Genomic DNA, 57369 nt, shown 5'->3' on the forward strand with positions numbered 1-57369 from the left:
AAACGCCCGGTTACATTCCGAACCCGGAAGCTAAGCCTCACAGCGCCGATGGTACTGCAGGGGGGACCCTGTGGGAGAGTAGGACGCCGCCGAACAATCATTGTGGAAATACCCCCGTACCGGGAAACCGGTCCGGGGGTTTTCTGCGTTCCAGAGGTCATTATGTGGACGGCTCGTCCTACTGTTGCCCTATGCGCTACGACCTGGTGATTTTCGACAACGACGGCGTTCTCGTGGACAGCGAGCCGATATCCAACACGCTGCTGGCCGCCTATCTGACGGAGCTGGGTCACCCCACCACGTACGAGGACTCCCTGCGTGACTACATGGGGGCCGCCATGCACCGGGTGCACGACACGGTCGCCGAACGGACCGGGCAGCGGCTTCCGGAGGACTTCGACGAGGTCTTCCACCAGCGGGTGTTCGCCGCGTTCGAGCGGGAGCTGGAGCCGGTCGCCGGCGCCACGCAGGTGCTGGAGAAGCTCACCGCCGACGGGGTCGCGTACTGCGTGGCGTCCTCCGGGAGTCACGAGCGGATCAGGGTGGGGCACCGGAAGACCGGGCTCGACCGGTTCTTCGGCGCCGGCCGGGTCTTCAGCTCGCAGGACGTCGGCCGCGGCAAGCCGGCACCTGACCTCTTCCTGCACGCGGCCGAGAGCATGGGCGTACCGCCGGAGAGGTGCGTGGTCGTGGAGGACAGTCCGCTCGGGGTGCGGGCGGCGAACGCGGCCGGGATGGACGTCTACGGATTCACCGCGATGACGCCCGCCGACCGGCTCACCGGAGCGACCCACCTCTTCTCCCGCATGAGCGAGTTGGCTGACCTGCTGATATGACGGCTGCCCCGGTGCGGCGCTGACAATTGTCATGCAGAGCTCCGGACGTTCGTTCCTGTCGGCGCAGGGGGTCCGACCGCGAAGCTGAGTACATCGAAACGGGACGTGCACAGCTACGACGGAGGGACCCGACCATGAGCCTCACGGCCACCGAGACCAGCACCGCGGCGACCATCGCACCGGCCACCCGGCCGGTCATCGAGCCGGTCGCCGGCACGCGGAGCGGGACGGCCACCGGGTCGCGGTCGCGGCGCACGGTCTGGCAGAGCTTCGGGCCGCTGCTCATGGACGTCGGGGCGCCCCTCGGGTCGTACTACCTGCTGAAGAGCACGTGCGACCTCAGCACCGTCGCCGCACTCGGCTGGAGCAGCGTGGTGCCGGCGGCCCGGACGGTGTGGGGCGTGGTGAAGGAGCGCAGGCTCAACGGACTGGCCGCGCTCATCCTCTTCGTGAACGTCGCCGGGCTTCTCCTCGGCCTGGTCACCGGTGACCCGCGGCTGATGCTCGCCAAGGACAGCGCGATCAGCAGCGTGGTCGGGATCGGCGTCCTGGCCTCGCTGAAGCTGGGGCGGCCGATGATGACGGCGGCGGTCAAGCCGTTCGTCGTCAAGGGCGACGCGGCGCGGGCCGCCGCCTGGGAGCGGCTGGCCGCCGGGTCCGAGGAGTTCCGGCGGGCGGAGCGGACCTTCTCCCTGGTCTGGGGTGCGGCGCTGCTCGGCGAGTGCGTGCTGCGGGCCGTGGGGGCCTACACCGTGCCCGTCGACACGATGGTGTGGCTCGGCTCGGTCGTCATGGTCGCCACGATGGTGCTGGCCTTCATGGTCAGCGGCGCCCGGGCCGTGGTGCCGATGAAGATGATGCTGAGGCAGGAGCTCGCCTCGGAAGGCCGGTGCTGAGGCGAGCGGGCCGCAGCCGGACCGGCCGACGTCGGCGGGGCAGGCTCAGCTCGTACGGACTCGGCCCGTCCGGACCTGAACGGAATTCATCTTCTCCTGCGACTGTCTACCCACAAGTAGCCCGGGGCCCTACGCTCGCCGCCATGACAGATGTGCTGCGGCGCGGTAGGGCCTCTCTGGCGTTCGGCTTCCTCGCCCAGGGGGCCGCCTTCGCGCTGCTGGTGACGCGCATTCCGGCGATCCAGGACCGGTACGGGATATCCGACGCGCTGCTGCCCGCCTTCCTCGCCGCCGTCCCCATCCTCGCGGGCGTCGGCAGCGTGTGCACGGAGAAGCTGGTCCGCCGGGTCCGCCCCAGCCACGTACTGAGGTGGTCGCAGCCGGTGGTGCTGCTGGCGCTCCTCGGCGTCGGGGCGGGCGACCGCTTGGCCGGGGTGGCGGTGGCCCTGGGAGTGTTCGGGCTGGCGGTGGGAGCGCTGGACGCCTCGATGAACATGCTCGGGGTCAGCCTCCAGCGCGCGTACGGGCGCAGCATCATGCTCGGCTTCCACGCCGCGTACAGCCTCGGCGGCATCGTGGGTGCCTCGCTCGCGTGGGTGGGGGCGCACTGGGACCTGCCGCTGGTCGTCTCGTATCTCCCGGTCGTGCTGGTGCTGCTGCCGGCGGTGCTGGTGGGGAGCCGTTGGTACGTGGATGCGGGCACCGCCCCCGTCGCCGCGGATACCGCCTCCGTCGCTTCCGGCTCTCCCGTCGCAGCCAAGGCGGCGGGAGAGCAGGGCGCCGGGGCCGGTGGCGGCGGGCCGCTCGTCTTCAAGCTGCTGCTGCCGCTGTGCCTGGTGATGACGTTCGCGTACATCGGGGACTCGACGGTCTCCAACTGGAGCGCGAAGTACCTGCAGGACGTGCTGGGCAGCTCGGAGCAGCTGGCGACCGTTCCGTACAACGTCTACATGGTCACCACCCTGCTGGGGCGGGCGATCGGGGACTTCGGGGTGCGGCGGTTCGGGGCCGTGGCGGTGGTCCGGGCGGGGGCGCTGGTCGCGGCGCTCGGCTTCGCGGTGGTGGCCGCGGCGCCGGGGCCCTGGGTGGGGATGCTGGGGTTCACCCTGCTGGGCCTGGGGCTGTGCGTGCTGGTGCCGCAGACCTTCGCGGCCGCCGGGAGGTTGTTCCCCGGGGTCTCGGACGCGGCGGTCGCGCGGCTCAACATCTTCAACTACGTGGGCTTCCTGATCGGTTCCCCGCTGGTGGGGGCGCTCGGCGACGCGTGGAACTACCGGGGGGCGATGCTCGTCCCGATGGTGCTGGTCCTGATGACCTTCGCGTACGCCCGTTCGTTCGCCCCCGCTCCGGCCGGATACGGTGACGGGCATGAGCGGCCGCGCACAGCTGATGTGGGACGAGGCAGTAACGGGCTATGACTTCGGCCCGGATCACCCCATGGATCCGGTCCGGCTCACCCTGACCCGGCACCTGGTCGACGCCTTCGGCCTCGACCGGGAGGTGGACGTCGTCGCGGCGAAGCCCGCCGGCGAGTCGACGCTGCGGCTCGTGCACCGCGCGGACTACGTGGAAGCGGTCAAGGCGGCGTCCGCGGACCCGCGCTCGGCGGACGCCGGGTACGGGCTGGGGACCGTCGACGATCCCGCCTTCGCCGGGATGCACGAGGTGTCGGCGCTGATCGCGGGCCAGTCGGTGGGGGCGGCGGAGGCGGTGTGGCGCGGCGAGGCGCTGCACGCGGTCAACTTCGCGGGCGGACTGCACCACGCGATGCCGGGTGCGGCCTCCGGGTTCTGCGTCTACAACGACGCGGCGCTGGCGATCGCCCGCCTGCTGGAGCTGGGCGCCGAGCGCGTCGCCTACGTGGATGTGGACGTGCACCACGGCGACGGTGTCCAGGCGGCGTTCTGGGAGGACCCGCGCGTACTGACGATCTCGCTGCACGAGCATCCGCGGACGTTGTTCCCGCAGTCCGGGTGGCCGGAGGAGACGGGCGCGAAGTCGGCGGAGGGGTCGGCGGTGAACGTCGCACTGCCCGCGGGGACGGGCGACGCGGGGTGGCTGCGGGCGTTCCACGCGGTCGTGCCGGAGCTGGTGGCCGGGTTCCGGCCGCAGGTGCTGGTGACGCAGCACGGCGCGGACACGCACTTCGAGGACCCGCTCGCGCACCTCGCCGTCTCGCTCGACGCGCAGCGGGCCGTGCAGGTGGCATGCCACGAGCTGGCGCACGAGTACGCCGACGGGCGGTGGATCGCGCTCGGAGGCGGCGGGTACGCGGTGGTGGAGGTGGTGCCGCGGTCCTGGACGCATCTCGTCGCGGTCGCCGCGGGCCGGGAGATCGCACCGGAGACGGTGATCCCGGAGAGCTGGCGCCAGGAGGTCTTCGCGCGTACGCGGCAGTTGGCGCCGATGCGGATGACGGACGGGCGGTGGCCCGTGGCGTACGCGGACTGGGAGTCCGGTTACGACCCCGCGGACCGTCTGGACCAGGCCGTGGTCGCGGCCCGCCGGGCGGTCTTCCCGCTGCGCGGACTGCTGGCCTAACCCCCGCGCGTCCGGACCCGGCCGGAAGGCTCCTACGTGGTGACGTCCACCGAGCGCGCTTGCCGTTACGCCAATGGTGGGCTGTTCCCCGGCTTCGGGCCCCGGGCGTGGGCGGCTGCACAAGGATCGCTGGGGTGTTGAGCACCGGCGCACTGCGTGCGCATCTGCTGGCCGCCCGGCTGGCCGGGCCCGTCGCCACCTCGCGCGAGGACAGTCTGCGCAGCTACCGGCTCTTCGCCGCCCGCGACCCCCGCGTGCTGCTCGGCCTCGACCCCGAGCGGACGTGGCGGCAGCGGGACCTGATCGAGCTGATGGCCGACAGGTGCGGGGTCTCGGCCGACCCCGCGCACACCTCCGGGTACGACGTGATCGACCCCGACCTGACCCTGGCGGCGCTCGACGCGTTCGCGGAGCGGCTGGCCCGGGCCGCGCGGCGCCGGTCGCCGGTGCTGCTCGGCACCGGTCATCCGCACCGGCTGCTCGGTTTCTACGCCGCTCTGGCGGACGCCCTCTCGTCGGCCGGCTGTGTCGTCCTCACCCCCGCGCAGGGTAGCTCTGTCGACATAACGACCCGGTTCGGCCTACGCACCTACCACCTCGACTACGTACGAGGAGTCGCGTTGCTGCGTGAACCGGGTGCCGGGGCCGCCGGTTGTGAGACCGGCGCACACACCCACTCGCCGCTCCCGGTTCGGACCGCTCTGGCCGGTGCGGCGGACTCCGGGGGCCCGCTGCCCGAGCTGGTGATCGGTGACCATGGCTGGGTTTGCGGCGCAGGTCAGCTGGGTTTCGAGACGATCGGGCTCGCGGACACGGACGATCCGGCGCTGTTCGTCGGGGAGGCGGAGGGGCGGGTGTCCGTGGTCGTTCCGCTTGACGACGCCGTGCGGCCCGATCACTACCGGCCGCTTACACGCTATGTACTCAATCGGGCGTGTCTGTCACAGTAGGCGGCTGACGCCATCCCCTCTTCCCCACTCGCATCACCCGCCCCTACATTGGGGAGTGAGCACGCAACGACGAAGAGTCACCGGAAGGGGAAGCCGGTGACCGTCGAGTGCGGAAGGTTCAGGTGTGTCATGGCTGCAGCTGGCGAGAGGCCTCTGAACGAGGTTCAGTTCCTGACCGTGGCGGAAGTCGCCTCGGTGATGCGAGTGTCGAAGATGACCGTGTACCGACTGGTGCACAGCGGTCATCTGCCGGCGATCCGGGTGGGCAGGTCCTTCCGGGTGCCGGAGCAAGCGGTTCACGAGTACCTCCGCGAGAGCTATGTGGGGGTGGAGACGGCCTGACAGTGGTCGGTACCGGCCCCGGGACACGTCCGGGGTCCCCTCGGGACCCCTCCGGTCGCACCCCGGGGCACCTCGATTACGACCTCAGCGCTCGGGCGGGTAGGCTGGCCCCTCATAGGTCGTGTGGGCCCATGCAGCCCAGCACCGAGTAAAGAGAAGTGAGCGAGGGTAGTCGTGGGCTCTGTTATCAAGAAGCGGCGCAAGCGGATGGCGAAGAAGAAGCACCGCAAGCTGCTCAAGCGCACTCGCGTTCAGCGTCGCAACAAGAAGTAGGGTCGTGCCCCGCTCCTGGCGGGGTCCTTCCTTACGGTTGCGCGACCGCTGCGACAGCGCGCTCTGTGGCCCCCGTCCTCGGACGGGGGCCACAGCCGTATCCGGACACCCGGCCCCTCCCTGGCCCCCGTTGACGAGCGCCGGTGATTTCCGGACGCGTGAGCGGTCGCGTCGGATCCCTGTTCGGGCGGGTGGCGTCTACGCTGCCTGGGCGGACGGCCGCGCGGGCCTCCCGCGGGGTGTGGCCTGGTCCGGTCGGGTGGGCGGGGTTCTTCGTCACGTTCCGCAGCGGGTGGACATCACAGCGCGACATCGACCCGCTAGGTTGGCCGCACACGGGGGAACACGGCAGGGTACGGACAGGGCCATGGCGAGGGCCCGTGGGCACGAGGGCTGGAAGAGAGGCGCTGATCTTGGGCAAGGTCGTGCTGGTGACCGGAGCGGCCCGTCGGCTGGGGGGCCGGTTCGTCCGGCGGATCCAGCGGGATCCACAGGTGGACCGGGTGATCGCCGTCGACGCGGTCACCCCGGAGCATCCGCTCGACGACGCCGGTTTCATACAGGCCGACATCCGGCAGCCCACCATCGCGCGCCTGCTGGCCGAGTACTCCGTCGACACCGTGGTGCATCTGGACGTGACGGGCATCGCGCTGGGCGGCGGCAGCCGGACCGCCCTCAAGGAGACCAACGTCATCGGCACCATGCAGCTGCTGGGTGCCTGTCAGAAGTCCCCGACGGTCCAGCGGCTCGTCGTGAAGTCCAGCACGAACGTGTACGGGTCCGCGCCCCGCGACCCCGCCGTGTTCACCGAGACGACCCCGCCCAAGTCACTGCCGAGCGGCGGCTTCGCGAAGGACACGGTGGAAGTCGAGGGCTACGTACGGGGCTTCGCGCGGCGCCGGCCGGACGTGGCCGTGTGCGTCCTGCGGTTCGCCAACATCCTCGGCCCGGGCGCGGACTCCCCGCTCGCCTCGTACTTCTCCCTGCCCGTGCTGCCGACCGTCCTCGGCTACGACCCGCGGCTGCAGTTCGTGCACGAGGACGACGTGATCGAGGTGCTGCGGCTCGGCGCGCACGACGCGGCGCGCGGGACGCTGAACAGCGGGACCTTCAACATCGCCGGTGACGGCGTGCTGCTGCTGTCCCAGTGCGCCCGGCGCCTGGGCCGTCCCACCGTGCCGCTGCTGCTGCCCGCGCTGTCCTGGGCGGGGGCGGCGGTGCGTACGCTGGGGGTGACGGACTTCTCGCCCGAGCAGCTGCGACTGCTCACGCACGGCCGGGTCGTCGCGACGAACCAGATGCGGGAGACGCTGGGTTACCGCCCCACGTACACGACCGCGGAGACGTTCGCCGACTTCGCGCGCAGCCGCGGCCCGGGGCTGCTGCCGCCGGAGGCCCTCGCGGGGGCCGTCGACCGGATCGCCGGGCTGCCCCCGCTGAGCGGCGGCGGCCCGGAGGGCGGCATGAGCGGCGGCCCGGACGGCGGCCGCCTACCGACGCAGAGCGCCAACTGAGGAGCGCATCAACGATGGCGGACGCCAAGGTCATTCCGTTCGACGACGACCGCTCGCGCGGGGGCGGCGCGCAGCGACCGGCGCGGCGCCGGGGCACCGGCAGCCGGCGCACCGGTGAGCCCGCGGCGGTGCGCGAGGTACAGCCGCTGCCGGGCCCCGCGGAGGCGGGGGACGACGAGCGGGCGGCACGTGAGAAGCCGGAGCCCCGAGCCGGGTCCGAACGACCCGGGACCGTACGCGGGGCCGGTGCCGGGGCCGGCGGGCTGGAGCGGCGGATCGTCGGCGGTCTCGCCTTCCTGCGGCGCAGGCTGACCGGCGAATACGAGGTCGACGACTTCGGGTTCGACGAGGAACTCACCGACCAGGTCCTCATGTCGCTGCTGCGGCCGGTGTACGAGAAGTACTTCCGGGTCGAGGTGAAGGGCGTCGAGAACATCCCGTCCGAGGGCGGCGCGCTGATCGTCGCCAACCACTCCGGGACGCTTCCGCTCGACGGCCTGATGCTGCAGGTCGCCGTCCACGACAACCATCCGGCGGACCGTCATCTGCGGCTGCTCGCTGCCGACCTGGTCTTCATGCTGCCGGTGGTCAACGAGCTGGCCCGCAAGGCCGGTCACACGCTGGCCTGCGCGGAGGACGCCGCCCGGCTGCTGGAGCGCGGGGAGGTGGTGGGCGTGATGCCGGAGGGGTTCAAGGGAATCGGGAAGCCGTTCGGCGAGCGCTACAAGCTCCAGCGGTTCGGCCGGGGCGGGTTCGTCTCGACGGCTCTGCGCGCGGGTGCGCCGATCATTCCGTGCTCGATCGTCGGCGCGGAGGAGATCTACCCGATGATCGGCAACGCCAAGACCCTGGCGAGGCTGCTGGGCATCCCGTACTTCCCGATCACGCCGACGTTCCCCTGGCTCGGGCCGCTGGGGGCGGTGCCGCTGCCGACGAAGTGGACCATCCAGTTCGGTGAGCCGATCCCGACGGACGGCTATCCGGCGGAGGCGGCGGACGATCCGATGCTGATGTTCAACCTGACCGACCAGGTACGGGAGCAGATCCAGCACACGCTGTACAAGCTCCTGGTGCAGCGCCGCTCGGTGTTCTTCTGAGCGGTCGCCGCGGTCGCCGCGGAAGACGCCGTACGAGGGATGCCGTACGGGGGCGGGGCGTCCTCCGGGTGAAGGGCGCCCCCGCCCCCGTGTGCCGGCGGCGGTCCGGCTAGCGCGCGTCGTCGCTGTCGATGCCCAGGCCGGGGAGGAGACCCGGGAGCAGCGGCGGCAGGGTGACGTCCGGCCGGCCGGGCACGGCGCTGTGGCCGGCCGAGGGGGAGGAGCTGGTGTCCTCTCCCGGCGGGTCCAGAAGGCCGCCGTTGTTGCCGCCGAGCAGGCCGTCGCCGTGACCGTCGGAGGCGGACGGGTCCGGCCGGGCACTGCCGTGTCCGCCGCCCGCGGAGTCCTGGCCGGCGCTGGGCTGAGGTGCGGCGCTGTCCGCGGAGCCGGTGGCGTCGGGGCTCGCCCCCTCCCGCGCTCCTGACCCTCCCTGCGAGGGCGGATGCGGCAGCAGTGAGCGGAGGGGGCCGACCTCCTCGTCTATGGCGTCGAACACCGACGACACCTGGTCGCTGACGTCACCGAGCTGGACCGGCAGCCGCTCGCGCAGCGCGCCCCACGCCTCGCGGTGCGAGCGGGAGAAGGTGGACAGCGTCTGGATGGGGCCCAGCGAGCCGTCCCGCTCGTACGCCTCGTGGAGCAGCCGGTGGCCCTCCGCCGCGTCGTGGCGCATACCGGACAGGGCGCGGCGGATCTCGCCCACGGACTCGTGGTCCAGGTGGCCGGAGCGATCGCGCTCCATCAGCCGCCGTGCCTCGTTCAGCCGCGTGGAGGCCTGGTCGAGGTAGATCTCACCGCGGTCGCTGTTGCCGTCGGCCAGGCCGAGCTTGATGTCCTCCATGCCGCGCTTGAGCCCGTAGAGCGAGTCTCCGGGCAGGGCGTCGGTGCTGGCGGCGGCCACTCCGCCGAGGGCACCGGCGGCCATGCCGACGGTGAGCCCGCCGATCGCGAGCCTCTTCGACAGCCGCGAACGGGGTCGCAGCTTGCCCAGCGGACTCGCCCGGTGCGCTCCGTGGAGCCGGTGGGACCGCTGTCGCGGCACCGCTGCCTCCGGGCCTTCGCCTCCCGCGGCCGTGCCCTCCAGCAGCATGGCCTCCATCGCGGCCACGAGCTGGGCCCGCTGGACGACCTTGACCTCTGGGTCGAACACCGGTTTGGGCAGCTCGCCGAGACCGGTCGCGAGGGCCTGCATCCGACCCTGCTCGGTCTGCTCCGCAGCAGCCGGGGACGGTGCGGGTCCCTCGGGCCGCTCGGCCGCCGTGTCCTGGTCGGACTGCTCCTCCAGGGCCTGGGCGAAGGCGTTCGCCCGCCGGTGCGCCGATACGTTCGCGATCACTGGCGGCACCTCCTCTCGTCATGACGGTCGACTCCCCAGGGGGTCCTGAGGGGTGCACCCTCCGCTTCCGTCCATGCGATCAGGTGATCGAAGACGGCCGGAGTGTGACCACAGGGAGCCTGTATCCCGCACAACGAGCGGCTCGGCACTTGGGTTACGGACGACGGATGATCGGACCGCGAAGTCAACGGACCGCGACAGAACGTGAGTTGACCGTCGCTGAGCGTGTCCGGGTCCGGAGTCTCAGCGGACGTCGTCGGGGAGGAGGCGGGCCAGGGTGCGCACGGCCCGGTACTGGAGGGTCTTGATCGCGCCCTCGTTCTTGCCCATCACCCGGGCGGTCTCGGCGACCGAGAGGCCCTGGAGGAAGCGCAGGGTCACGCACTCCTGCTGCTGGGGGTTGAGCCGCCGTACGGCTTCGAGCAGTGCGGTGTTCGAGAGGTGCTCCAGGACGGAGTCCTCGGGGGAGCGCGCGACCTCGTTGGCGTCGAGCATCTCGCCGGTGGTCACTTCGAGCCGGAATCGGCTCGATTTGAAGTGGTCCGCGACCAGATTGCGCGCGATCGTGACCAGCCAGGCGCCGAAGTCGCGGCCCTGCCAGGTGAACGTCCCGATCCGGCGCAGGGCCCGCAGGAAGGTCTCGCTGGTGAGGTCCTCGGCGGTCGCCTTGCTGCCGACGCGGTAGTAGATGTAGCGGTAGACGGTGTCGCTGTACTGGTCGTAGAGGCGGCCGAAGGCGTCGGCCTCGCCGGACTGGGCGCGCTCCACGAGGTCCATCATCCGGGCGCTGTCGCTGTCCGCGGCCGGGCGGCGTGGGGTGGGTGCGGCAGCCGAGCCCGAGCGGACCCTTCTGCCGACGGCCGCGCTGCCGTCGGCCAGGGCGTAGCAAGGGCCGGCGGGCGCGGGGGCGGCGAATGCGGGGACGGCGTACGCGGTGGGGACGAAGCCGCGCAAGTGGTCGAGGACCGTTGCGCGCAGCGTAGCCAGGCCCGAGGCGTCAACCCCGACGTGTGAGTACACGGGACTCCCAGAGGCAGAGCTTCCATCACGTGCAGTACCGGACCGTTCACCCGTCGTAGCGACTGGCGGGGTCCGTTATGCGTCTGAGGAGAATAACGCTTCGTACAGGCAGCACTACACCCAGTTGCTCAAATCATCGATTACGTCGCTTCTGTTGACGTTCGGTGCCCGATCAAGTGCCGGACTGTGATCGGTTATTGACCGAATCAGTCCGTGTTCCGTCTGGCTGCGGGGCGTGTTGTGGCCGTCTGCGACGAACGCGACTGGCCGCGGGGGCGCGTGGGTACGACACGGGGATTGCCCGCGTGGCGTCCGCGTGGCGTCGGCACGGGCGGGCCCGGTCCGAAGGGGACACGGGCGGCGTGCGTCCCGGGGCGGCGGGGCGTACGGGAGTGCCAGGGCCGACGGGGTGTGCGGAAGCGTTGGAGCAGGTGGGGCGCGGGGAGCGGAGGAGCATCCTGTGCCCGGCGGAGTGCACGGGCCGAGCGGGCCGGGCGGGCCGGTGTTCACGGGCCGGGCGCGGTGCCGACGCCGCCCCGGCCGGGCGCGGTCCTCGCGGTCAGCGGCGGCGGCGGTGCAGGGCGATCGCGGCCGCCGTGCCGCCCGCCACCGCGCCGACCCCGGCGGCCGCCGGGATGCCGACCTTGGCCGCCTTGCGGGCCGTGCGGTAGTCGCGCAGGCGCCAGTCGCCGGCGCGGGCGTGCTTGCGCAGCTTGGCGTCCGGGTTGATGGCGTAGGGGTGGCCGACCAGGGACAGCATCGGGATGTCGTTGTGCGAGTCGCTGTACGCGGCGCAGCGGCCGAGGTCGAGCCCCTCCGCGGCGGCGAGGGCGCGGACCGCCTCCGCCTTGGCCGGTCCGTGCAGGGGTTCGCCGACGAGCTTGCCGGTGTAGACGCCGCCGACGGACTCGGCGACGGTGCCGAGGGCGCCGGTGAGCCCGAGCCGGCGGGCGATCACCGTGGCGATCTCGACCGGCGCGGCCGTGACGAGCCACACTTTCTGGCCCGCGTCCAGGTGGGCCTGGGCCAGCGCACGCGTGCCGGGCCAGATGCGCTCGGCCATGTACTCGTCGTAGATCTCCTCGCCGATGGTCATCAGCTCGGCGACGCGGTGGCCCTTGACGATGGAGAGGGCGGAGTCCCGCGCCTCCTGCATGTGCTCGGGGTCCTCGACACCGGCGAGCCGGAACCACGCCTGCTGCCAGGCGAACCGCGCGAGCTCGCGCTTCTCGAAGAACTTCCGCTTGTACAGACCCCGGCCGAAGTGGAAGAGGGCGGCGCCCTGCATCACGGTGTTGTCGAGGTCGAAGAAGGCGGCGGCCCTGTCGTCGCCCAGGACCGGGAATTCCGGTTCCGCGACGGCCAGGTCGGGCTCGGGGGCGAGATCTTCGAGCTCCTGGGAGGTTTTGCGGGCGGCCTCCGCCGAGGCCTCGCCTGCCAATACGCTCCGCGCCGTGGCGGAGCGCCTACGGGGGGTGAGCCATCCGAGAGCGGCCATGTCGTGAGCATAGCCAGTCCGTTCGGTGGTTCCGGAGCCGAGAGGGCTCCGGGCCGTGAACTCTCCGCGGCCGTGTCGTGAAAGGACCGCGGCCGCCGGTGCGGCGGGGCGCGAGAATGGCCGGTATGAGTCCCATGTTCCGGCGCAGTGGCGGCCGTACGGAGAAGAAGGCGCCCCAGGAGCGGCTGGTCACACTGATCAGGAAGCCCGGGTGCCACCTGTGCGACGACGCACAGACGGTGATCGAGAAGGTCTGCGGCGAGCTCGGCGTTCCGTGGGAGGGGCGCGACATCACCGAGGACGAGGCCTTGTACAAGGAGTACTGGGAGCAGATCCCGGTGGTGCTCGTGGACGGCGCCCAGCACACGTTCTGGCGGGTGGACGAGGCGCGGCTGCGCAAGGCGCTCACCGCCTGACGGGCGCGGCCCGGCACGGCCGCCGGGGCGTCCGCGGCCGCGGGACCGGGCGGTCGCGTGCGCCCCGGGAGTCCCTCGCGCGACGCCCCTTCGTGCCCGAATCGTGGCCTGACCGAGCAGTCCAAGTCGTCCGGAAAGTCTCGTAGGATCGACGGCATTGGTCTCGGGGGCGGGATTCGTTGAGGAGAGTGTGCGGTTTTGCCCCTCGTAGGCGCGGAAGCGGAGCGCGCGGGTACGGATGTGTTCCCGGCGGGGACGGGTGTGTCCGCCGCGGGCAGATGTGTGTCCCGCGCGCACACGGAACGACGCCGCCCGGGCGCCGGTTCCACGGGCGTGCGCCGGGGGCGCGTGAGCCCGGTCACGTTGGCCGGGCAAATCGGACACCATCTTTGTGCACGCGTTCACAAAGACATAGCCTGCATTCGACGGGGCGGTCCAGGGACACACGACCGCCTGCAGCCCCGCTCTACCCGCAGGAGCACCGTGGCAACTGGCCGAACTCACCGACCGGCGACCCGCAGCCGAGGGATTCCCGAGGCCACCGTCGCCAGGCTTCCGCTGTACCTCCGAGCCCTCACCGCACTGTCGGAACGCTCGGTACCCACGGTCTCCTCCGAGGAGCTCGCGGCCGCCGCGGGGGTCAACTCCGCGAAGCTGCGCAAGGACTTCTCCTACCTCGGCTCCTACGGGACGCGGGGTGTGGGGTACGACGTCGAGTATCTCGTGTACCAGATCTCCCGTGAACTGGGGCTGACCCAGGACTGGCCGGTTGTGATCGTCGGTATCGGCAACCTCGGCGCGGCGCTCGCCAACTACGGGGGCTTCGCCTCCCGCGGCTTCCGGGTCGCGGCGCTGATCGACGCCGACCCGGCGATGGCCGGGAAGCCGGTCGCCGGCATCCCCGTCCAGCACACGGACGAGCTCGAGCGGATCATCGACGACAACGGCGTCTCGATCGGCGTGATCGCGACCCCCGCGGGCGCTGCCCAGCAGGTCTGCGAGCGCCTGGTCGCCGCCGGTGTCACCTCCATCCTGAACTTCGCGCCCACCGTGCTGTCCGTCCCGGACGGCGTCGACGTGCGCAAGGTCGACCTCTCCATCGAGCTGCAGATCCTCGCCTTCCACGAGCAGCGCAAGGCCGGTGAGGAGGCCGAGGCCGCCGCGGCCGTCGCCGCCGTGCCCGCGGGCGAGGTGGACGAGTCCGAAAAGGGACCTGACGGGGACGTCCCCGCCGTGATGCCGGCATGAGTCTCCTCGTCGTCGGGCTGAGCCACCGCAGCGCGCCGGTCAGCGTCCTGGAGCGGGCCGCCCTGTCCGCGGACGCCCAGATCAAGCTCCTTCAGGACGTCCTCGCCGCCGAGCCGGCCGCCGAGGCCGCCGTCCTCGCCACCTGCAACCGGATCGAGCTGTACGCCGACGTGGACAAGTTCCACGCCGGTGTCGCCGAGCTCTCCACCCTGCTGGCCCAGCACAGCGGGGTCGGTCTCGACGAGCTCACCCCCCATCTCTACGTGCACTACGAGGACCGAGCCGTCCACCACCTCTTCTCGGTGGCCTGCGGCCTGGACTCGATGGTCGTGGGCGAGGGCCAGATCCTCGGCCAGATAAAGGACTCCCTCGCGATCGCGCAGGAGCTGCACACCGCCGGCCGCCTCCTCAACGACCTGTTCCAGCAGGCACTGCGGGTCGGCAAGCGGGCGCACAGCGAGACCGGGATCGACCGCGCCGGCCAGTCCCTGGTGACCTTCGGCCTGGAGCAGCTCGCCGAGGGCGCCGCGGTCGAGACCTGGGCGGCGGGCAAGCGGGCGCTGGTGATCGGCGCCGGTTCGATGTCCTCGCTGGCGGCGGCGACGCTCGCGCGCGCCGGTGTCGCCGAGATCGTCGTCGCCAACCGCACGCGGGCCCGCGCGGAGCGCCTGGCGCAGATCCTGACGGAGGGCGACGACACGGACGTGCTGGCCCGCGCGGTACCGATGGACGCGGTGCCGGCCGAGCTGACACGTGCCGACGTCGCCGTTTCCTGCACGGGCGCCACCGGTGTCGTACTGACGGCCGACGCGGTCGCCACCGCGCTGGAGGCCCGTACGGGTACCGCGCCGGTCGCCGGCCTCGCCCGTACGAGCCCGTCCGCGGGGCACAGCGCCGCCCAGAGCGCCGATTCCGTTGCCTCCGGCGACCTCCCGCCGACCAGTGTCGGCACCGAGGAGGGCTGCCCGCTCGACCTCTCCGCCGTCCAGGGAACCGCCGGGTTCTCCGTGGCGGGCGAGGCCGCCGTCGCCGGGATCGGCGCGGCCGACCTCGAACTGCACGCCGCCTGGGTCGACAAGGGCGCCGAGGCGCAGGAGGGCCCGGACGGCGCGGACGCCGCCGTGCTCGACGCCGAGCTGATCACCGCGCTCGCCGCGACCGCGACGACCGCGGGCCGCGTACCCGAGCGGCGCCGGCCCGAGCCGGTCGCCACGGCGCCCCGGCCCGCGCCCGCCCTCGCCCTGCTCGACCTGGCCATGCCCCGCGACATCGACGCCGCCGTGCACCGGCTGCTCCAGGCGCGGCTCGTGGACATCGAGTCGCTCGCCGAGGCCTCCGCCGACGCGCCGATGGCCGCCGACGTGGACCAGGTGCGGCGGATCGTCGCCGACGAGGTGACCGCGTTCGGCGCCGCCCAGCGGGCCGCGCACATCACGCCCACCGTCGTCGCGCTGCGCACCATGGCCGCCGACGTCGTGGCGAACGAGATCGCCCGGCTCGACGGGCGGCTTCCCGGCCTCGACGAGCGGGAACGCGGCGAGATCACCCAGACCGTGCGACGCGTGGTGGACAAGCTGCTGCACGCGCCGACCGTACGGGTCAAGCAGCTCGCCGCCGAGCCCGGTGGCGCCGGGTACGCGGACGCGCTGCGGACCCTGTTCGACCTGGACCCCGAGACGGTCGCCTCCGTCTCCCGGGCGGGCGACCAGATGAAGAACGCCGGTGCCCCGAGCGAGGGCACCGACGGGATCAACGACTCCCAGAACGAGAACGCCAGGAACCGAGGGCGAGTATGAGCGAGAAGGCACTGAGGCTCGGAACCAGGCGCAGCAAGCTGGCCATGGCCCAGTCCGGGCTGGTGGCGGACGCCGTGAGCCGGGTGACCGGCCGGCCCGTCGAGCTCGTCGAGATCACCACGTACGGGGACGTCTCCCGGGAGCACCTGGCGCAGATCGGCGGCACCGGTGTGTTCGTCGCCGCGCTGCGCGAGGCGCTGGTGCGCGGCGAGGTCGACTTCGCCGTGCACTCCCTCAAGGATCTGCCGACGACCCAGCCGGACGAGCTGGCGCTGGCGGCCGTACCGCGCCGTGAGGACCCGCGCGACGTGCTCGTCGCCCGCGACGGCCTGCGCTTCACCGACCTGCCGGACGGCGCCCGTGTGGGCACCGGCTCGCCGCGCCGCATGGCCCAGCTGAACGCGTACGCGCGCGGCCACGGCATGCGGATCGAGACCGTCCCTATCCGGGGCAACGTCGACACCCGCATCGGGTTCGTGCGCAACGGGGAGCTGGACGCGGTCGTACTGGCCGCCGCCGGACTGAACCGCATCGGCAGGAGCGACGAGGTCTCCGACTTCCTCTCCGTCGACACCGTTTTGCCCGCCCCCGGCCAGGGGGCCCTGGCGATCGAGTGCGCCGCGGACAACGCGGATCTCGTCGCCGCGCTCGCCGAGCTCGACGACCCGTTCACCCGGGCCGCCGTGACGGCCGAGCGAGCCCTGCTCGGCGCCCTGGAGGCCGGCTGCAGCGCACCCGTGGGCGCGCTGGCCGACGTCCTGGCCGACGGGCAGATTGTCAAGGAAATGCGCCTGCGCGGCGTCGTCGGTACGACCGACGGCTCGACGCTGGTGCAGTTGTCCACCACCGGTCCCGTGCCCGAGACGTACGACCAAGCAATGGCGCTCGGCCGTGAACTCGCTGCCGAGATGCTTGCCAAGGGCGCGGCCGGTCTGATGGGGGAGCGAGAACTTTGAGCCCCACCAACCTTCCCGCCGGCCTCGAACACGGGCACGTCACCTTCCTCGGTGCCGGACCCGGGGATCCGGGACTGCTCACACTGCGCGCCGTCGAGGCGCTGGCGAACGCGGATGTCCTCGTCGCCGAGCACGAGGTGCTCGGCGTGGTGCGCGCGCACGCCAGGCAAGGCGTTGCCGTCGTGGACGCAGACTCGGACCCGGGCACGCCTCAGCTGGCGGTCGTTGACGGCGCGTCAACAACCGCTGGTGCCCCCGCGTTGAGGGATGCCGCCAATCTTGTCATGGAGGCCGCGAGGGGCGGCAAGCGGGTGGTGCGTGCGGTGTCCGGGGACCCCGGGCTCGACGCGTACGCGGCCGGCGAGATGCTCGCCTGTGCCGCCGCGGGCGTCCCCTTCGAGGTCGTCCCCGGCGTCGCCGCCGCCGTCGGTGTGCCCGCGTACGCCGGTGTGCCGCTGCGTGACGCGCACGGCACCGACGTCCGCTTCGTCGACGCCCGCACGGCCTCCGACCGCTGCTGGACCGAGGTCGGGGCGTCCGACGCGACGGTCGTCGTCTCCGCCACGCTCGACTCGGTGGCCGCGGCCGCGGGCGAGCTGGTCGCGGCCGGGCGCAAGCCGGACACGCCGCTGACCGTCACCGTCGCCGGTACGACGACGCGGCAGCGGACCTGGTCGGCGACGCTCGGCACGATCGCGCAGACCCTGAAGCAGGCGAAGGTGCTGCCGTCCCCGGACGGCGGGCGCCAGGTGATAGCCGTGGTCGGTGAGCGTTCCGCCGCCGCCCAGCGCGAGCAGCTGTCCTGGTTCGAGTCCAAGCCGCTGTTCGGTTGGAAGGTCCTCGTCCCGAGGACGAAGGAGCAGGCGGCGTCGCTCTCCGACCAATTGCGGTCCTACGGAGCCGTCCCGCACGAGGTGCCCACCATCGCCGTGGAGCCGCCCCGCACCCCGCAGCAGATGGAGCGCGCGGTCAAGGGCCTGGTCACCGGCCGCTACGAGTGGATCGCCTTCACCTCCGTCAACGCCGTCAAGGCGGTCCGCGAGAAGTTCGAGGAGTACGGCCTCGACGCCCGCGCGTTCGCCGGCATCAAGGTCGCGGCGGTCGGCGAGCAGACCGCGAACGCGCTCATCGCCTTCGGCGTGAAGCCGGACCTGGTGCCCAGCGGCGAGCAGTCGGCCGCCGGCCTCCTGGAGGACTGGCCGCCCTACGACCCGGTCTTCGACCCGATCGACCGCGTCTTCCTCCCGCGCGCCGACATCGCCACCGAGACGCTGGTGGCCGGCCTCATCGAGCTGGGCTGGGAGGTCGACGACGTCACCGCCTACCGCACCGTGCGCGCCTCGCCCCCGCCGGCCGAGACCCGCGAGGCCATCAAGGGCGGCGGCTTCGACGCGGTGCTCTTCACCTCGTCGTCGACGGTGCGCAACCTCGTCGGCATCGCCGGCAAGCCGCACAACGTCACCGTCATCGCCTGCATCGGCCCGGCCACGGCGAAGACCGCCGAGGAACACGGCCTGCGCGTGGACGTCATGGCCCCCGAGCCCTCCGTCCTCCGCCTCGCCGAGGCCCTCGCCGACTTCGGCCTCCGCCGCCGCGCGTCCGCCCTGGAGGCGGGCGACCCGGTGACCCGGCCCAGCGAGCGTCGGCCGGGGTCCCGCAGACGCCGCACGACGACGTAGCGGGCGGAGCTACCGTGCCGTCCTCCCCGGAGGACGGCACGGTAGCTCCGCCGGAAGCGAAGCCCCCTCGTCAAGAAGCTCTGCCAACCCGTTTTGTTTCGGGATGTGGCAGAGCTTTCTCATTCTCTCGATTTCAATCGGAACTCAGTCACGTTCTCAAAACCACAACAAGCAGTGAGTTGCCCTTGAGAAGGGGGCTTCTCGCATGCCCCTCACTTGAAAACATTGACTTGGCTCGTGAGGTCTACTACTGTGGTTAGTGGCACCTCAGCCCTGAAGGGTCGATGTGGCGCCGGCTGGACGCGCTGCGGCGCAGAAGCAGTTGTGCCCTCGAGTTCGCCTGATCTGAGCGGGCGGACTCGAGGGCCACAACTAAGCACTGCCATGGGCTGTATGCGAAGCAGTGACAGTAGTCCAAGGCTTACTCGACAGACCCTACCACGGGCGGGTCACGGGCGGAAGGAAGCGTGAGGACGTGAGTGGGCGAGGGGTGGAGGACGATGACCGCTTAATCGAGGCCATCTCGACGGAGCGGTTCCGGCCCTTCCTGCACAAGTGCGGGGGCGACCGCAGGAGGGCGCTGCGGCTGTACGCCTGGGACTCCGAAGTGGCTCGCGCTCTGCAGAGCCCCTTGCGTGACCTGGAGATCAGCCTGCGGAACCGGCTTCACCGCCAGCTCGTGGGGCGTCACGGACAGGACGCGTGGTGGGACGTTCCGAAGGCCCGGCCCAACTACAAGGGCCAGGACATGCTGGACCGAGCGTGGAAGACCCTGGAGGACAGACGCCCGTACCGCCCGTTCGGCCCGTGCGACATCGTGGCGCAGCTGTCGTTCGGCTTCTGGGTCAGCCTGCTGGGCCCCGGGGGCGGTGACAACTACGAGATGAAGTACTGGAACTCCTCACTGCGCCACGTGTTCCGTGAGCACCGTGGCGGGCGACCCGCCCTGTACAGGCAGTTCCAGTTCATGCTCACGCTGCGGAACCGCATCGCTCATCACGAGTGCGTGTTCCAGCGGCACTTGGACCAGGATCTGGACACCGCGCTGACGCTGCTGCGGTACGTCTCGCCGGCGATGGCTGACCGGCACGAGAAGCATGGGCAGGTTCCGGAGGTCCTGGCGCGCAGGAAGGCAGTGTTGTCGGGCCAGGAGCCCATGCGGCTGTGAGGCCGTGCGTAGGGATGGCGACGACCGCCAGGGAGGGGACGGAGCGGTGGGAGCGGAGTTGACGAGGCAGGTACCGGGCGAGACGGACGGGGCGTCGCTGGTTTCGCTCGGCGAGATCAAGGAGCTCGCCGAGGTCGGCCGACCCACCGTCAGTAACTGGCGGCGCAGGTTCTCCAGAAGGCCTGTGGAGGCGGGCGGCGACAGACGCCCGCCGTTCCCTGATCCAGTGGGAGGCAGCGACAGCAGGCCCCTCTTCGACGCGGAGGACGTGGCCGCCTGGCTGGACCTGCGGCCGATTCCGGACGCGGAGCCCGCCGAGGACGGCACACACCCCACGTACGGTGACCGGTTCCGGCGGGGCTTGCGGCTGCGCGGACTCGTGGCCCTGCGTCACGATCTGGGTTCGGCGGAGCGGCTCATCGTCGACGCGCTCGCTGTGTGCGCGATGGCTGGGGAAGGCAGCGACTGGTACCCGGAGGCCCTGCCGGAAGAGCTGTCGGCGGACGCGGAAGCCGCTGATCCGCGCGTCGTCGGTGCCGTACGGCAGCTCGTCGAAGAGCTGGGCTCACCGGGTGCTGCCGCGGACACCGTGCTGAGGCTTGCCGAGAGGCTGGAGTCGGACCTGGTCATGGATACGACGCCGCCCGCGCTCGCAGAGCTGGTCAGCAGGCTCGCCGGCCCGGTGGGAGTGGTGTCCTCCGGCCTGGACTGTCCCACGGTCATCAACCTCTGTGCCGGTACCGGAGAGCTGCTGTTCGCCCTCGACAGCATCAGGGCACGGGGTGGCATCGTCGCGGTGGAGCCCGATCCACTGCGCCGCAAGCTCATCCTCTACCGGCTCTTCGCGCATCGCTGCACCGCGGTGGACATCTGCGCACGTCCTGAGGAACTGGACACCCTGCGACCGTGGGAGCAGCGAGAGCTCGACCTGGACCCGGAGCGCCCCTGGGGTATCCCGTCCGGTGATGTCGTCCTCGCGGACCCGCCCTACGCCGCGGGGGAGCGGGAGTCCGACGAGGGCGGCCCCCTCGGCTGGGCCCTTGAGGCCGTGAACCGTCTGAAGCCCGGTGGACGGGGCCTGGTCGTCGTACCGTCCTGGACCCTGAGCCGGCCGCGCGGCACGACACCGACACCGAACGCTCGCATGCGTGAGGAACTGCTGAGCCGGGACGCGGTGGCGGCGATCATCCAGCTGCCACGCCGCATCCACCAGTTCCGTACGGGTGCGGAGCACGCGCTGCTGGTACTGCGAGACGAGGCGACGCCGAGGGCCCGGGGCCGGTCACTGCTGGTCGACGCTGATCGGATCGCCCGCCGGGTCGGTGCGGGGTGGCCGGAGTACGTCGCGAAGGTGCTGGAGGACGGGAGGTCGCCGGTTCCCGAGGAGGCCGAGCCCTTCCCCGTGTCGGCCACCAGCCCGAGAGGACAAGCGCTCCTCGACGGCCGCTCGGTCCTGCCGGCACACCGGCTCGCATCGAGGGAACAGGACCTGGACCACCTCTCGGCCATCCGGGACGCACGGCGCGAGGCCGCCGTGGCGCTGCCCCGGCTGAAGGAGTGGATCGGCGATCTCGGCATCGTCAGGCGGCCCGTGGACGCCGGGGTGGCGCACCGCGAGGTGGGCGGGTACCTGAGGGCCGGACAGCTCAGACTGCTGACGGGGCACCGGATCCGCGAGCCGGACATCGGGGATGCCGGTCTGATGGTCGTCGGCCGTGAGGAGATGCTCGGCGCGCTGCCGATCGGGCAGCGGCGGATCGCGCTGGAAGACCTGGCGGCGTACCCGCAGGCGCAGACCACCGAACGCGGTGACGTCTTCCTGCTCACCGAGCACGGGGTGCGCACACGCGTGGACGACGCGGGCGGCTGCGTTCTGCTCGCGCCGGTGCAGGGCCTACGGATTCCCGCCTACCGGACGTACCTGGCCGGGGAGGCGCGGCCCGAAGAGGTGTGGATGCGTCCTCATCCGCTGGCCCGGCTGCTGGCCGCCCCGCGTAACCAGCAGCGCGGCAGCGGCTCGCTGGTGCGCAGGGTGAGCCTGCGGGACATGGACCTGCCGGAGCTGTCGCCCGAGGAGATCGCCGAACTGGAGACGGTGGTGGCGGAGACGGAGCGGCAGCGTGCGAACGTACGGCGGCAGCTGGAGGCACTGGACCGTCTGGCGGGGCGGCTCGCGGCCGGGGTCGCCGACGGGGAGCTGACGCTGCGGCGCAGACCCGGCGGCGGCTGAGGAGCGGCAGGGCGCGACGGCGAGAAGAACGGCAACGCCGCTCGCCACGGCATACGACGAAGAAGACCACGAGCGAGAGAGAAGTGAGGCACCCGTGCCGCCACGGAAGAAGAAGACGGCTGAACCGCAGGACATGAAGAAGGTGTTGTGGGCCGCGGCGGACAAGCTGCGCGGCAGCCTCGACGCCGCCGGGTACAAGCACTTCGTTCTGGGCCTGGTCTTCCTCAAGTACGTCTCCGCCGCCATGGCCGAGAAGCGGGAGCGGCTGGAGGCCGAGCTGCGCGAGGAGGGCGGCTGGAGCGAGGAGGACATTCTCGCCACTCTGGAGGAGCGCCGCGAGTACACCGGCTCCGGCATCTTCTACGTGCCGCCGACGGCCCGCTGGGAGAGCGTGCTGGAGCGGGCGAAGGGCACGGTCGAGGGCGACAGCGTCGGCGAGACCATCGACGCGGCGATGCGCGCCATCGAGAAGTTCAACCCCGCGCTGAACCGGACCCTGCCGAAGATCTACAACAGCGGGCAGGTGGACGAGGAGCGTCTCGCCGGCCTGGTGAAGCTGCTGGACCGGCTGGTCTTCCAGGAGCAGCTCGGCGGCGATGGCAGGCGCAAGGGCGCGCGGGACATCATGGGCGAGGTCTACGAGTACTTCCTCGCCGAGTTCGCCCTCAAGGAGGGCCGTAAGGGCGGCGAGTACTTCACACCCGAGAGCGTGGTGAAGCTCCTGGTCGAGGTCCTCGAACCCAAGCAGGGCGAGCGGGTCTACGACCCCGCGTGCGGCTCCGGTGGCATGTTTGTCCAGGCGGAGAAATTCATCGAGACGCACGGCGGCAACCCGCTCGACGTCGCCGTCTACGGCCAGGAGCTCAACCAGACCACCTGGCAGCTGGCCCACATGAACCTGGCGATCCACGGGGTCGAGGCCAAACTGGGCGACGAGCCGGCCGACACGTTCCGCAACGACCAGCACCCGGAGCTGAAGGCGGACGTGGTCATGGCCAACCCGCCCTTCAACATCTCCGACTGGGGCGGGGAGATGCTCGGCATGGACAGGCGGTGGGTGTACGGCACCCCGCCGGTCGGCAACGCCAACTACGCCTGGCTCCAGCACATGATCAGCAAGCTGGCCCCGGGCGGGCGGGCCGGTGTCGTCCTGGCGAACGGCTCGATGAGCAGTAAGCAGTCGGGGGAGGGGGACATCCGGCGCGCGATGGTCGAGGCGGACCTGGTCGCCTGCATGATCGCCCTGCCGGGTCAGCTGTTCCGGTCCACGCAGATCCCGGCGTGCCTGTGGTTCCTCGCGGAGGGCAAGGGGCGGCACTCGGGATGGGCGCCGGAGCGGAGGGGGGAAGTGCTGTTCGTCGACGCGCGCGAGTTCGGCGTGATGAAGAACCGCACGCTCAGGGAGCTGACCGGGGAGGAGATCGTTCACAGGATCGGCGACACGGTGCGCGCGTGGCGGGGCGTGGAGGGGGTGGAGCCCTACGAGGACGTGCCGGGCTTCTGCGTGAGCGCTCCGCTGGGTGTCATCGCCGAGCACGACTTCGTGCTGACGCCGGGGAGATACGTGGGAGCGGCTGAGGCGGAGGTGGACCCGGACGCGGAGCCGGTGGAGGAGAGGATCGCCCGCCTGACGGCCCTGCTGAGGGAGCAGTTCGCGGAGTCGGAGCGGTTGGCGAAGGTCGTGGACGAGCAGTTGCGGAGGGTGTGATGGGCAACATTCCCGAGGGCTGGCACCTGAGGCCGATCGGCGACGTACTGACCTTGCAGCGTGGGTTTGACATCACTAAGGCCACGCAGCGAGCCGGTGATGTACCTGTCGTGTCGTCGGGCGGCGTCGGCAGTTATCACGACACTGCGGCGGCTACGGGGCCGGGCGTCGTCATCGGCCGTAAGGGTACGTTGGGCAAGGTCTTTTTCATCAACGATGACTATTGGCCGCATGACACCACGCTCTGGGTGACGGACTTCAAGGGCAGCGAGCCTCGCTTCGTCTACTACTTCTTCCAGACTCTGAGGCTCGAACAGCACGATGTGGGCTCATCGAATCCCACGCTGAACCGAAATCATGTGCATCCCATCGTTGTGCCATGGCCGTGCGTGCATGAGCAGAAGGCCATCGCCGAAGTGCTCGGCGCCCTAGATGACAAGATCGCACTTAATGAGCAGCACGCGCAGACAGCGCTGGAGTTGGCAGACTCCCTGTATCAGCGCGAATCCGCGGAGCATGACTGTTGGTCCGAATCGGCTCTAAAGGACACCGCGAAGTGGCTCTCCGGTGGTACGCCGAGAACCAGCGAGCCAAGCTACTGGGGAGGCGACATTCCCTGGATCTCGGCAGCGAGCCTCAAGACGCCCTGGCTGTATGACTCCGAGCGATCCGTGACCGAGTTGGGTGCGCAGAACGGTACTCGGCTTGTGCCGAAAGGATCGATTCTCTTCGTGGTGCGAGGAATGAGTCTGACAACAGAGTTCAGGGTCGGAGTCGCACAGCGAGAAGTAGCTTTCGGACAGGACTGCAAAGCGCTGATTCCGTACCTTGGAATCGATTCAGCCACGCTGTTCTTGGCGGTCAGAGCGCAGTCGGCCGCAATTCTCGGACTGGTCGACCTTGCCGGACACGGAACCGGACGCCTCGTCACCGAGCGCGTCGCGAACCTTCGGGTGCGGCTCCCGCAGGGTGATGATGCAGTGGAGTTCGCCGCACGGGCGGGTGCGCTGATGGCCCGTGCCGTTGCCGTGAGGAACGAAAACCGCACCCTCGCCAACCTCCGTGACACCCTCCTCCCCCAGCTGCTCTCCGGAGCGCTCCGCGTCAAGGATGCCGTCCGTACCGTCGAGGAGGCCGTATGACCGCAGGGGTCGAGCTGCCGCTCGGTGAGCCCTCGATAGACCGGCTCACCGAGCAGGAGTTGGAGCTGCACACGCTCGAACTGCTCGCCGAGTACGGCTGGGAGCACATCCCCGGCCCCGAACTGGGGCCGGCGTACGGCGTGCGGGCGGACTGGGACGATCTCGTCCTGCGTCCGCGTCTGCTCAAGGCGATCCGCAACCGCTACCCCCGCCTGCCCGAGCACGTGGCCGGGGACGCCGCAACCGAACTCCTCCGCTGGCACACCAAGAACGACCTGCGCGAGAACCACCGCTTCTACGAGCGCCTGGTGGCCGGGGTTCAGATTCCCTACGACGACCCCGCCACCGGCGACAAGCGCCACGCCACCATCCGGCCCGTCGACTTCGGTGACCCGCACGGCAACGACCTCGTCGCCGCCTCCCAGGTACGGGTGCGCAGCACCAAGAGCCGGACCTTCGTCTTCGACATCGTCCTGTACGTCAACGGCCTACCCCTCGCCCTCTTCGAACTGAAGAAGGCTGACAGCAACGACAATGCCCGTACCGCCTACGACCAGCTCCAGGGCTACCGGCGAGAGCTGAAGGAGACCGGTACCTTCTCCACGCTCCTCGCCACTCTCGTCTCCGACGGCATCACCGCCCGACTCGGCACCCCCTTCACGCCCTGGCAGCACATGGCACCGTGGCACGCCGACGAGCACGACGTCATGCTCCGCAAGGACGAGCGGCAGGACGGCCGTGCCCTGGAGCGGATGCTTTACGGCGCCTTCGAGCCCGTCCGCTTCCTGGACCTGATCGCGAACTTCCTGTCCTACTCGGCCCCGGAGTCCGGTTCCGTGGACACGGTCAAGCTCGCCAAGGCTCACCAGTACATCGCCGTCAACGCCGCCGTACGGGCCACCGAGTCCGCCGTGGCCACCGACGGCCGGGCAGGCGTGGTCTGGCACACGCAGGGTGCCGGCAAGAGCGAGGAGATGCTGTTCTACGTAGGCAAGGCGGCCCGCAGCCCTGAGCTGGCCAAGCCGACCTTCGTCCTCCTCACCGACCGCATCGACCTCGACACCCAGCTGCGCACGACCTTCGTCACCAGCCGCACTCTGGAGAAGATCACCGGACCTCCGGAGAAGGCGGACGACGCCGACCAGTTGCGCCAGCTCCTCACTCGGCAGGCCGGCGGGGTCATCTTCACCACCCTCCAGAAGTTCCGTCTCAGCCCGGAGGAGCGGGCAGCCGGTGTCCGGCATCCGCTCGTCTCCCCGCGCCGCGACGTGATCGTCGTCGTCGACGAGGCGCACCGCAGCCACTACGACTTCATCGACGGCTACGCCCGCAACCTGCGTGACGCCCTGCCGAACGCCACCTTCATCGCCTTCACCGGTACGCCCATCGAGAACCGGGTGGGCAGCACCCGGGGCGTGTTCGGCGCGGACATCCACACCTACGACCTCACCCAGGCCGTGGACGACGGGGCGACCGTACCCGTCTTCTACGAACCGCACCTCGTCAAGGTGGATCTGCCCGCCGACGCGGACCTCGATGACCTCGATGCCCGTGCCGAGGGACTGATAGAGGGGCTGTCGGAAGGGGAGAAGCGGGAGGCTCGGCGACAGTTCGGGGCGTACGAGAACCTGATCGGCGCTCCGGAGCGGATCAGGGAACTCGCCGGGAAGCTGCTCGACCACTGGGACGCGCGCAGCAGCGAGATGGTCAAGCTGACCGGTCACCGGGGCAAGGGGATGATCGTCTGTGCGTCCCGGGTCATCGCCGCCCGGCTCTTCGAGGAGATCATTCGCCGACGGCCGGACTGGGCGGGCGAGCGCGATCCCAAGACGCACCTGCTGACGGACGACACCGGCCGGATCAGGGTGGTGTTCACCGGCAACGCCGCCAAGGACCCCGAGGAAGTCGCCGACTACGTCCGCACGCCCACCCAGCTCAAGGAGATTCAGAAGCGGGTGACCCATCAGGACGACCCCCTGGAGCTGGTCATCGTCCAGTCCCTCTGGCTGACCGGCTTCGACGCCCCGCCCCTGCACACCCTCTACCTGGACAAGCGGATGCGCGGCGCCGCCCTGATGCAAGCCATTGCCCGCGTCAACCGCACCTGGCCGGGCAAGCCGTCGGGTCTGGTCGTCGACTTTCAGGGTGTGATCCGGGAGATCAAGGAGGCGCTGGCCGAGTACTCCGAGCAGGACCAGGAGCACCAGATGCTCGGCTCGGACCTCCAGGAGGCCGTGAAACTCGTACGGGAGAGCCACCAGCACCTCGACGCCCTCCTCACCGGCTGTGCCTGGCGGAGCTCGCGCGACGCGGGCGGGCCCAGGGCCTACCGGGAAGCCCTGAGGGAGGCGCTGGAGTTCCTGATCACGCCGGAACCAGGACTGGAACCCGGTAAGGCCACCCGCAGGCAACGGTTCATGCAGCACGCCAACGTGCTGCGTCAGGCGTTCTCCCTGTGCCCGACCGACCGGCGGGTGCAGGACCTGCTCCCCGACATCCGCTTCTTCGAGGCCGTACGTACCTCACGTGAGAAGTACGCCGTGGAGGAGAGGGAGGAGCAAGGCCTCGCCACGGCCGCCGACCTACGGCTGGTGATCGCGCAGTTCAACGAGTCCATGGTCGCCTCCGACGGCGTGGTGGACATCTACGATGCCGCCGGTCTGACCAAGCCCGACCTGTCCCACCTGGACGACCAGGTCCTGCACGACCTGCAGAACAGCAAGCACCCCAACCTCGTCATCGAGGCACTGCGGCGCACGCTGATGAAGGAGATCAAGGAGGCCCACCCCAACAACATCACACGTCAGGAGACCTTCACCAAGAAGATGAAGACCGCCATGAACCGGTACGTCAACGGCCTGCTCACGGCCGCCGAGTTCATGAAGTTCCTGGTGGAGCTGGCGCGGGAGGTGTCCGCCGACCGGGGCAGGGCGAAGAAGCTCGGCCTGACCGAGGACGAACTCGCCTTCTACGACGCCCTCGCCGCCGATCCCTCCGTGGTGGAGGAGATGGAGGACAGCGTCCTCGCGAGGATCGCGCACGAGTTGTACGAGCAGATCCGCAAGGACGTCACGGTCGACTGGAAGGTGAAGGAGCAGGCCCGGGACCGGATCATGGCCCGGGTGCTCCGCCTGCTGCGGAAGCACGGGTACCCGCCGGGCAAGCAGCCCGACGCGATCGAGCGAGTGCTGAAGCAGGCGGAGGAGATGGCGGAGGGGCTGGCTTGAGCGGGTGAGGCGTGGCCCGACCCGAGGAGTTCGGGCGCGGGCCACACTCAGTCGTTGCGTCAGTGCCCGGAGGCGTACGGGAGGAAGGCGGCCCAGGTGGCGGGGGCGAGGGCGAGCCGGGGACCGGCGGGGTTCTTGGAGTCGCGGACGAGGATGTGGTGGGGGACGGTGGCCACCTCGACGCAGTCGGGGCCCTCGTCGGTGCTGTAGCTGCTCTTCAGCCACGCCACTTCGACACAAGAGGGGGTGTCAGCGCCGCTGTAACTGCTCTTTATCCACTCCAGCTTCATGTCTCTCCAAGCACGTTTTCGATGAGGGCCATCGACTCTCGGGGGCTGAGAGCCTGCGCCCGGATAATCCCATAGCGCATGTCGAGCAGTTGTACTTCCTTCGGAATGGTGATGACACGGCTGATGTGCTGAACCTCGACGTGTCCGACCGTCGTGCCGTCGTTCAGCCTGAGCAGCCTGAACGACCCAGCGAGACCAGAGTTCTCTTCATGGCTCAATGGCAGCACCTGAAGGTCGACGTTCAGCAACTTGCCGACCTCCAGAAGCCATTCGAGCTGTCCACGCATACCGTCCTGCCTCCGATGGGCCGACGGAGCGTCGACTCGCACTGCACGAAACTGAAGAGCGGTCGGGCTGCCGTAGTGCTGATGATCTCCTGGCGCGCCACGCGGGCTGAGAGCCGCTGATCGAGTTCATCTGCGCTGAACGGCGGTCGACGCGCGCTGAATACAGCCTGCGCGTACTCCCTGGTCTGCAACAGTCCGTGGACGACGGAGTTGTTGTAAGCACCCGACTCAACAGCTTCCGCCTCCAGCCGCTTCAAGTCCCGTACCTTCTTCGGATACCGGACCTCCGCCACGTCCAGCTTGAGGGCCGCGATCCTGCCGCCCGCCGCCAGCACCTCATCCGCACGGTCCAGGTACTCCGGCCGGGGAATCCGCCGCCCCCGCTCCACGCAGGAGACCAGCTCCTCGCCGTACCCGATCGCCGCCCCGAACTCCGCCTGGGTGAGGCCGGCTGCCTCCCGCCAGAGCTTCAACTGCCGGGAGACCGTGCGCACCACCGCCCCGGCCTCTTCGTCGTCGAGCCCCGCCTCCCACCCGCTCATGCCGCCGCCCTCCCGCCACGCGCCCTTCCCCGGACCAACCTCCGACCGCCACGACCGGTCACCCCGGGCAACCCGGACGGAACCGGACGCGCCACGGACAGCCGACGACCGCACGGGCCACCTCTCTTCACAGCGTAAGCACGCATGAACACGCTGGGTGACATGAACCAGGGAATCTCCACCCACCGCGTTCCGCTGCGCCAGTTCTCGGTGCCTCTGTCGGCCACCCGCCGCGGCGCGCGACTCGCCCGGCTGCTCGCGGCCGAGAAACTGCTCGCGTGGGAGCTGCCGTTGGACCCGGCTCGGCTGATCGTGGCCGAACTCGCGGCGAACGCCGCCTCGCACGGCCGTGTCCCCGGCCGGAGCTTCCGCCTCGCGCTCTCCGTCGCCCCTCCGGGCACCCTCCGTATCGAACTGACGGACACCCGGGGCGACCGGCTGCCGGTCAGCCCTCGGGACGCAGCGGACACGTACGCGGAGTCGGGATACGGGCTGCTGCTCGTCGAGGAGCTGGCGGACCGCTGGGGCGTGCGGGAAGGACCCGTGCCGTCGAAGACCGTATGGGCGGAACTGGACCTGGGGCAGTAGCGGCGGCTTTTCCGGAGCCCGTGAAGGCGGGACGCGGGTTCCGGGGCGCCGGGGCTGCGGGCGGTAAAAGACCAAAGAACCCTGGGAAAAAACCCTCCCAACCAACCAAACCTCGCGTACGTCACTCGCTTGGGTGAAACCGGTCGGTGTGGGTGGCGGGCGGGTGGCGTGGGCGGGCAGTCTCGGGCCAGACAACCGCACACATGCGTCGGCCCCCGCCGGGACTGCCATCCCACTGCGAGGGCCTGACCATCGAGGAAGAAGAGACCTTCCCTATGGCTGAGTTGAAGCCTAACGCTGCTGCGCGCCCGAGTCAGGGTGTTCGGCCGGCCTCCAACCCGTCCGGCGTCATGCACGTACGGGCGTACCAGTCGGGTCAGTACACCGTCGTCGGCAACCACCTCGCCCAGCACCGCGCGTTGTCGCTGACCGCGATCGGGCTGGCCGCCCACATCCTGTCGCTGCCCGAGGGTGCCCCCGTGGACATCCGCAGCCTCGCCGACCGCTTCCCCGAGGGGCGGGACCGGATCGCCTTCGCACTCCGGGAGTTGGAGGCGCACGGCTATCTGGCGCGGGTACGCGAGCGCACGGCGGAGGGGCGGATCGTCACGCGGACGTACGCGCACCACACGCCCGGCGCGCAGGCGGCGTACCCGGCCGCCGAGCCGACCACGGCGCGGGTCGCCCCCGGCCGCAGGGCTCGTGGGCGCGGTGCCGTGCGGCGGCCTTCGGGCGGCGTCGGTGAGACGGCCCAGGAGGATGACCGAGGCGGGCGAGGCGCGCACACGCCTACGCCGGCCCCGGTGACCCGGCGGTCCTGTGCCGAGGGGAGTACAGAGGCGGGGAGTACGGAGGCGGGGAGCACGCGAACGCTTCCCGGAGCGGCCGAGCCGTCGCCGTCACCCTCACCGTCGCGACCGGCCGGTGACGACGGTCCCGGCGTCCGCGACCACGACAAGGCCGTCAACCTGCTCGCCGGGCTGCGCCGTACCGACGACCGCCTCACGCTGTCGCGGCAGGATGTGAACCGGCTCGCGCGGGCGGTCGGGGCCTGGTTCGACGCGGGTGCGACGGCCGCTGTCATCCACCGCACCCTGACGGCCGACCTCCCGACGGACCTGCGGCATCCGGCCGGGCTCATCGCCCATCGCCTCCGCGAACTGCTGCCCCTCCCTCTGCCCGCGCGCCCCACGCTCCCACCGCTCACCACGGCGGACACGCGGCCCACCGGCCCCCAGCCCTTCCAGACCTGCGACGGCTGCGAGCGCGCCTTCCGCGCCCCGGAGCCGGGCCACTGCCGCGACTGCCGTCACGCGGCGAGGAGGCCCGAGGCCGCGATGGTCCGCGCGGCTTGAGCCTCATGCCCCGCACCGGGCCTGCCTGCGGGCAGGGCAGGGATGAGGCATGGAGAACATCTGCAAGACCCTTGAGGCAGAGCTGGGAGAGAGGTGGTGGCGGTGAGCGCCTACCGTGTCGTCGCGCGGCGTACCGGTGAGTGGTGGGCCCTGGAGGTGCCCGACCTGCCCGGTGTCTTCAGTCAGGTGAAGCGCCTGGAACAGGCCGAGGGTGCTGTTCGCGAAGCGATCGCCCTCATGCTCGACACCGAGCCCGACGGGTTCGTGGTGGAGATCGAGCCCGTACTGTCCGACGCTAACCGTCCTTCGCCTGCTCATGGGCAGCCCTGACCGGGTCGGCCGTCGTCAACGGGCAGACGGACTCACCGGGTCAGCGCGAAGCCCGTGAGGAGCAGGGTCAGGACGGAGACGGCGAGCCAGGCGAGGTGGGAGCGGGGGTAGTCGTAGGTCTCGCGGGTCGTGCCCTCGTCGATCTCGGCGGCCCACACCGCGAAGAGCTTGCGGGTCGGGAACATGCCGATCGTCAGGCCGGTGAGCGCGAACGCGTACATGACCAGCATGGAGGGCAGCGGGATGCCCATCGCCCCGCCGACCGGGGCCATCAGGGCTCCGCACAGCACCCAGATGAAGGGGTACACCCTCCAGAACTTCGGCAGGGGTATCCACGTGGCCATGGCGTAGCAGTGGATCACGCCGGCCGCTGTGGCCATCAGCCACAGCCAGTGGGTGTCGACGGAGGTGAGCACGAGGAGGGGTCCTTCCCGGGGTGCCGGAGACGTGCGGAGCACGGAGATCATGGCACCCGGCCGCCCGGGGGCGCTCGGCCCGGCCCGGGCCGAGCGTGTGGCCCGGGAGTGCGGGGGCGGGCCCGGGGAGGGGTCCGTGGCCGACTGGGCGTCGGCAAAGGCATGGGTCCGGCGGGCGTAGCGTGGGAGGCATGACGAAGTACGGATCCTTCCCCGGTACGCGGCCGCGGCGGCTGCGTACGACTCCCGCCCTGCGCCGGATGGTCGCGGAGACCCGGCTGCACCCCGCCGATCTGATCCTGCCCGCCTTCGTGCGGGAGGGCGTGAGCGAGCCCGTGCCGGTCGGCGCGATGCCCGGCGTCGTGCAGCACACCCGGGACACGCTGCGGAAGGCCGCCGTGGAGGCGGTGGAGGCCGGGGTCTCCGGGATCATGCTCTTCGGGGTGCCCGAGGACGCGAAGAAGGACGCCGTCGGCACCGCCGGCACCGATCCGGACGGGATTCTGCAGGTCGCCCTGCGCGATGTGCGGTCCGAGGTCGGCGACGACCTCATCATCATGTCCGACCTGTGCCTGGACGAGTTCACCGACCACGGGCACTGCGGTGTGCTCGACGGCCAGGGGCGTGTGGACAACGACGCCACCCTCGAGCGGTACGCCGAGATGGCCCAGGTCCAGGCCGACGCGGGCGCCCACGTGGTCGGCCCGAGCGGCATGATGGACGGTCAGATCGGCGTCGTGCGCGACGCGCTGGACCAGACCGGCCACGAGGACGTGTCGATCCTCGCGTACACCGTGAAGTACTCGTCCGCCTTCTACGGCCCGTTCCGCGAGGCCGTCGGTTCCTCGCTCCAGGGCGACCGCAAGACGTACCAGCAGGATCCCGCCAACCTGCGGGAGTCCCTGCGGGAGCTGGCCCTCGACCTGGAGGAGGGTGCCGACATGGTGATGGTCAAGCCGGCCGGGCCCTATCTCGACATCCTGGCCCGGGTCGCCGACTCCGTCGACGTGCCCGTCGCCGCGTACCAGATCTCCGGTGAGTACGCGATGATCGAGGCCGCGGCCGAGAAGGGCTGGATCGACCGGGAGAGGGCGATCCTGGAGGCCCTCACCGGCATCAAGCGGGCAGGCGCCCGCAACATCCTCACGTACTGGGCCACCGAAGTGGCCCAGCTGCTGCGCTGAGAAGCCCGAGGGGCCGGACCCGTCCCGGTGGACGGATCCAGCCCGGCGGACGCCCGGCTCAGTAGGTCAGGGCGTCGCTCAGGTCGCTCTGCCAGTAGGTGACGGTCAGCTTCTCGTCGACCCACACGCCCTTCGCGGGGAGCGACGGGTGCGCGGTCGCGCCGCTCCGGCCGAAGGCGATCTCGAGCGTCTTCGCCGTGTAGCCGTTCTCGCCGCTGCCGTCGGCCGACGAGAGCAGGACGCCCGCGTAGCCGGACTCGCCCGGCGCCAGGGTGACGACGGCCTGCGGCTTCGTCTCCTCGGCGACCGGCGGGACGGCCTGCGCCTCGCCGAACCGGGCGTACGGGTAGCCGACGAGGTTGCAGCTCTTCGAGCCGGTGTTGGTCACGGTGATCAGCATGTGGTTGACCGGGCGCGACACCACCGTCGCCTTCGTGGTCGTGTTGGCCCCCGTGCAGGCCGTCTTCACCGGGCCGCTGTCGTCGCCCGAGTCGCCGGCGCCGGCGCTGGTCCCGCCGGACGTGCCGCCGGTCGAGCCGTTCGTGCCGCCGTCGGCCTTGCCGCCGGAACCGGCCGAGGAGGAGCCCTTCGAGCCGTTGCCCGTCGTGGCGCCGTCGTCGCCCGACGGCTTCGCCGAGGAGTCCCCGGCCGAGCCGTTCCCCGAGGGCTTCGAGGACGACGCGGCGGACGACGACGGCCCCTCGTCCTCCACGCCCTGTCCGTTCTCACATGCCGTGAGAGCGAGGGCGGCGAGGGCGACCGTGGTCGCGGCGAAGAGGCGGGTGCGGCGGGCGGTGCGTGCGGACATGTCTGAATCCCCCATGAACGAAAGGTGGTTGCGCCAGCCGCTCGACCGGTCGTCGGGAGCGGCGTGCTTGGATGACCACAGCTTGTGGGGTGAACCGTCCCAGCCGCCACAGCCGATGGGGTACTTGGGACGCTGGAACAGGTCTACGGGGTCTGACCTGGGGGAATGACCTCCCCCTGGAACGCCGTGCGGGACGCGGAGGATGGAGGAACGGTGGCCGGGGACGAGTTCACGGGACTGCTCGGAGAGCTCAAGAAGCGGTCCGGACTCAGCTACGGGGTGCTCGCCAAGCGGCTCCATCTGAGCACCTCGACGCTGCACCGGTACGTCAACGGCGATGCCGTACCGGCCGACTACGCGCCCGTGGAGCGGCTCGCCCGGCTCTGCAAGGCCACCCCCGAGGAGCTGGTCGAGCTCCACCGGCACTGGGTACTGGCGGACGCGCTGCGGCGGCAGAAGGGGGCGGCCGGTGCCGCGGGCGCCGACAAGGACGCGGGCGCCGACAAGGACGCGGGCGGGGACAGGGACGCGGGCGGGGACGAGACCGGCGGCGGGGAAAAAACGGGGGGCGCGGGGGCCGAGGCGTCCGGCGGAACCGGCGGAAACCGCGGGACCGGCGGAAACCGCGGGACCGGCGTCCCGGGCGTCTCCGGGATGGCCGAAGGGGCGCCGGCAGGCGCCGGGTCGGGCCACGCGGGGCCGGGGGGCGACGAGCCGGGCCACGCGGGGCCGGGGGGCGACGAGCCGGGGGACGTACCCGATGTCGGCACCCTCGCTCCGGCCGCCGTGCCGTCCGCGCCCCGGCGACGGCGCCGTACCGCTCTGCTGGCCTCCGTCGCCGTGGCCGCCGTCCTCGTGTCGGCCGCGCTGGCGGTGCGGTTCGTGCCCGGCGGGGACGACGGTGACGACCGGAAGGGCTCGGCAGGCGCCGCGTCGGTCGTCACCGGGAAGTCGAGCGCCAGCGGCAGCCCGTCGCCCGGCCGCACCTCCGCGTCGCCCTCCACGACCGCGTCCCGCACCCCGGGCGCCTCGTCCCCGGCGGCGGACCAGGGCGGCGGCGGGGGCAAGGCCGCCGGTTCCGCCACCGCGCCCACCGTCGCCACCGACCCGTACAGGTTCGAAACCCCCTGCAGTCAGCACTACCTGGTGAACCAGAAGCCCGAGCGGGTGCCCCCGCCGCCGCCGAACGAGCAGGAGGCGCGCGGCTGGGTCACCGCGCTCGGCGCGGTGGCGAGCGGCGACCAGATGCTGGCGCTGACCGTGCAGGGCACCTCGAAGGACACCGTCGTACTGGAGTCCCTCGACGTGCGGGTCGTCGGCAAGGGGGCCCCGCTCGCCTGGAACGACTACGTCATGGGCGTCGGCTGCGGCGGCAACGTGTCCACCAAGTCCTTCGACGTGGACCTCGACGCGGGCCGCCCGGACGCCGCGCCCACGTCCGGGCAGCGGGACTTCCCGTACAAGGTGAGCGAGTCGGACCCCGAGGTGTTCTACGTGACCGCCCACGCGCGGGCGCACGACGTGAGCTGGTATCTGCAGCTGACGTGGTCCAGCGGGAGCCGGCACGGTGTGGTCCGCGTCGACGACAACGGGAAGCCGTTCCGGACGAGCGGCAACACGGGCCGGCCCGCGTACTCCTACCCGCTGGGCGCGAGCGAGTGGGGGGTCGCCGCCACCGGATGAGCGCGGTGGGGCGGGCCGATGTGATGTGGCGGGACGGGCACTCTCAAGTCACCCCAGGAGTTAGGTTGTTGCGTGTTGAATGACGAATGACGAATGACGAATGACGTGACTCCCCAGGGAGAGGCTCTATGCCCGGTGATGCTCTCAGCCAGGACCCCGCCGAGCTGAGAAGGAGGATCGACACCACGAAGGCACACCCGGCACGGGTCTACGACGTCTTCCTCGGGGGCAAGGACAACTACCCGGTCGACCGAGCCGCGGCCGCCGCCGCGCTCGCCGCCAACCCGCGCGGCTACCTCGACGTCCGGCACAACCGCGACTTCCTGCGGCGGGCCGTCACCGGGCTCGCGCGGGACGAGGGCATCCGCCAGTTCCTCGACATCGGCACGGGCCTGCCGACGCAGGAGAACGTCCACCAGATAGCCCAGCGGATCAACCCCGACTCGCGGGTCGTCTACGTCGACAACGACCCGGTGGTCCTCGCCCACGCGCGCGCCCTGCTCACCAGCGGGCCCGAGGGCGTGACCGACTACATCGACGCCGACCTGAAGCAGCCGGACGAGATCCTCGAACAGGCCGGGAAGACGCTCGACTTCGGCCGGCCCATCGCCCTCGCGCTGGTGGCGATCCTGCACTTCGTCGAGGACGCCGAGGCGTACGACATCGTGCGGGGGCTGGTGGACACGCTGCCCTCCGCGAGCCGGCTCATCCTCAGCCACCTCACCGAGGACCTCAACCCGGAGAACATCCGCGCCGTCCAGCGGACGTACACCGAGCGGGGGTTCACGTTCGTGCTGCGCTCCAGGGCGGAGGTCGAGCGGTTCCTCACCCAGAGCGGGCTGGAGATCGACGAGCCCGGGGTCGTGCCCGTGCACCGCTGGCGGCCCGACGGGGCGACGCCCTTGCCGGAGCAGGCCGACCCGGCGTACCTCGCCACGCTCGACGACATCGAGAAGGTGCGGTACCGGGACATCAGCGATGTCACGGACGCGGACATCAACGTGTACGGGGTGACCGGCGTCAAGCGCTGAGGCCGTCCGGCCGGGGGCGAGGGGGCTGCGCCCCCTCGCCCCCTCGTCCTCGAACGCCGGACGGGCCGGAACTCAGAGGCGCTCGGGGGTCCTGATGCCCAGGAGGGCCATGCCCCGGTGGAGGGTGCGGGCCGTGATGTCGCACAGGAACAGGCGGTTCTCGACCTGGGCCGGGGTGTCCGCCTTCAGGACCGGGCACTCGGCGTAGAACGTCGTGTAGAGGGACGCCAGCTGGTACAGGTACGCCGCCAGCTTGTGCGGCGCGTACTCCCCGGCGACCTCCGCGACCGTCTCCGCGAACCGGTCCACGTGCAGGCCCAGCTCCCGCTCGGCGGGCGCCAGCGCGAGCTCCGGGTGCGCGGCCGGGCGGGCCTCGCCCGACTTGCGCAGGATCGACTGGATACGGGCGTACGCGTACTGGAGGTAGACGGACGTGTCGCCGTTCAGCGAGACCATCTGGTCCAGGTCGAACTTGTAGTCGCGGTTCGCCGACGTCGACAGGTCCGCGTACTTCACGGCGCCGATGCCGACCTGCGTGCCCCGCTCGGCGATCTCCTCGTCCGAGAGCCGGCCCTGCGTGTCCTTCTCCCGCACGACCACCGTGGCCCGCTCGATCGCCTCGTCGAGGAGGTCGACCAGCCGGATCGTCTCGCCCTCACGCGTCTTGAACGGCTTGCCGTCCTTGCCGAGCACCGTGCCGAACGGCAGGTGGAACGCCTTGACGTCGTCCGTCAGCCAGCCTGCCCGCCGCGCCGTCTCGAAGACCATCCGCATGTGCAGGGACTGCCGGGCGTCGATCACGTACAGCAGCGCCGACGCCTTCAGGTTGCCGACCCGGTCGCGGATCGCGGACAGGTCCGTCGCCGCGTACCCGTAGCCGCCGTCCGACTTCCGCACGATCAGCGGGACCGGATTGCCGTCCGGGCCCTTGATGTCGTCGAAGAAGACGCACAGCGCGCCCTCGGAGTGGACCGCGACGCCCGACTCCTCCAGCAGGCGGCAGGTCTCCTCCAGCATGTCGTTGTAGCCGGACTCGCCGACGATGTCCGGGTCCCGGACCTCCATGTCCAGCTTCTCGAAGACGGAGAAGAAGTAGATCTTCGACTCGTCGACGAACTTCTGCCAGATCGCGAGCGTCTTCGGCTCGCCGGCCTGGAGGTCCACCACCCGGCGCCGCGCCCGCGTCTTGAACTCCTCGTCGGAGTCGAAGAGCCTGCGCGCGGCCTTGTAGAGGCGGTCCAGGTTCGACATCGCCTCCTCGCCGGACGCGGCGGCGCCGTCGGATCCCTTGTGGTCCAGCTCGTGCGGGTGCTCGTCCAGGTACTGGATGAGCATGCCGAACTGGGTGCCCCAGTCGCCGATGTGGTGGCGGCGGACCACCGTCTCGCCGGTGAACTCCAGGATCTGGACGATCGCGTCGCCGATCACCGCGGACCGCAGGTGGCCGACGTGCATCTCCTTCGCCACGTTCGGCTGGGCGTAGTCGATGACCGTCGTGCCCGGGCGCTCGGCGAACGGGACGCCGAGGCGCTCGGCGTCCGCGGCCCGCGCCGCGAGGTTCTCGGTGATCGCCCGGTCGGCGACCGTGATGTTCAGGAAGCCGGGCCCGGAGACCTCAACGTCCTCGATCACGTCACCGGCGGAGCCGGAGGTGATCCGCTCGACGACCCGCGTCGCCAGCTCGCGCGGATTCGCCTTCGCCTTCTTCGCGAGGGCCAGGATCCCGTTGGCCTGGAAGTCGGCCCGGTCGCTTCGTCGCAGCAGCGGGTCCGCGGTACCGGCCTCCGGCAGGGCTGCCGAGAGGGCGTCCGCGAGGCGCTGGTGGACGGAGGCGGTGAGGGACGTGACCGAGGCCATGGAGTGGGTGCCGTTCTCCTCGAGGATTCAGATAGACCCGCTCAGTATCCCACGGGGGGACAAACGCTTTTCTCGCCCGCGCGCCCGTCCGGCGCCCGCCCGGGCACCGTCGTGAAAAGCGGTTTTCGCGGATGCGGCCACAACTGGGAGAATGGGGCGGTCAGCCGTGCGACCGTCCGGCTGCCCTCGCAGGAACTCCAGAAAAAGAGGACGTGCCGATCGTGGCTCAGAGCACCGAGACCACCGACTGGGTCTCCCGTTACGCGGACGAGGTCATCGCCGAGTCGGAGCGTCGTGCCCCGGGCAAACCCGTTGTCGTCGCGTCCGGACTCTCCCCGTCCGGTCCCATCCACCTGGGCAATCTCCGCGAGGTCATGACCCCGCACCTGGTCGCCGACGAGATCCGCCGCCGCGGTCACACCGTGCGCCACCTGCTCTCCTGGGACGACTACGACCGCTACCGCAAGGTCCCGGCCGGCGTCCCCGGTGTCGACGAGTCCTGGGCCGAGCACATCGGCAAGCCGCTGACCTCCGTGCCCGCGCCCGTCGGCTCCCCGTACGCGACCTGGGCCGAGCACTTCAAGGCCGCGATGATCGCGGCGCTGGCCGAGCTCGGCGTCGAGTACGACGGGATCAGCCAGACCGAGCAGTACACCTCGGGCGTCTACCGGGAGCAGATCCTCTTCGCGATGCGGCACCGCGGGGACATCGACGCCGTCCTCGACCAGTACCGGACGAAGAAGGCCCCCGCCAAGAAGCAGCAGCAGAAGCAGCAGAAGCCCCTCGACGCGGCGGAGGTCGAGGCCGCCGGGGGCTCGGGCGCTGCCGACGAGGACGACGGCAGCGGCTCCGGCGCCGGATACTTCCCGTACAAGCCCTACTGCGGGCGGTGCGAGAAGGACCTGACGACCGTCGGCTCCTACGACGACGACACCACCGAGCTCGCGTACGTCTGCTCGGCCTGCGGCTTCGCGGAGACCGTCCGGCTGAGCGAGTTCAACCGCGGCAAGCTCGTCTGGAAGGTCGACTGGCCGATGCGCTGGGCCTACGAGGGCGTGATCTTCGAGCCCAGCGGCGTCGACCACTCCTCGCCGGGTTCGTCGTTCCAGGTCGGCGGGCAGATCGTCGGCATCTTCGGCGGCGAGCAGCCCATCGGGCCCATGTACGCGTTCGTCGGCATCAGCGGCATGGCCAAGATGTCCTCGAGCAAGGGCGGCGTCCCGACCCCGTCCGACGCCCTGCAGATCATGGAGCCCCAGCTGCTGCGCTGGCTGTACGCCCGCCGCCGGCCGAACCAGTCCTTCAAGATCGCCTTCGACCAGGAGATCCAGCGGCTCTACGACGAGTGGGACAAGCTCGCCGGCAAGGTCGCTGGGGGCACCTCCCAGGCGTCAAGCACTGGGGGAGGCTCGGTGCTGCCCGCCGACGCCGCCGCCCACGCGCGCGCCGTCGGCACCGCAGCCGGTGAGCTGCCGAAGACCGCGCGCCCGATGCCGTACCGGACGCTCGCCTCCGTCGTCGACATCACCGCCGGGGACGAGAAGCAGACCCTGCGGATCCTCAGTGAGCTCGACCCGGAGAACCCGCTCACGGAGCTCGACGAGGTCCGGCCGCGGCTCGACCGGGCGGAGGCGTGGATCAACACCCAGGTCCCCGCCGAACAGCGCACCGTCGTCCGCGACGAGCCCGACACCGAGCTGCTCGCGTCCCTCGACGACGAGGGCCGCGAGTCCCTGCGGCTGCTGCTGGAGGGACTGGAGGAGAACTGGTCCCTGGACGGCCTCACCCATCTCGTCTACGGCGTTCCCAAGGTCCGCGCCGGCTTCCCCGCCGACGCCACGCCCAAGGAGCTCCCGCCGGAGATCAAGGTCGCCCAGCGCACGTTCTTCGCGCTGCTCTACCACCTGCTCGTCGGCCGCGACACCGGCCCGCGCCTGCCCACGCTGCTGCTCGCGGTGGGCCAGGACCGGGTGCGCACGCTGCTGAGCGCGTAAGCACCCGCCGGACCTGCAAGGCCACCAGTAACACCTGTAACGCCCGTACGAGGAAAGGGCGCCCGGAGAAATCCGGGCGCCCTTTCGGCGTTCGCGGGGTCTGCCGCGCGCCCCGGCTCCGACGCCGGGCGCGGAGGGACACCCCCGTCCCGCGTCGAGGGTGCCCCTGTCTTTTCAGGTTCGGGGGCTCTCTTGTGGCGACCGGAGTGCCCCGCTTCTCGTCCTTCGCGCTCTCAGCGGCGCCTCCCTTCCCAGGCCGGCGGACGGTCTCCTCGGCCGGTGACCGCCTCGTCGGTTAGTTTAAACGATGACCCCTGTTAAATACGAGTCTTCGTTGGTATTACTCTCCTCCCAGGAGTCGGCGGCCGTCATCGGTGGCTGCGGTCTTGAGGAGGGCATGACATATGACAGCAGTGCAGGCCGGGGCGGAGCCCCCGGCCGACGGACAGCGCGGCGGCGGTGCCGACGCGCACACGGACACGGACGCCGGCGGACCTCCGGGAGGCAGCGGCCCAGGGCCTAACCCCGGAGGCAAGCGGCCGCGGATGATCGCCCGCGGCTGGACCCAGGCGGCGGTCCTCGTCACGCTCGGCGGATTTCTCGTCCTCGGGCTTCTGGCGATGCGCACCTACCAGGCCCAGCCCCCGATACCCGACCGGACCGTGACGTCCAGCGGCCAGGTGCTCTTCACCGGCGAGGACATCACGGAAGGCCAGGAGGCGTTCCTCCGCTCGGGCCTCATGCAGTACGGCTCGATCTACGGTCACGGCGCCTATCTGGGCCCGGACTTCACGGCCGACTACCTCGACCGCAGCGCCACGTTCGTCCAGCGGTACTACGGCGGCTCCGACAGCGCGGACGCCCGCGAGCGGACCGTCGAGGACTTCCGCACCAACCGCTACGACGAGAAGACCCACAGCCTGGTGTGGACCGACGCGCAGGCCGCGGCCTTCGCCGAGCTGACCGGGCACTACGCCGACCTGCTCGGCCGCCCCGACGGCGGTCAGGGGCTCAGGCCGGACGCGGTCACCGACCCGGACGAGATCCACGACATCACGGCCTACTTCGGCTGGACGGCGTGGACCGCCTCCGCGGAACGCCCCGGGCACGACTACTCGTACACCAACAACTGGCCCTCGGAGCCGCTGGTCGACAACGCCCCGACCGGTCACGCGGTGACCTGGAGCGTGCTGTCGCTGATCTTCCTGCTGGTGGGGACGGGGGCCCTGTTCGCCGCCTTCGGCCGCTGGAACTTCCTCGGCTGGCACCGGCGTGACCACCGGGAACTGCGCTTCCACGCGCCCGACCAGGTCCGGCTGACCCCGGCGCAGCGCACCACGGCGTGCTTCTTCTTCGTGATGGCCGGGCTCTTCCTGGCCCAGGCCCTGCTGGGCGCGGCCGCGCAGCACTACCGGGCGGACCTCGGCAGCTTCTTCGGTATCCCGCTCGACCGCTGGCTGCCGTACAACCTGGTCCGCACCTGGCACACCCAGCTGGCGATCTTCTGGGTCGTCACCTCGTTCCTCGCGATCGGCATCTTCATCACCCCGCTGATCGCCCGCGGCTGGGAGCCCCGCAAGCAGGCCCTGCTGACCAGGGTGCTGCTCGGCGCGCTGGTCGTCGTGGTCGTCGGCAGCCTGCTCGGCGAACTGGCGGGGCAGCGCGGCTGGCTCGGCAAGCTGTGGAGCACCCTGGGCAACCAGGGCTGGGAGTACCTGGACCTCGGACGGCTGTGGCAGGTCCTGCTGACGCTCGGCATGGTCATCTGGGTCGTCATCCTCTTCCGGGGCCTGCGCCGCAGGCTCCGGCAGGAGAGCGTCGCCAACATGCCGTGGCTCTTCTTCCTCGCCGCGCTCGCCCTGCCCGCGTTCTACGCCGTCGGGCTGCTGGCCACCCCGCACACGGAGTTCACCACCGCCGACTTCTGGCGCTTCATCGTGGTGCACCTGTGGGTCGAGGACTTCATGGAGCTGTTCACCACCGCCACGGTCGCCTATCTGTTCGTCCTGCTGGGTGTCGTACGCGAGCGGGTGGCGCTCTCCGTGATCTTCCTCGACGTCGTGCTGTACAGCGCGGGCGGCGTCATCGGCACCATGCACCACCTGTACTTCTCCGGTGAGCCGGCCGAACACCTGGCCCTCGGCGCGACGTTCTCCGCGCTGGAAGTCGTGCCGCTGCTGTTCCTGACCGTCGAGGCCTGGGGCTTCCTGCAGATCGGGGCCCGGCGGCAGAGCGCGTCGAGCACACCGTTCCCGCACCGCTGGGCGGTGATGTTCCTGGCCGCCGTCGGCTTCTGGAACTTCCTGGGCGCCGGGGTGTTCGGCTTCCTCGTCAACCTGCCGATCGTCTCCTACTACGAGATGGGCACAGGGCTGACGGCCAACCACGCACACGGCGCCATGATGGGCGTGTACGGGATGCTGGCGGTCGGCTTCGCCGTGTTCGCGCTGCGCTACCTCATCCCCGAGAACCGCTGGTCGGACCGCTGGCCCCGGCTGGCGTTCTGGTCGCTCAACCTGGGACTCGCCTGGATGACCTTCGCGACGCTGCTGCCCGGCGGCGCCCTCCAGCTGTACAAGGTCGTCGAGAGCGGCTACGCGGACGCGCGCAGCCTCGGCTACCTCCAGGGTGACACCAACGTGTTCCTGGAGTGGCTGCGGCTGCCCGGCGACGTGGTGTTCCTGGTGGGCGGCGTGCTGCCGCTGCTGTGGATGACCTGGCTGGGAATCCGGCACCGGAGCAAGGTGACCAGGGGGCCGCAGGATCCCGAACTGGCGCTGCTGTTCACCGAGGTGGGACCGGAGAGGACCGGCGAGGCGGGCCCCGAGGCCGGCGGCAGCGGTGGTGACGGCGACGGTGGCGATGACGGCGACGGCCACGGCGACGGGGGTGCGGGCGGGAAGCCGTCCGGATGGCACGCCGGGCCGCCCGCCGCCGAGCCGCCCGTTCCCGAGGCGGTGACGCCGTGAGCGCGGAGACCCTCCTCGCCGCCGGATACGTCTCGGTGCTCCTCGTCGTGGTGGTCGGGCTCGAGGTCTACGGGCGTCAGAGCACCAGCGCCTGGGGGTCCCGCATCTTCGCCGGGTACCGCCGCGCCGTCGACGACGCCCCCACCCCGGCCACCGATGCCGACTGGCCGCACTCGGAGGTGGGCCGGTTCCACCGGGCGCTCTCGATGTTCGTGTCCCTGGTCGCGGTCGTCCTGGCGGGTGCGGAGGCCATCCGGCACCATCAGCCGGCGGAAGCGGTGCTCCTGGCGGCCGTGGCCGTCCCGCACTGCCTGCTGGCCGCCAGACTGGGACGCAGACTGCGCCACTCCGAGGTCCTGCCGCCCGGGTGAGCCGGGCGGGTCCGTCGGCCCGGTGGCTCGCCGAAAGAAGTAGGCGAGTAGGGGAGTAGGTGAGTAGGGAAGTAGGGAGTAGAAACGATGCGAGTCGTTTCTACTCCCCGCAGTTGTATCATCGGCACATGGCTTCCAGGCGACAGCTCACCGACCCCGGGACCGGTGCTCCGGTGCAGCGAGGGCGGCGGGCCGCCGTCCTCCAGCTCCTGCGCGAGGAGGACGGGCCGCTCGGGGCGGCCGAGGTCGCCGACCGCGTCGGCATCCACCTCAACACCGCCCGGTTCCACCTGGACGGGCTGGTCGGCGAGGAGCTGGCGGTCCGTGGCACCGCGCCCCGCGACGAGCCCGGACGGCCGAAGGTCGTCTACTCCGCGACCGCCGGCGACGCGTCGGAGGGCTCCCGCAGCTTCCGGCTGCTCTCCGACATCCTGCTCGGGGTCGTGTCCTCGGCGGTGGACGATCCGGTCGCCGCCGCCACGCGGGCCGGCAAGTCGTGGGGCGCCTACCTGACCGACCCTCCCGCCCCCACCGAGCGTGTCGGCCCGGAGGAGGGGCAGCGCCGCCTGGTGGCGACGCTGGAGGGCATGGGCTTCGTGACGGAGGCGGACCCAGAGCCGAACCCCGGGGCCGGAGCGGCGCAGGGCGGCGAGGCGGCGGACGTCGCGGAGGACGGCGGCGGGGAGACCGCGGAGGGCGAGATCGCGGAGGGCGAGATCGCGGACGGGGCGAACGGGTCGGGCGGGGCGGACGGCGTGGGGCCGGTTCCGGGTGCGGAGCGGCGGCTGCACCTGCACCACTGCCCGTTCCGCGAGGTGGCGCAGCGCCGGCCCGACATCGTCTGCGCCATTCACCTCGGCCTGATGCAGGGCACCGTCGAGGCCCTGCGCACGCCGCTGGCCGCCGAGAGCCTGGAGCCCTTCGTCACTCCGCACCTGTGCGTCGCGACCCTGAGGCGCACCGACGTGCCGGCCGAGACCGGCAGGTGACCCCGGCGCGGGGGCTCCCGTCCGGGGCACGGCCGACGGCGGCACTCAGATCTCCGCTGCCTCTTCCGTCTCCGCGAGCGCCTCGGCGAGACGGGTGACCAGGCCGTCGAGCACCCTTTCGGCCTGCTCCGGGTCGAAGTCCTCGCCCAGCCGCTTGCGCACCCCGTCGTCGCTGAGCAGATGGTGCACCGTCGGTGTCACCTCGTGCCGGGCGAGGCAGTTGCGGGCGCACTGCAGTACGCATCCGTCGATGGCGATGACGGGGCGCTCGCTCCGTGCCTTGCGGACCAGGCTCGGCACGTCCCCGCCGACACCGGCGACGCACGACATCTCGGCGACGCCGCGCCGGTCGAGCTGGACGGCGAGCCAGTTGGTCATCTGGGCCGCGCTGGAGCAGCCGGAGCAGGAGTAGACAAGCGGTAGATCGCGACGGCGCTTCACCCGGGGCCTCGTCTCACAACGGTAGGAATGGCCTTCTGCACGGGCGTGGTGCACAGCGCTTAGCGCCGGACACGCCCGGTGCGACCGTAGTGCGCCGAAGCGTCGGTGACCTGGGCCACCCGGGGCAGCGTTCGGGGCCGGACGCCTGAGCCGCCGGCCCGCGCCTGTGCTACGGCGGCGGGTACGGCGACGCACCCGGAAGGCCGGTCGCACCGGAAGGCCGGGCGCTCCCGGAAAACCGGTCCGCCCTCGTACCCGGCGCCCTCGTACCCGGCGCCCCGTACCCGGCGGGGCCTAAGCGATGTGGTCCGCCTCCAGCTCCGCGTTGTAGCGGTTCTGGAAACGCTCCGAGTACCGCTTCAGCTCGCTGTCGCCGAGGGCGTCCCCGTAGGTGGCCTCGATGTTCTCCCCGAACTCGCGGGGCGTGGGGAAGCTGCCGTTGATCGACTGCCGGAAGACCTGGTAGTACCGCTCGTCCGTCGACCTCGCGTCGGCGGCCGGCGCCTGCTCCTGACGGGGCGCCTCCGCCGCGCGCGGACGCTGCTCCTCCCGCGGCGACGGGATGGGCAGCTGCTGCTGCCCGGGCCCCTCGGTGCCGCCGCCCTCACCCAGCTGGCGCGTCCGGCCGCCGGCGCCCGCCGGGATCGGGAAGCCGCCCGCCTCCTCCGGGCCGGGCTCGTACTGCTGGGCCTGCTGCTCCTCGTACCACTGCTCGTACTGCTCCTCGGGAACGTACGACGGGTCGTAGCCGCCCTCGTAGACGACGTCCTGGGGGCCGGGCGCGGCGAACCACGGGTTGCCGCCGTCGTCCACCGGATCCTCGGCGTACGCGGGCTCGGGATGCCCGGCGGGGCCGCGGGACTCCAGCTCGCGGTGGTCCTGGGCGGCGGGCGGGGCCTGCCGCGGCGCGGGGGACGGGGCGGCCTGCGGGAGAGCCTGCTGGGCGGCGGCGGGGGCCGGCGGCAGCAGGACGGGCTCGATGCCCGCCGCGGCCAGACCCGAGGGGGCCGTCTCCGCGAGGGGGACGCCGTAGCGCGCCAGGCGCAGCGGCATCAGCGACTCGACCGGGGCCTTGCGGCGCCAGGCGCGGCCGAAGCGGGAACGCAGCCGGGCCCGGTAGACCAGCCGCTCCTGCTCCAGCTTGATGACCTGCTCGTAGGACCGCAGCTCCCACAGCTTCATCCTGCGCCACAGCAGGAAGGTCGGGAACGGCGACAGCAGCCAGCGGGTGAGGCGCACGCCCTCCATGTGCTTGTCGGCCGTGATGTCGGCCATCCGCCCGACCGCGTGCCGGGCCGCCTCGACGGAGACCACGAACAGGATCGGGATCACCGCGTGCATGCCCACGCCCAGCGGGTCCGGCCAGGCCGCCGCGCCGTTGAACGCGATCGTCGCCATCGTCAGCAGCCACGCCGTCTGGCGCAGCAGCGGGAAGGGGATGCGGATCCAGGTCAGAAGCAGGTCGAGGGCGAGCAGCACACAGATGCCCGCGTCGATACCGATCGGGAAGACGTAGCTGAAGTTCCCGAAGCCCTTCTTCAGGGCGAGTTCGCGGACAGCCGCGTACGAACCGGCGAAGCCGATACCCGCGATGACGACCGCACCGGCGACGACCAGGCCGATGAGTATCCGGTGCGTCCGTGTCAGCTGCAGTGGCGCGGCCACCCGTACTCCCCTCCCATTGCGTGTTGTTGCGCGCAACAGAGTGGCACATGTGTACGGCGGACGCGTGAGCGGTACGGCGGGAGCCCGGCCGCCGAGCGGACCGGGCTCCGGTGAAACGGCCTGTGCGGAAGGCGGACCGGGACGACTGTCCGCCTCGCGTCAGGCCTTCTTGGCGGCCGACTTCGACGCCGAGGCGCTCTTCGAGGGCGACGCGGACTTCGACGGCGACTTCGAGGACTTCGAGGACTTCGACGGCGACTTGGAGGGCGCGGCCGACTCCGACGGGGTGCCGCCCGCCGCCGTACCCTCGCCGTTCGCGGCGGACACGGCCGCCACGGCCTCCTTGGCGGCCTTCGCGGCGGCCTTCGACAGGTCACCGGCGTCCGGTGTCTTGTCACCGGCCAGACCGGCACCGTTGTAGTCGAGCGTGATGACGACGTTCTCGACCCGGGTCACGACGGTCTGCTGCTTGAAGGTGCCTTCCTTCTTCTTCAGCTCGTACCGCACCACCGTCGCCTCGTCGCCCGTACCGGCCAGCGGCTCCGAGGTGGTGCCCTTCGCCTTCGGCACCGACTGCGCGTCCTTGACCTGCTTGTCGTAGTACTCCGCCGCCCGCTTGCCGGCCTCACCACGGGTCGCGTCCGACTCGAAGCGCAGCAGGGAGACGTTCAGCCAGCGGAACTGCGACCCCTTGACGCCGTTGTTGTCCAGGCTGTCCCAGGAGCAGTTGCCTCGCGTCGACGTGTCGTCCGACTTGCCTTCCTTGCCGGACTTCGCACCCTTCGGTACGAGATCGCCCAGCGTCTTCTTCGTCAGCACCGCACAGGGCTCCGGCAGCTTCGTGTACGCCGCCTCCTTCACCGTGTCCGCGGAGGCGGACGCCGACGCGTCCGGCTTCCCCTGCGAACCGGTCTCCTTCTTCCCGTCGTCACCCGATCCGGAGTCCGAGGAACACCCGGCGGCCATTAGCACCACCGGGACGGTTGCCGCGCTGACGAGGATGCGGGTGAGTCGCTGTGCTCGGCCTACTCGCTGTACTGGTCGGTGCATGGTTCCTTCACTCATGACGCTCGTGGTGCGGCCGCACATGGAGCGCGCGACCGGCCGGGTCCGAGGGGCCACGGTACGCGGTGGGCACGACGGACGGCTCCGGTTCACGGGGTTCGGCCCGGGGGCACCAAAGCGGCGCCACCCCGCTCACCGGTCGAGCGAATCGGCCAGCTGCTGCGCCAGTTTCCGCGCTCTGTCCTGCATTTCCTCGCTGTCGGGCGTCTCGCCGGAAGCGGTCGGCTGCTCCGCGTACTCGACCGTCACGACCACGTTGGACGTGCGGAACACCACAGTCACCGTGCGCTGTCCGGTCGTCGACGCGGCCTCGCTCAGCTCGTCGTCGAGGAAGGCCTCGCTGCCGAGACCGTCGAGGGTGCGCGAGCGCAGGTCGGCCGGGGTCGGCGGGGTGGAGGCGTCGGCGGAGGCGCCGTCCCCGGAGGTGCCGGCGGCGTCCGGGTGCGCGTCCGCGCCGTCGTCCCCGGCGTCCGAACTCCCCTCGTCCGCGGCGGAGTCGGACTCGGTGCCGGAGTCCGTCGGCGCGGGCAGGCCGGCCGCCTCCTCCTTGGACGCGTAGACGTCCTGGGCCTTGTCGTCGTCGCTCACGGCGTTGTCGTAGGAGACGACGCGCTCGAAGTCGAGGAGGAGATGGTCGGTCGCGCTGCCCGAGTCCACCTTCCAACGGCAGCCCACGCGCCGGTCCGTGTCGTACGTGACGGTCGCCTCGCCCGCGTACGCCTTCTCCCGCTGGCTCTCGTCCGTGATGCGCTCGATGCCCGGCAGCAGTGTGTCGAGGGTGCTCTGGCCGACCGCACCGCAGGCCTCCGGGAGCGTGCGGTACCTGCCGGGCTGCGCGGCGCTCTGCGTCGTCCCCTGCCGGCCCGACTTCGAGTCGCCCGCCGCCTCCTCGTCACCGGAGCCGCCGGTGCAGGCGGCCAGCAGCGCCGAGAGGAGCAGAGCGACGCCGGGTACGTACGCCTTCCGCTGCACGGTGAGGCTCCTCTCGACCGCTCCCGGCGGCTGTCCGGCCGGGATGTCCTGTGGTTATTCGGTTGCCGCGAGGGGGCGGCCCCTGGAGACAATGTGTATCGCACGCACTGCCGTGGACGCCGGTCCGTTGTCCCAAACGTCGACCTTGGCGCCGGTTTTGCGATTCACGACTTCTGTAGGTTCATCGGGGGAATGAGGACGATATGTCGTACGTGGAAGTGCCGGGTGCGAAGGTTCCCATCCGCATGTGGGCCGACCCCGCGTCGGTCGAGGACGTCGCCCTGCGCCAGCTCCAGAACGTCGCCACGCTGCCCTGGATCAAGGGCCTCGCCGTGATGCCCGACGTGCACTACGGCAAGGGCGCGACGGTCGGCTCCGTCATCGCGATGCGGGGCGCGGTGTGCCCGGCGGCGGTGGGCGTGGACATCGGCTGCGGGATGTCCGCCGTCAGGACGTCGCTCACCGCGAACGACCTCCCGGGCGACCTGTCCCGCCTCCGCTCGAAGATCGAGCAGGCGATTCCGGTGGGGCGGGGGATGCATGACTCCCCGGTCGACCCGGGCGGCTTCCACGGGATGGCGACGGCGGGGTGGGACGACTTCTGGGGGCGGTTCGACGGAGTGGCGGAGGCGGTCAAGTTCCGTCAGGAACGGGCCACGAAGCAGATGGGAACGCTCGGATCGGGAAATCACTTCGTCGAGGTCTGCACGGATTCGACCGATGCCGTCTGGCTGATGCTCCACTCCGGTTCCCGGAACATCGGCAAGGAGCTGGCCGACCACCACATCGGCGTCGCCCGGGAACTCCCGCACAACCAGGGCCTCGTCGACCGCGACCTCGCCGTCTTCATCGCGGACACCCCGCAGATGGCGGCGTACAGGAACGACCTGTTCTGGGCGCAGGAGTACGCGAAGCACAACCGGTCGATCATGATGGCGCTCCTCAAGGACGTGATCCGCAAGGAGTTCAGGAAGGCGAAGCCGGCCTTCGAGCAGGAGATCAGCGCCCACCACAACTACGTGGCGGAGGAGCGGTACGACGGAATGGACCTGCTCGTCACCCGCAAGGGCGCGATCCGCGCGGGCTCCGGCGAGTACGGCATCATCCCGGGCTCGATGGGCACCGGGTCGTACATCGTGAAGGGTCTCGGCAACGAGAAGGCGTTCAACTCCGCCTCCCACGGCGCGGGCCGGCGCATGAGCCGCAACGCGGCGAAGCGCCGCTTCTCGGCGAAGGACCTGGAGGAGCAGACGCGGGGCGTCGAGTGCCGCAAGGACTCGGGTGTCGTGGACGAGATCCCGGGCGCCTACAAGCCGATCGAGCAGGTGATCGAGCAGCAGCGCGACCTGGTCGAGGTCGTCGCGAAGCTGAAGCAGGTCGTCTGCGTCAAGGGCTGAGCCGACGGCCGACGGCCGACGGCCGAACGCGGACGTCGAACGGCGACGGCCGGCGGCATGCGGCACACGGGCCGCCCCACGGAAGCGTGGGGCGGCCCGTGTCATTTCGCGTGCAGGACCGCGAAGATCATGACGAACGCCACGATGTGGATGCCGAAGAGGAAGTACGCGAGGTAGTACCAGACGAAGCGTTCGCGCTTCTTCTCCTGGGCCGATCTGGCCGCCTCCAGGCGGGCGTCGCGTTCCTCGGGGGCCGGGGCCGGGGCGGGGCCGTCGGGCGCGGTCGGCATCACAGTTCCCTATGGATCTTCGTGTTGGAGGCCTGGGCACGGGGGCGGACGACCAGCAGGTCGATGTTGACGCGGCTCGGGCGCGTGACCGCCCAGCCGATCGTGTCCGCCACGTCCTCGGCCGTCAGCGGCTCGGCCACCCCCGCGTACACCTTCGCCGCCTTCTCCTCGTCGCCGCCGAAGCGGGTCAGCGCGAACTCCTCCGTCCTGACCATCCCGGGCGCCACCTCGATCACCCGGACCGGCGTGCCCACGATCTCCAGGCGCAGGGTCTCCGCGAGGACGTGCTCGCCGTGCTTGGCGGCGACGTAACCCGCCCCGCCCTCGTACGTGCCGTGCCCGGCCGTCGACGACACGACGACCACGGTGCCGTCACCGCTCGCGGTGAGCGCCGGGAGCAGCGCCTGGGTGACGTTCAGGGTGCCGATGACGTTCGTCTCGTACATGAGGCGCCAGTCCGCGGGGTCGGCGGTCGCCACCGGATCCGCACCCAGGGCACCGCCCGCGTTGTTCACGAGCACGCCGACGCTCCGGAAGGCGGTGGCGAACTCGTCGACCGCCGCCCGGTCCGTGACGTCCAGCGCGTACGCCGTCGCCTGGTGGCCCGCCGCGGTCAGCTCCTCCGCCAGCGCCTCGATGCGGTCCTTGCGGCGGGCGGTGAGGACGACGCGGTAGCCGGCGGCGGCGAGCTGCCGTGCCGTGGCGGCGCCGATGCCGCTGCTCGCTCCGGTGACGACGGCGATACGGGAGGCAGGGGTGGAGGGGGCGGTCATGGGCTGCTCCTCGGGCGAGGCGGGCGGAACCGGCGCGCGGTGGCCGGCCGCCGCGCACCGGCCGCTCGTACGGTCGGTCGATTTCCTCGCCAGGATAGGCGCGCGGGGACGGCGGGGGCCGGGGCGTCCGGGGTTGGCGGGGGCCGGGGCGTCCGGAGGGTGGTGCCAGAGGGTGGTGCCGGAGCGGGCGCTCAGCCGCCGCCGCGGGGCGCGTACATGATCACGGCCATTCCGGTGAGGCAGATCAGTGCCCCGGTGACGTCCCAGCGGTCCGGGCGGTAGCCGTCGGCGACCATGCCCCAGGCGAGCGAGCCCGCGACGAAGACACCTCCGTACGCCGCGAGGACGCGGCCGAACTCGGCGTCCGGCTGCAGGGTCGCCACGAAGCCGTAGACACCGAGCGCCATGACGCCCGCGCCGATCCACAGCCATCCCCGGTGCTCGCGCACGCCCTGCCAGACCAGCCACGCGCCGCCGATCTCGAGGAACGCGGCCAGGACGAAGAGGGAGACGGACCGGGCGACGAGCATGGGCGCAGCCTTCCACACGGGACCGGTCAGCGGGTCCGGCCGCCCGCGTAGGCGGTGGGCGGCACCCCGACCGTCGCCGTGAAGTCGCGCACGAGGTGGGCCTGGTCCGCGTAGCCGAGGTCGGCGGCGAGCCGGGCCCAGTCGACGGCGGCGGATGCCTCCGCGTGCTCCAGGGCCTCGTGGATGCGGTACCGCAGGATGATCCACTTGGGGCCGACGCCCACGTACGCGGAGAAGAGGCGCTGGAGGGCGCGCACGGACAGGCCCTGGGCGCGGGCGAAGCCGCCCACGGTGCGGATCGTGCGGTCGAGACGGATGCGCTCGACGAGTGCCATGGCGAGTTCGGCCTGCGGGTCCGGCTCCGGTCCCCTCCCGTGCGGGCCCAGACCCAGCAGGAACGCGTCGAGCGCGGCCACGCGCGCGTCCTCGTCGTCCGGACCGAGCACGGCACGGACGGCGTGCGCGTCGTCGCCCCGCTCGGCGGGGAAGACCTCGTGCAGCGGCACGTGTCTGCCCGTGAGGGAGGCGAGCGTGGCCCCCGGGGAGAAGGGGCGGAAGCCACCGGGGCGGAACTTGATCCCGGACACCCGGCCCCGCCCCTCCAGCTTCTTCGTGAACAGGCCGAGTCCGATCCCCGATACCTCGCAGAAGCCGTCCGTGGCCCGCGAAGCGGGTGGGGCCGCGGTCTCGTACCGCTGGAAGACGACGTTGACGGCCGGGTGCGGGACGACGTGGGAGGCGTACGGCTCGGTGAGGTCCCAGTCGATCAGCCAGTACCGCTCCACGTACGGGCGCAGCGGCCCGGCCGGTGCGTGGCGGCGGAAGCGGACGCGCGCGAAGAGCTCCGGTGCGTCGACGATGCCTCGGGTGTCACGGCGTAGGACAGCCATGACGGGATCGTAGGGCGGGGCACTGACATCCGGGGGAATAGCGGGGGGAGGATCGCCGTTGGCAGATATAGTTGAATCGTCAACAACCTGCGAAGGGTGAGCGCCATGCAGTTCGGGATCTTCAGCGTCGGCGACGTGACACCGGACCCGACGACGGGCCGGACGCCGACCGAGCACGAGCGCATCAAGGCCATGGTCGCCATCGCGCAGAAGGCCGAGGAGGTCGGCCTGGACGTCTTCGCGACCGGCGAGCACCACAATCCGCCGTTCGTGCCCTCGTCCCCGACGACGATGCTCGGCTACATCGCCGCGCGCACCGAGAACCTGATCCTCTCCACCTCCACCACCCTGATCACCACCAACGACCCGGTGAAGATCGCCGAGGACTTCGCGATGCTCCAGCATCTGGCGGAGGGCCGCGTCGACGTGATGATGGGGCGCGGCAACACCGGCCCGGTCTACCCGTGGTTCGGCAAGGACATCCGCGAGGGCATCAACCTCGCCGTCGAGAACTACGCCCTGCTGCACCGGCTGTGGCGCGAGGACGTGGTGACCTGGGAAGGGAAGTTCCGTACGCCGCTGCAGTCGTTCACCTCGACGCCGCGTCCGCTCGACGGGGTCCCGCCGTTCGTCTGGCACGGCTCGATCCGCTCGCCCGAGATCGCCGAGCAGGCCGCGTACTACGGCGACGGCTTCTTCCACAACAACATCTTCTGGCCGGCCGAGCACACCCGGCGGATGGTCGAGCTCTACCGCGAGCGGTACGCGCACTACGGGCACGGCACGCCCGAGCAGGCGGTCGTCGGGCTCGGCGGCCAGGTGTTCATGCGGGCCAACTCGCAGGACGCGGTACGGGAGTTCCGCCCGTACTTCGACAACGCGCCGGTCTACGGGCACGGGCCCTCCCTGGAGGACTTCACCGAGCAGACGCCGCTGACGGTCGGCTCCCCGCAGCAGGTCATCGAGCGGACCCTGTCCTTCCGGGAGTACGCGGGCGACTACCAGCGTCAGCTCTTCCTGATGGACCACGCGGGGCTGCCGCTCAAGACCGTCCTGGAACAGCTCGACATGCTGGGCGAGCAGGTCGTCCCCGTGCTGCGCGAGGAGTTCGCCAAGGGCCGCCCGGCCGGTGTGCCGGACGCGCCGACGCACGCGGCCCGGGTGGCCGAAGCGGCCCGCGCGGCCGACGAGAAGGAGGTGCGGGTCTGATGAGACTGGTCGTCGTCTCGGCTGGGCTGAGCGTCCCGTCGTCCACCAGGCTGCTGGCCGACCGGCTGGCAGAGGCCACCGCGCGCCGCGCGGCCACGGCGCGCCCGGCATCCGCCGACGCCACGCGCGCGCCGGGCTCCGCGCCCGACGCCGCCGCGCCGGGTCCCGCGTCCGCCGGTCCCGTCCCCGCGGGTTCCGCGTCCGTCGACGTCCAGGTCGTGGAGCTGCGCGAGCTGGCCGTGGAGATCGCGCACAACTTCACGAACGGCTTCCCCGGGCCCGCGCTGAGCGCCGCGATCGACGCGGTGACGGCGGCGGACGGACTGATCGTGGTCACGCCGGTCTTCTCGGCCTCGTACAGCGGGCTTTTCAAGTCCTTCTTCGACGTGCTGAGCGTCAGCGACAAGGACGCCGTCGCCGGTACGCCGGTCCTGATCGCGGCGACCGGCGGCACGGCCCGCCACTCGCTGGTGCTGGAGCACGCCCTGCGCCCGCTCTTCGCCTACCTCCGCGCGATCGCCGTGCCGACCGGCGTATACGCGGCGTCGGAGGACTGGGGCGCGGAGGGCCTGGCCGAACGGATCGAGCGGGCGGCCGGGGAACTGGCCGGGCTGATGGCCGGGGCGGCCGCCGTCACGGCCTCGACCGCCTCAGCCGCCGCGACCGTCCCCACCGCTCCCGCCACCGCGGCCACCGCGGCCTCCACGGCCACCGCGGCCGCCCCGGTGGTACGGGGTGCCGGTGGTGGTGTGCCGGGGCCGGCGTCCGCCACCGTGGTGCCGTTCGCACAGAGGCTGGCGGCGCTGCGGCCGTAGATTCGCCCCCGCCCCGTGCTGCCGTCGGCTGCCCGGCGCCCGGTCAGCCCGTCGCCCGGCGGGCCACGCCACGGGTCGCCGTGGCCGTCGGCCGTGGCGCCGGGGTGGCTCCCGGCCCGTCCGCCGGTGCTCCCTCTCCCCGCCGGGGGAGTACGCGCCGCACGGGGCGGAGGAGGGCGCGGGCCCAGCCCGCGGCACGGGCGCGGCTGCGGGCCCAGGCGCGCTGATGCCGGGTCGCCCGGAGCTGGTCGAAGAGCAGTTCGTAGCGGGCGACGGTCGGCGCGGCGTCGTACCGGTGGGCGTTGCGCGCCGCCGCCGCCCCCATCGCGCGGCGGCGGGTGTCGTCACCGGCCAGGTCGAGCATCGCGTCGGCGAGGGCGCGGGCGTCGCCCACCGGGACGAGCCGGCCGTCCACGCCGTCCGTGACTATCTCCCGGGGGCCGAGCGGGCAGTCCGTGCTGATCACCGGCACCCCGCACCGCATCGCCTCGACCAGCGTCATCCCGAACGACTCCGCGTCAGAGGCGCTGACCACCAGCGACGCCTTCGCGAACTCCGCCTCGACGGGCGTGCGCACTCCCATCAGCCGGGCCCGCCCGGTGAGTCCGAGGCCGTCGATCAGCTCCCGCAGCCGCTCCTTCCCGGGGCCGCCGCCGTAGATGTGAAGCCGCCAGTCCGGTTCCTTCGCTGCGACCGCCGAGAACGCCTCCAGCAGCAGGTCGAAACGCTTGCCGGGGACGAGCCGCCCGGCGGCCGCGATCACCTTCGCGCTCCCGTCGGAGACGTACGCCCGGCCCGTCCCGGTGGCCGTCTCCGGCCGTACTTCCGGCACGATGTTCGGCACCGCCGCCACCCGGACCCCCGGAAGCGGCATCCGCCTCCGGTAGACCTCCGCGTCCGCCTCCGTCGTCGTCACCACGGCGTCCAGCGCGCGGTAGTGCCGGGCGAGTTCGGCGCGCAGGCGCTTGCCGTGCGCGTCGTGGCGCAGGTGCTCCTGCCCGACACGCAGCGCACGGGCCGGCGCGAACCGGGCGACGTACACGTTGAGGCCGGGCCGTGTGCCGATCACGACGTCCGCGCCGCAGCGGGCCAGATGCGCGCGGACCCGCAGGTCGGTGAGGTGCGTGTACTGCCCGTACCGCTTCTCGGCGGCCGGGAAGTCGACGGCCGGACGCGCGTACGCGGGATCGGCGAGGTCCGGGCTGCCGGGCCGCGTGTCCACCAGCGGTACGAGAGTGACCCGCGGGTCCACGGTGAAGCGCGGGGTGTCCCGGTGCCGGGTCATGGAGACGATCTCCACGTCGTGCCGTCCGGCCAGTGCCGCGGCGAGGTTGAGCGTCGTCCGGACGGTGCCGCCGACGGCGTACGCGTTGTGGAGCAGGAACACGATCTTCAAGCGTTCGGCCTCTTTCATGTCCCTCGGGTTCCTCATGCGGCGTCTTCTCCACCTCTCCGATGGCTTTCCGGCGGACTCCGTCCTCTCCGGTACGGCCCGTACACGCCTCCGCGTTCACCGTGCCAGGCGGCTTGCCCGGCCTGCGGCACCACCCTGGCCCGGTCCGGTAAGCCGCCTGCCCGGCCGGGGTGAGAGCCGGGTAAGAAGCCGTCCGCACGCCTGTTCATCCGGTGGTGCGCCGGTGCGCCCTTGGCAGACTGGTGGGGTGCCCCACACCGTGCTGCTCGCCGAGGACGACCGCGCCATCCGCCACGCCCTGGAACGGGCGCTGACGCTGGAGGGCTACGAGGTGACGGCCGTCGCCGACGGGGTGGAGGCGCTCGCCCAGGCCCACCGCACCCCGCCGGACGTGCTCGTCCTCGACGTGATGATGCCGGGCATCGACGGGCTGCAGGTCTGCCGGGTGCTGCGCGCGGAGGGCGACCGCACACCGATCCTGATGCTCACCGCGCTCGTCGAGACGGCCGACCGCATCGCCGGGCTCGACGCGGGCGCCGACGACTACGTGGTCAAGCCGTTCGACGTCGAGGAGGTCTTCGCCCGGCTCCGGGCCCTGCTGCGCCGCACCGGGAACGGCGACCTGCGCGGGGACGGCGCCGACGCGCCGCCCCGGGGAGCGAGCGGCCAAGTCGTCGTGGGCGCGCTGCGCATGGACGTGCAGGCGCGGCGCACCTGGCTGCGGGAGCGGGAGGTGGAGCTCACCCGCACCGAGTTCGACCTCCTGGAACTCCTCGCCCGCAACGCCGGCATCGTCCTCGACCACGCCACCATCTACGACCGCATCTGGGGCTACGACTTCGGCCCCGGCTCCAAGAACCTCGCCGTGTACGTGGGATATCTGCGGCGCAAGCTCGACCTGCCCGGAGCCCCGGCGCTGATCCACACGGTGCGGGGCGTGGGGTACGTACTGAGGGCGGACTGAGTGCCCCCGCCGGACGGCGGCGACGAGGGCCGCACGCCGGCGGGCCCGCCGCAGCACCCGGACCCGCCGGGCTCACCCGGGCCGCGGGGCGGGGCCGGGCGGGTGCCGGCGGGAATCCGGCGGGGCGCGGGGCGGCCCGGTCTGCGCCGGGTGACGTCGCTGCGGACCACGTTCACCGTGTCGTTCGCCGCCGTGGCCGCCGTCGTCACGGTCCTCGTCGGCTTCCTCAGCTACGACGCGGCGGCCCGGCTGGTCCGGGTGGACCAGCAGACCGTCTTCACCGAGGTCGAGCAGGACCTGCGGCAGCAGGTGCGCCAGGACGAGCTGGCGCCGCACGACTTCGTCTCCTCCGACCCGGACCACGACGGGCCGCGTGA

Annotated in this window: 50 protein-coding genes, 1 rRNA gene and 1 pseudogene (1 of these 52 only partly in view); 35 read left to right on the forward strand and 17 right to left on the reverse strand. The window is 71.3% G+C overall.

The features are described from left to right. From rrf to ACFY93_RS23570, 10 genes are all read left to right on the forward strand, one after another. Positions 1-95, forward strand: a 5S ribosomal RNA gene (gene rrf, locus ACFY93_RS23525); the annotation flags it as partial. 96 nt (positions 96-191) lie between these two features. Next, on the forward strand, positions 192-836 hold the full coding sequence (locus ACFY93_RS23530; protein WP_391362329.1) for an HAD-IA family hydrolase: 645 nt from the start codon (positions 192-194) through the stop codon (positions 834-836). A gap of 134 nt (positions 837-970) precedes the next feature. Then, positions 971-1732, forward strand: a complete 762-nt coding sequence (locus tag ACFY93_RS23535) for a VC0807 family protein (RefSeq protein ID WP_391362330.1) — start codon at positions 971-973, stop codon at positions 1730-1732. A gap of 143 nt (positions 1733-1875) precedes the next feature. After that, positions 1876-3150, forward strand: a complete 1275-nt coding sequence (locus ACFY93_RS23540; protein ID WP_391362332.1) for an MFS transporter — start codon at positions 1876-1878, stop codon at positions 3148-3150. Then, the gene (locus tag ACFY93_RS23545; protein ID WP_391362335.1) at positions 3101-4273 is read left to right on the forward strand and encodes an acetoin utilization protein AcuC; all 1173 of its coding nucleotides are present in this window, start codon (positions 3101-3103) and stop codon (positions 4271-4273) included. The genes ACFY93_RS23540 and ACFY93_RS23545 overlap by 50 nt, the downstream gene beginning before the upstream one ends. A gap of 134 nt (positions 4274-4407) precedes the next feature. After that, positions 4408-5223: a phosphatase gene (locus tag ACFY93_RS23550; RefSeq protein ID WP_391362338.1), complete on the forward strand. Its 816-nt coding sequence runs from the start codon at positions 4408-4410 to the stop codon at positions 5221-5223. Positions 5224-5352: 129 nt separating this feature from the next. Then, positions 5353-5565, forward strand: coding sequence for a helix-turn-helix domain-containing protein (locus ACFY93_RS23555; RefSeq protein WP_004984898.1), 213 nt, complete (start codon positions 5353-5355; stop codon positions 5563-5565). A 174-nt stretch (positions 5566-5739) separates the two neighbouring features. Continuing rightward, positions 5740-5838, forward strand: coding sequence for a 30S ribosomal protein bS22 (locus ACFY93_RS23560; RefSeq protein ID WP_003948845.1), 99 nt, complete (start codon positions 5740-5742; stop codon positions 5836-5838). Positions 5839-6251: 413 nt separating this feature from the next. After that, on the forward strand, positions 6252-7352 hold the full coding sequence (locus ACFY93_RS23565; protein ID WP_391362340.1) for an NAD-dependent epimerase/dehydratase family protein: 1101 nt from the start codon (positions 6252-6254) through the stop codon (positions 7350-7352). A 14-nt stretch (positions 7353-7366) separates the two neighbouring features. Beyond that, on the forward strand, positions 7367-8449 hold the full coding sequence (locus ACFY93_RS23570) for a 1-acyl-sn-glycerol-3-phosphate acyltransferase (RefSeq protein ID WP_391362343.1): 1083 nt from the start codon (positions 7367-7369) through the stop codon (positions 8447-8449). 109 nt (positions 8450-8558) lie between these two features. Here the strand turns inward: ACFY93_RS23570 and ACFY93_RS23575 are convergent, their stop codons facing one another. From ACFY93_RS23575 to ACFY93_RS23585, 3 genes are all read right to left on the reverse strand, one after another. Further along, entirely contained in the window at positions 8559-9785 is a 1227-nt protein-coding gene (locus ACFY93_RS23575; protein WP_391362345.1) for a DUF5667 domain-containing protein, read from the reverse strand. Between the two features lie 243 nt (positions 9786-10028). Then, positions 10029-10805 carry an ECF subfamily RNA polymerase sigma factor, BldN family gene (locus ACFY93_RS23580; protein ID WP_391362348.1) on the reverse strand — a complete coding sequence of 259 codons (777 nt, stop codon included), beginning with the start codon at positions 10803-10805 and terminating at the stop codon, positions 10029-10031. 559 nt (positions 10806-11364) lie between these two features. Next, complete coding sequence (locus ACFY93_RS23585; protein ID WP_391362350.1) at positions 11365-12303, reverse strand: HAD-IB family hydrolase; 939 nt, start codon at positions 12301-12303, stop codon at positions 11365-11367. A gap of 116 nt (positions 12304-12419) precedes the next feature. Here ACFY93_RS23585 and ACFY93_RS23590 point away from each other — a divergent pair, with 116 nt between their 5' ends. The 10 genes from ACFY93_RS23590 to ACFY93_RS23635 all read left to right on the forward strand — a co-directional run bounded on the left by ACFY93_RS23590 (position 12420) and on the right by ACFY93_RS23635 (position 27873). Next, positions 12420-12719: a glutaredoxin family protein gene (locus ACFY93_RS23590; protein WP_391362353.1), complete on the forward strand. Its 300-nt coding sequence runs from the start codon at positions 12420-12422 to the stop codon at positions 12717-12719. A gap of 483 nt (positions 12720-13202) precedes the next feature. After that, positions 13203-13967: a redox-sensing transcriptional repressor Rex gene (locus ACFY93_RS23595; RefSeq protein ID WP_391362355.1), complete on the forward strand. Its 765-nt coding sequence runs from the start codon at positions 13203-13205 to the stop codon at positions 13965-13967. Next, positions 13964-15763 (forward strand): glutamyl-tRNA reductase, encoded by a 1800-nt coding sequence (locus ACFY93_RS23600; protein ID WP_391362358.1) that lies wholly within the window; start codon positions 13964-13966, stop codon positions 15761-15763. Before ACFY93_RS23595 ends, ACFY93_RS23600 begins: the two co-directional genes overlap by 4 nt. Further along, positions 15760-16719 carry a hydroxymethylbilane synthase gene (gene hemC, locus ACFY93_RS23605; RefSeq protein WP_391362361.1) on the forward strand — a complete coding sequence of 320 codons (960 nt, stop codon included), beginning with the start codon at positions 15760-15762 and terminating at the stop codon, positions 16717-16719. Before ACFY93_RS23600 ends, hemC begins: the two co-directional genes overlap by 4 nt. Beyond that, on the forward strand, positions 16716-18398 hold the full coding sequence (locus tag ACFY93_RS23610; protein WP_391362363.1) for a uroporphyrinogen-III synthase: 1683 nt from the start codon (positions 16716-16718) through the stop codon (positions 18396-18398). Before hemC ends, ACFY93_RS23610 begins: the two co-directional genes overlap by 4 nt. A 475-nt stretch (positions 18399-18873) precedes the next feature. Beyond that, the gene (locus ACFY93_RS23615) at positions 18874-19566 is read left to right on the forward strand and encodes a hypothetical protein (RefSeq protein ID WP_391362365.1); all 693 of its coding nucleotides are present in this window, start codon (positions 18874-18876) and stop codon (positions 19564-19566) included. A gap of 58 nt (positions 19567-19624) precedes the next feature. Continuing rightward, positions 19625-21796, forward strand: a complete 2172-nt coding sequence (locus ACFY93_RS23620) for an N-6 DNA methylase (RefSeq protein ID WP_391362368.1) — start codon at positions 19625-19627, stop codon at positions 21794-21796. Positions 21797-21890: 94 nt separating this feature from the next. After that, positions 21891-23504: an N-6 DNA methylase gene (locus ACFY93_RS23625; protein WP_391362371.1), complete on the forward strand. Its 1614-nt coding sequence runs from the start codon at positions 21891-21893 to the stop codon at positions 23502-23504. Continuing rightward, positions 23504-24646 carry a restriction endonuclease subunit S gene (locus tag ACFY93_RS23630; protein ID WP_391362374.1) on the forward strand — a complete coding sequence of 381 codons (1143 nt, stop codon included), beginning with the start codon at positions 23504-23506 and terminating at the stop codon, positions 24644-24646. The genes ACFY93_RS23625 and ACFY93_RS23630 overlap by 1 nt, the downstream gene beginning before the upstream one ends. Continuing rightward, positions 24643-27873, forward strand: coding sequence for an HsdR family type I site-specific deoxyribonuclease (locus ACFY93_RS23635; RefSeq protein ID WP_391362377.1), 3231 nt, complete (start codon positions 24643-24645; stop codon positions 27871-27873). Before ACFY93_RS23630 ends, ACFY93_RS23635 begins: the two co-directional genes overlap by 4 nt. A gap of 59 nt (positions 27874-27932) precedes the next feature. Here ACFY93_RS23635 and ACFY93_RS23640 read toward each other — a convergent pair whose 3' ends face one another. Both ACFY93_RS23640 and ACFY93_RS23645 read right to left on the reverse strand, forming a co-directional pair. After that, positions 27933-28163: a DUF397 domain-containing protein gene (locus ACFY93_RS23640; RefSeq protein ID WP_391362380.1), complete on the reverse strand. Its 231-nt coding sequence runs from the start codon at positions 28161-28163 to the stop codon at positions 27933-27935. Then, positions 28160-28992 (reverse strand): annotated as a pseudogene (locus ACFY93_RS23645) (Scr1 family TA system antitoxin-like transcriptional regulator). The gene ACFY93_RS23640 and the pseudogene ACFY93_RS23645 overlap by 4 nt, the downstream one beginning before the upstream one ends. A gap of 162 nt (positions 28993-29154) precedes the next feature. On the opposite strand from ACFY93_RS23645, the gene ACFY93_RS23650 reads away from it, so the two are divergent. The 3 genes from ACFY93_RS23650 (at position 29155) to ACFY93_RS23660 (ending at position 31265) form a co-directional block, all read left to right on the forward strand. After that, positions 29155-29580, forward strand: a complete 426-nt coding sequence (locus ACFY93_RS23650; RefSeq protein ID WP_391362383.1) for an ATP-binding protein — start codon at positions 29155-29157, stop codon at positions 29578-29580. A 350-nt stretch (positions 29581-29930) separates the two neighbouring features. Beyond that, positions 29931-30935 carry a helix-turn-helix domain-containing protein gene (locus ACFY93_RS23655; RefSeq protein ID WP_391362386.1) on the forward strand — a complete coding sequence of 335 codons (1005 nt, stop codon included), beginning with the start codon at positions 29931-29933 and terminating at the stop codon, positions 30933-30935. Positions 30936-31037: 102 nt separating this feature from the next. Next, positions 31038-31265 (forward strand): type II toxin-antitoxin system HicB family antitoxin, encoded by a 228-nt coding sequence (locus tag ACFY93_RS23660; RefSeq protein WP_391362389.1) that lies wholly within the window; start codon positions 31038-31040, stop codon positions 31263-31265. A 32-nt stretch (positions 31266-31297) separates the two neighbouring features. Here the strand turns inward: ACFY93_RS23660 and ACFY93_RS23665 are convergent, their stop codons facing one another. Next, on the reverse strand, positions 31298-31681 hold the full coding sequence (locus ACFY93_RS23665; protein ID WP_391362391.1) for a hypothetical protein: 384 nt from the start codon (positions 31679-31681) through the stop codon (positions 31298-31300). A 191-nt stretch (positions 31682-31872) separates the two neighbouring features. On the opposite strand from ACFY93_RS23665, the gene hemB reads away from it, so the two are divergent. Continuing rightward, entirely contained in the window at positions 31873-32865 is a 993-nt protein-coding gene (gene hemB / locus ACFY93_RS23670) for a porphobilinogen synthase (protein ID WP_391362394.1), read from the forward strand. A 58-nt stretch (positions 32866-32923) separates the two neighbouring features. Here hemB and ACFY93_RS23675 read toward each other — a convergent pair whose 3' ends face one another. Next, a complete protein-coding gene (locus ACFY93_RS23675) occupies positions 32924-33673 on the reverse strand; it encodes a DUF4232 domain-containing protein (RefSeq protein ID WP_391362397.1) in 750 nt (249 codons plus the stop codon). 165 nt (positions 33674-33838) lie between these two features. On the opposite strand from ACFY93_RS23675, the gene ACFY93_RS23680 reads away from it, so the two are divergent. Together ACFY93_RS23680 and ACFY93_RS23685 are read left to right on the forward strand one after the other, a co-directional pair. Further along, positions 33839-35356, forward strand: a complete 1518-nt coding sequence (locus ACFY93_RS23680) for a helix-turn-helix domain-containing protein (protein ID WP_391362399.1) — start codon at positions 33839-33841, stop codon at positions 35354-35356. Positions 35357-35484: 128 nt separating this feature from the next. Then, entirely contained in the window at positions 35485-36387 is a 903-nt protein-coding gene (locus tag ACFY93_RS23685) for an SAM-dependent methyltransferase (protein ID WP_391362402.1), read from the forward strand. A gap of 72 nt (positions 36388-36459) precedes the next feature. Here ACFY93_RS23685 and argS read toward each other — a convergent pair whose 3' ends face one another. Next, positions 36460-38244: an arginine--tRNA ligase gene (gene argS / locus ACFY93_RS23690; RefSeq protein ID WP_391362405.1), complete on the reverse strand. Its 1785-nt coding sequence runs from the start codon at positions 38242-38244 to the stop codon at positions 36460-36462. 212 nt (positions 38245-38456) lie between these two features. Here argS and lysS point away from each other — a divergent pair, with 212 nt between their 5' ends. From lysS to ACFY93_RS23710, 4 genes are all read left to right on the forward strand, one after another. Next, positions 38457-40238 (forward strand): lysine--tRNA ligase, encoded by a 1782-nt coding sequence (gene lysS, locus ACFY93_RS23695; protein WP_391362408.1) that lies wholly within the window; start codon positions 38457-38459, stop codon positions 40236-40238. 404 nt (positions 40239-40642) lie between these two features. Beyond that, on the forward strand, positions 40643-43207 hold the full coding sequence (locus ACFY93_RS23700) for a cbb3-type cytochrome c oxidase subunit I (protein WP_391362410.1): 2565 nt from the start codon (positions 40643-40645) through the stop codon (positions 43205-43207). Further along, positions 43204-43578, forward strand: coding sequence for a hypothetical protein (locus ACFY93_RS23705; protein WP_391362413.1), 375 nt, complete (start codon positions 43204-43206; stop codon positions 43576-43578). The genes ACFY93_RS23700 and ACFY93_RS23705 overlap by 4 nt, the downstream gene beginning before the upstream one ends. Before the next feature lie 128 nt (positions 43579-43706). Beyond that, a complete protein-coding gene (locus ACFY93_RS23710; protein WP_391362416.1) occupies positions 43707-44567 on the forward strand; it encodes a helix-turn-helix domain-containing protein in 861 nt (286 codons plus the stop codon). A 45-nt stretch (positions 44568-44612) separates the two neighbouring features. Here ACFY93_RS23710 and ACFY93_RS23715 read toward each other — a convergent pair whose 3' ends face one another. The 4 genes from ACFY93_RS23715 to ACFY93_RS23730 form a co-directional block, all read right to left on the reverse strand. Next, a complete protein-coding gene (locus ACFY93_RS23715; RefSeq protein ID WP_391362419.1) occupies positions 44613-45008 on the reverse strand; it encodes a putative zinc-binding protein in 396 nt (131 codons plus the stop codon). Between the two features lie 294 nt (positions 45009-45302). After that, entirely contained in the window at positions 45303-46673 is a 1371-nt protein-coding gene (locus ACFY93_RS23720) for a DUF2637 domain-containing protein (RefSeq protein ID WP_391362422.1), read from the reverse strand. A 159-nt stretch (positions 46674-46832) separates the two neighbouring features. Next, a complete protein-coding gene (locus ACFY93_RS23725) occupies positions 46833-47723 on the reverse strand; it encodes a DUF3558 family protein (protein ID WP_391362425.1) in 891 nt (296 codons plus the stop codon). A 147-nt stretch (positions 47724-47870) separates the two neighbouring features. Next, positions 47871-48710: a DUF3558 domain-containing protein gene (locus ACFY93_RS23730; RefSeq protein WP_391362426.1), complete on the reverse strand. Its 840-nt coding sequence runs from the start codon at positions 48708-48710 to the stop codon at positions 47871-47873. 203 nt (positions 48711-48913) lie between these two features. Here ACFY93_RS23730 and ACFY93_RS23735 point away from each other — a divergent pair, with 203 nt between their 5' ends. Next, positions 48914-50107: an RtcB family protein gene (locus ACFY93_RS23735; RefSeq protein ID WP_391362429.1), complete on the forward strand. Its 1194-nt coding sequence runs from the start codon at positions 48914-48916 to the stop codon at positions 50105-50107. Positions 50108-50208: 101 nt separating this feature from the next. Here ACFY93_RS23735 and ACFY93_RS23740 read toward each other — a convergent pair whose 3' ends face one another. From ACFY93_RS23740 to ACFY93_RS23755, 4 genes are all read right to left on the reverse strand, one after another. Further along, positions 50209-50397 (reverse strand): hypothetical protein, encoded by a 189-nt coding sequence (locus ACFY93_RS23740; RefSeq protein WP_391362431.1) that lies wholly within the window; start codon positions 50395-50397, stop codon positions 50209-50211. Continuing rightward, complete coding sequence (locus tag ACFY93_RS23745; protein WP_391362433.1) at positions 50397-51170, reverse strand: SDR family NAD(P)-dependent oxidoreductase; 774 nt, start codon at positions 51168-51170, stop codon at positions 50397-50399. The genes ACFY93_RS23740 and ACFY93_RS23745 overlap by 1 nt, the downstream gene beginning before the upstream one ends. A gap of 191 nt (positions 51171-51361) precedes the next feature. Next, positions 51362-51700, reverse strand: coding sequence for a YnfA family protein (locus ACFY93_RS23750; RefSeq protein ID WP_391362436.1), 339 nt, complete (start codon positions 51698-51700; stop codon positions 51362-51364). A 26-nt stretch (positions 51701-51726) separates the two neighbouring features. After that, positions 51727-52590 (reverse strand): DUF6597 domain-containing transcriptional factor, encoded by an 864-nt coding sequence (locus ACFY93_RS23755; RefSeq protein ID WP_391362439.1) that lies wholly within the window; start codon positions 52588-52590, stop codon positions 51727-51729. Positions 52591-52695: 105 nt separating this feature from the next. Here ACFY93_RS23755 and ACFY93_RS23760 point away from each other — a divergent pair, with 105 nt between their 5' ends. Both ACFY93_RS23760 and ACFY93_RS23765 read left to right on the forward strand, forming a co-directional pair. After that, a complete protein-coding gene (locus ACFY93_RS23760) occupies positions 52696-53799 on the forward strand; it encodes a CE1758 family FMN-dependent luciferase-like monooxygenase (protein WP_391362669.1) in 1104 nt (367 codons plus the stop codon). Further along, positions 53799-54614 (forward strand): CE1759 family FMN reductase, encoded by an 816-nt coding sequence (locus ACFY93_RS23765; protein WP_391362441.1) that lies wholly within the window; start codon positions 53799-53801, stop codon positions 54612-54614. The genes ACFY93_RS23760 and ACFY93_RS23765 overlap by 1 nt, the downstream gene beginning before the upstream one ends. A 43-nt stretch (positions 54615-54657) precedes the next feature. Here ACFY93_RS23765 and ACFY93_RS23770 read toward each other — a convergent pair whose 3' ends face one another. Further along, positions 54658-56010: a glycosyltransferase gene (locus ACFY93_RS23770; RefSeq protein WP_391362671.1), complete on the reverse strand. Its 1353-nt coding sequence runs from the start codon at positions 56008-56010 to the stop codon at positions 54658-54660. A 265-nt stretch (positions 56011-56275) separates the two neighbouring features. On the opposite strand from ACFY93_RS23770, the gene ACFY93_RS23775 reads away from it, so the two are divergent. Both ACFY93_RS23775 and ACFY93_RS23780 read left to right on the forward strand, forming a co-directional pair. Then, positions 56276-56992 carry a response regulator gene (locus ACFY93_RS23775; protein ID WP_391362444.1) on the forward strand — a complete coding sequence of 239 codons (717 nt, stop codon included), beginning with the start codon at positions 56276-56278 and terminating at the stop codon, positions 56990-56992. Positions 56993-57142: 150 nt separating this feature from the next. Then, positions 57143-57369: the start of an ATP-binding protein gene (locus ACFY93_RS23780; protein ID WP_391362446.1), read on the forward strand. It continues 1210 nt past the right edge of the window; the window shows 227 of its 1437 coding nt (coding positions 1-227); its start codon is at positions 57143-57145; the stop codon falls past the right edge of the window.

The sequence above is a fragment of the Streptomyces sp. NPDC008313 genome (assembly GCF_042956125.1).
Taxonomy (GTDB): Bacteria; Actinomycetota; Actinomycetes; order Streptomycetales; family Streptomycetaceae; genus Streptomyces.

Excerpts from the sequence above, each read along its gene's own strand:
- ACFY93_RS23530 (WP_391362329.1), top strand. The coding sequence starts at position 192 with ATGCGCTACGACCTGGTGATTTTCGACAACGACGGCGTTCTCGTGGAC.
- ACFY93_RS23535 (WP_391362330.1), top strand. The coding sequence starts at position 971 with ATGAGCCTCACGGCCACCGAGACCAGCACCGCGGCGACCATCGCACCG.
- ACFY93_RS23540 (WP_391362332.1), top strand. The coding sequence starts at position 1,876 with ATGACAGATGTGCTGCGGCGCGGTAGGGCCTCTCTGGCGTTCGGCTTC.
- ACFY93_RS23545 (WP_391362335.1), top strand. The coding sequence starts at position 3,101 with ATGAGCGGCCGCGCACAGCTGATGTGGGACGAGGCAGTAACGGGCTAT.
- ACFY93_RS23555 (WP_004984898.1), top strand. The coding sequence starts at position 5,353 with ATGGCTGCAGCTGGCGAGAGGCCTCTGAACGAGGTTCAGTTCCTGACC.
- ACFY93_RS23570 (WP_391362343.1), top strand. The coding sequence starts at position 7,367 with ATGGCGGACGCCAAGGTCATTCCGTTCGACGACGACCGCTCGCGCGGG.
- ACFY93_RS23585 (WP_391362350.1), bottom strand. The coding sequence starts at position 12,303 with ATGGCCGCTCTCGGATGGCTCACCCCCCGTAGGCGCTCCGCCACGGCG.
- ACFY93_RS23590 (WP_391362353.1), top strand. The coding sequence starts at position 12,420 with ATGGCCGGTATGAGTCCCATGTTCCGGCGCAGTGGCGGCCGTACGGAG.
- ACFY93_RS23600 (WP_391362358.1), top strand. The coding sequence starts at position 13,964 with ATGAGTCTCCTCGTCGTCGGGCTGAGCCACCGCAGCGCGCCGGTCAGC.
- hemC (WP_391362361.1), top strand. The coding sequence starts at position 15,760 with ATGAGCGAGAAGGCACTGAGGCTCGGAACCAGGCGCAGCAAGCTGGCC.
- ACFY93_RS23630 (WP_391362374.1), top strand. The coding sequence starts at position 23,504 with ATGGGCAACATTCCCGAGGGCTGGCACCTGAGGCCGATCGGCGACGTA.
- ACFY93_RS23635 (WP_391362377.1), top strand. The coding sequence starts at position 24,643 with ATGACCGCAGGGGTCGAGCTGCCGCTCGGTGAGCCCTCGATAGACCGG.
- ACFY93_RS23640 (WP_391362380.1), bottom strand. The coding sequence starts at position 28,163 with ATGAAGCTGGAGTGGATAAAGAGCAGTTACAGCGGCGCTGACACCCCC.
- ACFY93_RS23650 (WP_391362383.1), top strand. The coding sequence starts at position 29,155 with ATGAACCAGGGAATCTCCACCCACCGCGTTCCGCTGCGCCAGTTCTCG.
- ACFY93_RS23655 (WP_391362386.1), top strand. The coding sequence starts at position 29,931 with ATGCACGTACGGGCGTACCAGTCGGGTCAGTACACCGTCGTCGGCAAC.
- hemB (WP_391362394.1), top strand. The coding sequence starts at position 31,873 with ATGACGAAGTACGGATCCTTCCCCGGTACGCGGCCGCGGCGGCTGCGT.
- ACFY93_RS23675 (WP_391362397.1), bottom strand. The coding sequence starts at position 33,673 with ATGTCCGCACGCACCGCCCGCCGCACCCGCCTCTTCGCCGCGACCACG.
- ACFY93_RS23680 (WP_391362399.1), top strand. The coding sequence starts at position 33,839 with ATGACCTCCCCCTGGAACGCCGTGCGGGACGCGGAGGATGGAGGAACG.
- ACFY93_RS23685 (WP_391362402.1), top strand. The coding sequence starts at position 35,485 with ATGCCCGGTGATGCTCTCAGCCAGGACCCCGCCGAGCTGAGAAGGAGG.
- argS (WP_391362405.1), bottom strand. The coding sequence starts at position 38,244 with ATGGCCTCGGTCACGTCCCTCACCGCCTCCGTCCACCAGCGCCTCGCG.
- ACFY93_RS23700 (WP_391362410.1), top strand. The coding sequence starts at position 40,643 with ATGACAGCAGTGCAGGCCGGGGCGGAGCCCCCGGCCGACGGACAGCGC.
- ACFY93_RS23710 (WP_391362416.1), top strand. The coding sequence starts at position 43,707 with ATGGCTTCCAGGCGACAGCTCACCGACCCCGGGACCGGTGCTCCGGTG.
- ACFY93_RS23725 (WP_391362425.1), bottom strand. The coding sequence starts at position 47,723 with ATGCACCGACCAGTACAGCGAGTAGGCCGAGCACAGCGACTCACCCGC.
- ACFY93_RS23735 (WP_391362429.1), top strand. The coding sequence starts at position 48,914 with ATGTCGTACGTGGAAGTGCCGGGTGCGAAGGTTCCCATCCGCATGTGG.
- ACFY93_RS23740 (WP_391362431.1), bottom strand. The coding sequence starts at position 50,397 with ATGCCGACCGCGCCCGACGGCCCCGCCCCGGCCCCGGCCCCCGAGGAA.
- ACFY93_RS23745 (WP_391362433.1), bottom strand. The coding sequence starts at position 51,170 with ATGACCGCCCCCTCCACCCCTGCCTCCCGTATCGCCGTCGTCACCGGA.
- ACFY93_RS23750 (WP_391362436.1), bottom strand. The coding sequence starts at position 51,700 with ATGCTCGTCGCCCGGTCCGTCTCCCTCTTCGTCCTGGCCGCGTTCCTC.
- ACFY93_RS23755 (WP_391362439.1), bottom strand. The coding sequence starts at position 52,590 with ATGGCTGTCCTACGCCGTGACACCCGAGGCATCGTCGACGCACCGGAG.
- ACFY93_RS23760 (WP_391362669.1), top strand. The coding sequence starts at position 52,696 with ATGCAGTTCGGGATCTTCAGCGTCGGCGACGTGACACCGGACCCGACG.
- ACFY93_RS23765 (WP_391362441.1), top strand. The coding sequence starts at position 53,799 with ATGAGACTGGTCGTCGTCTCGGCTGGGCTGAGCGTCCCGTCGTCCACC.